Below are 56401 nucleotides of genomic sequence, written 5' to 3'. Positions count from 1 at the left end.
AAAAAGGCGGCAGCGTCGTAGCTGGCGTGGTGAAAACCATGAGCGAAATCGCCGGCAGTTCGAAGAAGATTGCCGATATCACCAGCGTGATTGATGGCATCGCGTTCCAGACCAATATTCTGGCGCTTAACGCCGCCGTTGAAGCGGCGCGTGCCGGTGAACAGGGTCGCGGTTTTGCCGTGGTCGCGGGCGAAGTACGTAGTCTGGCGCAGCGCAGCGCCCAGGCCGCCAAAGAGATCAAAGGGCTGATTGATGATTCAGTCAACCGCGTCAGCGTGGGTTCGCAGCTGGTCGGCACCGCCGGGGAAACCATGAGCGATATCGTCAGTGCGGTCACGCGCGTCACCGACATCATGGGCGAAATCGCCTCCGCATCGGACGAGCAGAGTCGCGGTATCGACCAGGTCGGGCAGGCCGTCACCGAGATGGATCGCGTCACCCAGCAGAACGCCTCGCTGGTGGAAGAGTCCGCGGCAGCAGCCGCCTCGCTGGAAGATCAGGCCAGCCGGTTAAGCCAGTCAGTTTCGGTCTTTAAAATCAAACGTGAAGCCAGGCCGACGCTGACAAAGCATCTGCCGATTGCTTCTACCGTAACAAAGGCGCTGGCACCGCGCAAAGCCCTGACTGCCCCGGTGAATGATACAAACTGGGAAACCTTCTGATCTGACGCTGCGCATCCTGCGGGATGCGCAGCCCCTTCCACTATCCCGCCTCCTGGCGTCAGACCCCGCACTCTCTTTTGATAAAAATAATTACAAAAGCCCGCTATCGCCTGAAAGCGCCGAAAAGCATTAATTAATCGCCAGAACCCGCCGATATAGCCGCTGCACCTTAATCAACCTGCAGGGGAACGAGATGTTAAAAAAAATAAAAGTGGTCACCAGTTTAATCGCCGTACTGGTTATCTTTGGCGCGCTTCAGCTGATTTCTGGCAGCCTTTTCTGGTCGGCGCTGAATAATGATAAAGAGGCGTTTGCGCTGTCGCAGATTTCTAATCGCAACGTCACGTCGATGACAGATGCCTATATCGCCCTGAACAACAGCCGTACCACGCTGAACCGCGCCATGCTGCGCTTACAGACCAGCATGGCATCGCAGATGAATGGCGGTCAGCTCGACGATCTGATGAACAAAGCCAACGCCCAGCTGGTGGAGGCCGACCGTCACTTTAAAATCTATTACGATCTGCCCGCCACGCCGGGGCTTGAAGTGGCGCTGCGTGACAAACTCGAAGCGGATTACGCGCAATATGAAAAAGGGCTGAAAGGCATGGTCACCAGCCTGCAGGCCCGCGATCTGGAAGGGATGTTTAAACAGAATATTGAACAGAAACAGGTCGCGATGCAGGGCAGCTACGGTGAGTGGCGTGCACGTCAGACCGAGCTTTCCGATCAGGGCATGGCACAGAACCATAAAGCCTTTACTCAGATGATGTGGCTGCTGGGCACCATTGGCGTCGCGGTAATCGTGGTGATCCTGGCCTGCTGGTTTGGCCTGCGTCAGGTTCTGATTCAGCCGCTGCAACAGCTGCTGGCGCAGATTCGCGCTATCGCCTCCGGCGATTTGACCCAGCCGATTATGGTTGAGGGCCGTAATGAGATGAGCCAGCTGGCAGCCGGCATCCAGGAGATGCAGCAATCGCTGGTGATGACGGTCGGTAATGTGCGTGACGGCTCTGACGCCATCTTCACTGGTGCCAGCGAAATTGCCGCCGGTAATAACGACCTGTCAGCCCGCACCGAAGAGCAGGCCGCCTCGCTGGAGCAGACTGCGGCCAGCATGGAACAGCTCACCGCCACGGTGAAACAGAATGCTGACAACGCCCGTCAGGCCTCGCAGCTGGCGCTGACCGCCTCTGAAACCGCGCAGCAGGGCGGCAAAGTGGTGAATGGCGTGGTGACGACCATGAAAGAGATTGCGGGCAGCTCGAAGAAGATTGCAGACATCATCAGCGTGATCGACGGTATCGCCTTCCAGACCAACATCCTGGCGCTGAATGCCGCGGTTGAAGCGGCGCGTGCCGGTGAACAGGGTCGCGGTTTTGCGGTAGTGGCCGGTGAAGTGCGCAGCCTGGCACAGCGCAGTGCTCAGGCCGCCAAAGAGATCAAAGGCCTGATTGAGGACTCGGTGTCGCGCGTCAACAGCGGTTCACTGCAGGTTGAAAGCGCCGGCAGCACCATGAATGAGATTGTGGGTGCCGTGACCCGCGTGACCGACATCATGGGCGAGATCGCCTCTGCATCAGACGAGCAGAGCCGCGGTATTGAGCAGGTCGGTCTGGCCGTCACCGAAATGGATCGCGTGACCCAGCAGAACGCCTCGCTGGTGGAGGAGTCTGCCGCTGCCGCTGCCGCACTGGAGCAGCAGGCCAGCGTCCTCACTCAGGCCGTTTCGGTTTTCAAAATTTCCCGCGCCTGATTTCTGCCTTTCAGCGTGGCGGCGGTTTAAAGCCGTTGCCACGCATAAAGTTCCCCCCGACGCCGCCGATAAATAAACACGAATCGCCAACCAATGAGGTGTTTATGTTTAGTCGAGTACGCGTTGTTTCCGGCCTGCTGTGTGTGCTGGCGCTGTTTGCGCTGCTGCAGCTGTTTTCCGGCGGAATGTTTTTCAAAACTGTCAGTTCAGATAAAGAGAATTTTGCCTACAACCAGCGTCTGAATACGTTGCAACAGGCGATGGGCACCTCATGGGTTTCGCTGGTTCAGGCGCGTAACACCCTTAACCGCGCCGGTATCCGTTTTCTGCAGGATGCGCAGATGTCGGGATCGGGCGCCAGCGTAAAAGAGCTGGTTGCACTGGCGGGCGAGGAGCTGAAACAGGCTGAAATCAACTATCAGATTTTCAACGATAACCTGTCAGAACAGGGTAAAACGGCTGAAAACGTCGTGGCATTGCAGGCGAACTATAAGGCCTATCACGATGCGCTGGCAGAGCTGATGGTGTTCTTCACTACCGGCAACTTCAAAGGGTTTGTGGATCAGCCAACGCAGAGTTTCCAGGACAAGTTTCAGAAAGATTACAGCGCCTGGCTGGAGAACAACAAAGCCCTGTCACAGCAGGGCGTGGAAGCTAACCAGCAGGCTTATAGCCGCTCCATCACTATCGTCATCGCCACGCTGGCCGTGACGTTGCTGATGATTATCCTGGTGTGGAACGTGATGCGTTCAGTGCTGATCCGTCCTCTGCGTCAGAGCATTGAGCATATCCAGCACATCGCGCGTGGCGATCTGACCCAGCCGGTTGAAATTACCGTGCGCAACGAAATTGGTGAGTTACTGACGTCACTGCAGCATATGCAGCAGGAGCTGGCACGCACTGTCCGCACCGTGCGTGACGGCTCAGATGCCATCTATACCGGTGCCAGCGAAATCTCCATCGGTAACAACGATCTCTCCTCGCGTACCGAACAGCAGGCCGCCTCGCTGGAGCAGACCGCTGCCAGCATGGAGCAGCTCACCGCGACCGTGAAGCAGAATGCCGAAAATGCCCGTCAGGCGTCGAAGCTGGCGCTGACCGCCTCGGAAACCGCGCAGCAGGGCGGCAAAGTGGTGGATGGCGTGGTCACCACCATGAAAGAGATTGCGGGCAGCTCCAAGAAGATTGCCGATATTACCAGCGTGATTGACGGCATTGCCTTCCAGACCAACATCCTGGCACTGAACGCGGCGGTTGAAGCCGCTCGCGCCGGTGAGCAGGGGCGCGGCTTTGCCGTCGTGGCGGGTGAAGTACGCAGCCTTGCGCAGCGCAGCGCCCAGGCCGCCAAAGAGATCAAGGGTCTTATTGAGGATTCCGTAAGCCGCGTTAATACCGGCTCGGTGCTGGTAGAGAGCGCCGGTGACACCATGAGCAACATCGTCAGCGCCGTCACACGCGTCACCGACATCATGGGCGAGATCGCCTCTGCGTCAGACGAACAGAGCCGTGGCATTGACCAGGTGGGCCTTGCGGTCACCGAGATGGATCGCGTCACGCAGCAGAACGCCTCACTGGTTGAAGAGTCAGCGGCAGCGGCTGCAGCGCTCGAAGATCAGGCAAGTCACTTAAAACAAGCGGTATCAGTGTTCAATATTGGTAAAGAATTTGTCGCGCAGGCCGTTAACAAGACAACGGCGACAAAAACGCTCCAGTCAGATGCACCGTTAGCCGTTGGTCGTTCGTCTGCGGTACGCAGCGACGACAACTGGGAAACCTTTTAATCGCCCGTGGCCCGGCCGCCATTGAGCCGCCGGGCATCGCAGCAGACAGTTAATGTATTCAGTTCGGGCCAGGTGCAGAGATGAAAAAATCGACGATTTTAGATCAAAATGAGACGACAACGCTGCTGTCGCAGATGGTGCAGCGTTTACCGCTCTCCGATACGCATTTTCGCCGTATCAGCCAGCTGATCTATCAGCGTGCCGGTATCGTACTGGCCGATCACAAGCGTGAGATGGTTTATAACCGTCTGGTTCGTCGCCTGCGCACGCTGAATATCGATGATTTCGGTCGTTACCTGGCGCTGCTGGAGTCCGATCCGAACAGTGCCGAGTGGCAGGCGTTTATCAACGCCCTGACCACCAACCTGACCGCGTTCTTCCGCGAAGCGCATCACTTCCCGATTCTGGCGGAGCATGCACGTAAGCGCCAGGGCAACTTCAGCGTCTGGAGTACCGCGGCGTCAACCGGTGAGGAGCCTTATTCCATCGCCATGACGCTGGCCGAAACGCTGGGTACCGGGCCAGGTAAATTCCAGGTCCATGCCAGCGATATCGACACGCAGGTGCTGGAAAAAGCGGTATCAGGTGTTTATCGCCAGGAGGAGCTGCGCACGCTGTCACCGGCGCAAATGCAGCGTTTCTTCCTGCGCGGCACCGGTCCGCACGCCGGAATGGTGCGGGCGCGTCCCGAGCTGACCAACCTCGTCACCTATGCACAGCTTAACCTGCTGGCCAACGACTGGGCGCTGCCGGGTCAGTTCGACGCTATTTTCTGTCGCAATGTGATGATCTATTTCGATAAAGAGACGCAGGAGAAGATTCTGCGTCGGTTTGTCCCGCTGCTGAAGCCGGGCGGCATCCTGTTCGCCGGACACTCAGAAAACTTCAGTCAGATCAGTAAAGAGTTCTGGCTGCGCGGACAAACCGTCTATGGACTGACGAAGGAAAGATGATGAGCAAAATCACCGTGATGTGCGTAGATGACTCTGCGCTGATGCGGCAGTTGATGACCGAGATCATCAACAGCCATCCGGATATGGAGATGGTCGCTACGGCGCCCGATCCGCTGGTCGCCCGCGATTTGATCAAGCAGTTCAATCCGCAGGTGCTGACGCTGGATGTGGAAATGCCGCGCATGGATGGCCTCGATTTCCTGGAAAAACTGATGCGGTTACGGCCAATGCCTGTGGTGATGGTTTCATCACTGACCGGGAAAGGCTCCGAAATCACCCTGCGGGCGCTGGAACTGGGGGCGGTGGATTTCGTCACCAAACCCCAGCTCGGCATCCGCGAAGGTATGCTGGCCTACAGCCAGATGATTGGCGACAAAATCCGCGCGGCGGCCCGGGCCCGACTGCACAACCGTGCTGCGATGCCGGTGCCGGCGACGCTAAAAGCGGGGCCACTGCTGAGTAGTGAGAAGCTGATTGCGATTGGCTCCTCTACCGGCGGCACCGAGGCGATTCGCCACGTGCTGCAGCCTTTACCGGCGACCAGCCCGGCGTTGCTGATTACCCAGCATATGCCGCCAGGCTTTACCCGCTCTTTTGCCGAGCGTCTGAACAAGCTGTGTCAGATCACGGTGAAAGAGGCCGAAGACGGTGAGCGTATTCTGCCAGGGCACGCCTATATCGCGCCAGGCGCAATGCACATGGAGCTGGCCCGAAGCGGTGCCAACTATGTGGTGAAACTGAATGAAGGACCCCCGGTTAACCGGCACAAACCCTCTGTGGATGTGCTGTTTAAATCGGTGGCGATTAACGCCGGACGAAATGCGGTGGGGGTCATCCTCACAGGCATGGGCAACGACGGTGCCGCTGGGATGCTGGAAATGCATCGGGCAGGTGCCTGGACTATCGCCCAGAACGAAGCCAGCTGTGTGGTATTTGGCATGCCGCGTGAGGCTATTGCCACAGGCGGCGTGAGCGAAGTCGTGGATTTAAGCAACATCAGCCAGCATATGCTGGCGAAAATTAGCGCCGGACAGGCATTGCGTATTTAACAGGCCCGTCCCGCCGGGCGAGACAACTCAGGAGTAGATATGGCTGATAAAAACATGCGCTTTTTGGTAGTAGACGACTTCAATACGATGCGTCGTATTGTGCGTAACCTGCTGAAAGAGCTGGGCTTCAATAACGTAGAAGAAGCGGAAGATGGTGTGGATGCCCTCGGCAAACTGAAAGCGGGTGGCTTCGACTTTGTGATTTCCGACTGGAACATGCCAAACATGGATGGCCTGCAGCTGCTGCAGACTATTCGTGCCGACGCGGCGATGAGTTCGCTGCCGGTGCTGATGGTGACCGCGGAAGCCAAGAAAGAGAACATTATCGCCGCCGCCCAGGCGGGAGCCAGCGGATATGTCGTGAAGCCATTCACTGCGGCAACCCTGGAAGAGAAGCTGGGTAAAATTTTCGAAAAACTGGGCATGTAAGGGGATGTGATGAGCGACTTTCCGAAACCAACTGAGGATGCCGCGGCACACGACATCATTTCACGTATTGGCTCACTGACGCGCATGCTGCGCGACAGTCTGCGCGAGCTGGGGCTGGATAAAGCCATTGCCGATGCAGCTGAAGCCATTCCTGATGCCCGCGATCGTCTTGATTATGTGGTGCAGATGACGGCGCAGGCCGCCGACCGTGCGCTGAACTGTGTTGAAGCAGCACAACCCCATCAGGATAAGATGGAAGCCGGGGCAACCCAGCTGAAAGGGCGTTGGGATGCGTGGTTTGAGAACCCGATTGAACTGGGTGATGCGCGGGAGTTGGTGACGGATACGCGCGAATTCCTCACCGCCGTGCCTGAGCACACCGCCTTTACCAACAAGCAGCTGCTTGAAATCATGATGGCGCAGGATTTCCAGGACCTGACCGGTCAGGTGATCAAGCGCATGATGGATGTGATCCAGGAAATTGAGCGCCAGCTGTTAATGGTGCTGCTGGAGAACATGCCAGAAGTCAGCGCTGAGAAGCGTCAGGAAGGCACCAGCCTGCTGAATGGACCGCAGATCCACGCCGATGCACCGGGCGTGGTGGCGAACCAGGATCAGGTTGATGACCTGCTGGACAGCTTAGGGTTCTAAGCTTCGTCCGCCTGCGGGCGGACAAAACGACTCCCGGCGTCATAAAACAGGGTCACCTTCGGGTGGCCCCGTTCCGCATTGTCAGACCCATCCCCGAAAGAACGCCTGTTTTCCCCATCTTATCTCCGCTTTAACTTAAGCCAGATTTGGCATCCTATGCTCAGAATTCCTGCCAACCGAGGTTTGTCGTGGCTGAAGATAGCGACGAAGACAAAACAGAATCGCCCACGGCCCACCGACTTGAGAAAGCGCGTGAAGAGGGCCAGATTCCGCGTTCGCGCGAACTGACGTCACTGCTGATGCTGCTGGCCGGCATCATGATCCTGTGGATGGGCGGCAACATGATGGCGCACCGGCTGGCGGCCATGGTCGCCACCGGACTCCGTTTTGACCACGGGATGGTCAGGGATGACAAAATTATCGTCAGCCACATCGGCAGCCTGATTACCCAGGCACTGATGGCGCTGCTGCCGCTGATGGGCGGTCTGGTGCTGGTGGCGATTGCCGCACCCATGCTGCTGGGCGGACTTGTTTTCAGCGGTAAATCGATCAAGTTCGACCTGAAGAAGATGAGCCCGATGGCGGGGTTCAAACGGATGTTCGCCGCGCAGGCCTGGACCGAACTGTTTAAAGGCATCCTCAAAACCATTCTGGTGGGCGCAGTGGGCTGGTGGTACATCTGGAGCCACTGGCCGGAGATGCTGCGGCTGATCAGTGAGGCGCCCGTCACCGCGCTGATTCACGGCATGGAGATGATCGCGGTCTGCTGTTCACTGGTGATGCTCGGGCTGATCCCGATGGTGGGATATGACGTCTTCTGGCAGCTCTACAGCCACTTCAAAAAGCTGAAGATGTCGATGCAGGAGATCCGCGACGAGCATAAGCAGCAGGAAGGTGACCCGCACGTTAAAGGGCGTATCCGGCAGCAGATGCGCGCCGCCGCGCGACGCAGAATGATGGCCGATGTGCCAAAAGCCGATGTCATCGTCACCAACCCGACACACTACTCGGTGGCATTGCAGTACAACGAGAAGAAGATGAGCGCGCCGAAGGTTGTGGCCAAAGGCGCGGGCGAGATCGCCCTGAGAATTCGTGAACTGGCTGCCGAACACCGCATCCCGGTTCTGGAAGCACCGCCGCTGGCGCGTGCGCTATACCGGCATACCGAAATTGGTCAGCACATCCCAGGCGCGCTCTATGCTGCCGTGGCCGAAGTACTGGCGTGGGTCTGGCAGTCGCGTCGCTGGAAGCGCGAAGGCGGCCTGATCCCAACCAAACCAAAAAACCTGCCGGTTCCGGCAGAGATGGACTTTGCAGGAGAGAGCAAAAACGATGGCTAATAACCTGGCCGCAAAACTACGTTTACCGGGCAACTTTAAAGATATGCAGTGGCAGGTGCTGGCTGGTCCGGTGCTGATCCTGATGATCCTGTCGATGATGGTTCTGCCATTACCGCCGTTCATCCTTGATCTGCTGTTCACCTTTAACATTGCGCTGTCGATCATGATCCTGCTGGTGTCGATGTTCACCCAGCGGACCCTGGAGTTTGCGGCGTTCCCGACCATTCTGCTGTTCTCTACTTTGCTGCGTCTGGCACTGAACGTGGCTTCAACCCGTATCATCCTGATGGATGGGCACACCGGTGCCGCCGCGGCAGGACAGGTCGTTGAAGCCTTCGGTCACTTCCTGGTGGGCGGTAACTTCGCCATCGGTATCGTGGTGTTTATCATCCTGGTCATCATCAACTTCATGGTTATCACCAAGGGTGCAGGTCGTATCGCCGAAGTGGGCGCGCGCTTTGTACTGGACGGGATGCCCGGTAAGCAGATGGCGATCGATGCCGACCTCAACGCCGGTCTGATCGGTGAAGATGAAGCTAAACGCCGCCGTGCTGAAGTGACCCAGGAAGCGGACTTCTACGGTTCGATGGACGGTGCCAGTAAGTTCGTTCGTGGTGATGCCGTCGCCGGTATCATGATCATGGTGATCAACGTCATCGGCGGCCTGCTGGTGGGTGTGGTGCAGCACGGTATGGATGTCGGGCACGCCGCAGAGACCTATACGCTGCTGACCATCGGTGATGGTCTGGTTGCCCAGATCCCGGCGCTGGTTATCTCTACTGCAGCCGGTGTTATCGTGACGCGCGTCGCCACCGATCAGGATGTCGGCGAGCAGATGGTTACCCAGCTGTTTAAGGATCCCCGCGTGCTGATGCTCAGCGCCGGGGTGATTGGCCTGCTGGGTCTGGTGCCTGGCATGCCTAACTTCGTCTTCCTGCTGTTCACCGCCGCCTTGCTGGGTCTGGCCTGGTGGCTGCGCGGACGCGAAACGCAGCCGAAGAAGAAAGTGGACGTTGCTGGCAGCATCAGCAACAAAGCGGCGGCGGACACGCCAGCCGCCACCGAAGCCTCCTGGACCGATGTACAGCTGGAAGATACGCTGGGCATGGAAGTGGGCTATCGCCTGATTCCGATGGTCGATCATCAGCAAAACGGCGAGCTGCTGGGCCGTATCCGCAGTATTCGTAAGAAAGTTGCGCAGGATGTCGGTTTCCTGCCGCCGGTGGTGCATATCCGTGACAACATGGAGTTGCCACCTGCGCGCTATCGCATCCTGATGAAAGGGGTGGAGATTGGCAGCGGTGATGCCTATCCTGGCCGCTGGATGGCGATTAACCCGGGCACGGCTGCCGGCAGTCTGCCGGGTGAAGCGACTGTCGATCCGGCCTTTGGCCTGGCAGCAGTCTGGATCGACAGCGCGCTGAAAGAGCAGGCGCAGATTCAGGGCTTTACCGTGGTAGAAGCCAGTACTGTGGTGGCAACACACCTCAACCATCTGATTGGCCAGTTCGCCAGCGAACTGTTTGGCCGTCAGGAAGCGCAGCAGCTGCTGGATCGCGTGACGCAGGAGATGCCGAAGCTGACCGAAGATCTGGTGCCGGGGGTGATCTCACTGACCACGCTGCATAAAGTACTGCAGAATCTGCTGGTGGAGCGGGTCTCGATTCGCGATATGCGCACCATCATTGAAACGCTGGCGGAACATGCGCCGGTACAGAGCGATCCGCAGGAGCTGACCAGCGTGGTGCGTGTGGCGCTGGGCCGCGCGATTACGCAGCAGTGGTTCCCGGGCAATGATGAGGTACAGGTTATCGGGCTGGATTCTACGCTGGAGCGTCTGCTGTTACAGGCACTGCAGGGCGGCGGTGGCCTGGAGCCGGGACTGGCCGATCGGCTGTTAAGTCAGGCACAGGCGGCATTGCAGCGTCAGGAGATGCTGGGCGCGCCACCGGTGCTGCTGGTCAATCATCCGCTGCGTGCGCTGCTGGCGCGATTCCTGCGCCGCAATCTGCCTCAGCTGGTGGTGCTCTCGAATCTGGAGCTGAGCGACAATCGCCAGATCCGTATGACTGCTACCATCGGAGGCAAATAATGCGCGGGCTGCTGATGGTGCTTTTCATGCTGCCGACGCTGGCTCAGGCAGCCGGTGGTGCCTGGAGCGCCACGGCCAACGGCCCGCTCCTGGCGAATCGCGGCAGCTGGCAACGGGCGCAGCCGCTGACGCCACCCGCCGATGTCGGCGGGGAGGTCAGCATCATTAACTGGCGTTATGAGCTGAGCAGATCTGCGCCGTCGGGTCTGGAAGTGCGGCTGTGCGGCGAGCAGCGCTGCACCACGCTTGAGGGTGCCAGCGGCACTACGCGCGGGCTGGCACATCTCAACGCCGGCGAAACCCTGCATATGGTGTTTGGTTTTGCCGGCAGCGGGGCGCTGCCACCCGGATTGCGGGTGGTGAGCAGCGAAGTCATGGTCAATTACCAGTAAGCGTCTTGCTGCTGAGTTGACTGAAGGGGAGCCAGAATTGTGTTTCTGGCTCCTTTCCGCAGCATAGTGCGCAAGTGCCTAATATGTCTTCAGGCGTTAACGCCCTTCATTCCCTCCTCAGAGTAGCGGCCGCCTTTGACCTCAATCTGCTGATGAATCGTATTCAGCAACCGCACGTCGTCCTCTTCCAGCCTGATATCCGCGGCCTGCGCATTCTCAGTGAGATAAGCAATCTGTTTAGTGCCCGGTATCGGCACAGTTTTCTCATACTGGGCCAGCAACCACGCCAGCGCAATCTGCCCGGTGGTGGCGTGATATTTTTCCGCCAGCGGCGTTACCGCGTTAAGAAGTTGCAGATTGTGGTCGATATTGTCCTGCTGGAAACGGTCATTATTTTTGCGGAAATCGTCTTCGGCAAAATCACTGTTGTTGCGATATTTACCCGTCAGAAAACCTCTGCCCAGCGGTGAGTAGGGCACCAGTCCGATGCCAAGCTTTTTCACCATCGGCAGAATCTCCGCTTCACTGTCACGCGTCCAGAGTGAATATTCTGTCTGCAGCGCGGCCAGCGGATGGATCGCGTGCGCCCGACTCAGCGTTGTAGCAGAGGCTTCACACAGCCCAATCCGGGCGATCTTCCCCTCCTGCACCAGACGGCTGAGACACTGCATACTCTCCTCAATCGGTGTCGCCGGACTGATGCGATGCAGATAAAAGAGATCGATACGCTCAACGCCCAGCCGTTCCAGGGAGGCATGGCAGCTGCGGGTGATGTAGTCGGGCTGATTATTGATGGTGTGGGCATAGGCCTCGTCCGCCGGACGCTCAATGCCACATTTGGTGGCGACGGTAAATTTCAGCCGTTCAGCTTTGCTCAGCCCGGCAAGAAACTGGCCTATCAACTGCTCGTTGTGGCCGCGCCCGTAAAGGTCGGCGGTATCGATAAAGGTGATATCCAGGTCGCGCAACTGGCTGAGCAGTTGCAGGGAATGACGGTCATCGGTCTGACCATAAAATTCGCTGAGCCCCATTGCGCCATAACCGATAGCGCTGACCTCCAGACCCTGAGTTAACGTTCGCTTTTTCATTGTCTCTCCTCGTAAGTGAGAGATGATTGTTTCACCGCACGCCAAAGCACGGAATTGCTCCTTCTGTCATGCAGAAAAGGTATCAGCGAGCTTCAGGCAATATGGGTACGGATAGCACAGCGACTTAGCCGCGCGGATGGGCGGGGGTTTCGGGTTCAGCAGGCTGCGAGAGTGCGATCAGCGCATTCACTACTGCCGCACTGGTTTCATCGGCGCGAATCGCCGCATAAACGTCAATTGCCAGCTGCTTAGCTGCATCTTCAGTCAGTGGCCGGTAACAGAGACCTGTCTGCTTGAAGGTGCATTTTGACTGCGGCATCAGCGCAAACCCTTTGCCTCTGGCGATGTGCGCCAGCATCAGCAGGGAATCTTCAGGCTCTCGCACCCGTTTCAGCGCGATGCTGAGCGTGGCGAAGTAGCGCTCGCATTTATCGTAAAACTGCGGATTGGCGCTGCGCGGAAACCAGAAAAGTGGAAGGTCAGCCAGCGCCTCCAGCACAACGTTTTCAGACAGGCTGGCGGGATGTGCTGACGGCATCGCAACCCACAGTGGCTCACGGTATACCCAGGCGTACCGGACAGCATTTTCCGCTTCCGCTCCTTTTTCCCCGGTCAGGATCAAATCCAGGCTATTTTTCGCCAGGCACTGCAGCAGCTGAGCCGAAGTGAGGCTGGGCATCTCCATCTCGTCGCTGGCATAAAAACTGGCGAGCTGCTTATTAAGCGGCGCGATGAGTTCGAAATTCAGCGTGCGGGTCAGCCCGATACGCAGCTGTGCTGCAACAGGCTGCGCATCCTCTTTTAGGGCATTCAGTGCCATAAGGATCGCTTCCGCTTTCGTGACCAGCGCCCGGCCAGACTCTGTCAGGGTGACCTCATGCGTCGTACGGCTGAACAGCGGCTGGCCCAGCAGATCTTCCAGACTCTGAATCTGACGGGTGAGCGGAGGCTGCGTCATGCTAAGGCGTTCTGCAGCCCGGCGAAAATTAAGCTCGTGCGCGACCGCCAGAAAGCACTGCAACTGTTTAATGGTGGGAAGGTGGCTGCTGATGAGATGCGCGGCTAAAGACATGGCGCTATCCTGCTGCTGAAAGAGTGAGGGAGTGTAGGGGAAACGTGTGAAGTCAGCAACGGAGAGGGAATTCCCTCTCCGTTCCGGCGATTACATGCGCTCGACGGTGTCGATACCCAGCGTATCCAGACCCTGCTTCAGCGTCTTCGCGGTCAGCGCGGCCAACTGCAGTCGGCTCAGACGCGTCGCGTCTGATTCTGCGCTGAGAATCGGGCAGTGCTCGTAGAAGCCAGAGAACAGGCCTGCCAGATCGTAGAGATAAGCACACATCACGTGTGGCGTACCGTCGCGCGCCACCTGCGTGATAACTTCTTCGAACTGAAGCAGACGGGTTGCCAGCTGTGCTTCGCGCTCTTCGCTAATCACGATCTCTGCATCCAGCGAATCGGCATCAATGCCTGCCTTGCGGAATACGGAGAGCACGCGGGTGTAGGCGTACTGCATGTAAGGCGCCGTGTTGCCTTCAAACGCCAGCATGTTGTCCCAGTCAAAGATGTAGTCGGTGGTGCGGCTTTTTGACAGGTCAGCGTATTTTACCGCGCTGATGCCCATCACTTCCGCCAGCGCTTTGACTTCCGCTTCGCTCATTTCCGGGTTCTTCTCACGCACCAGCGTGTAGGCACGCTGCCAGGCTTCATCCAGCAGATCGGAGAGCTTGATAGTGCCGCCGCTGCGGGTTTTAAACGGACGGCCATCTTTGCCCAGCATCATGCCAAACGCATGGTGCTCCAGCGGCACAGACTCCGGCACATAACCCGCTTTACGCACGATAGTCCACGCCTGAACCAGATGCTGATGCTGACGGGAGTCGATGTAATAGAGCACACGATCGGCTTTCAGCGTTTCGTAACGGTATTTCGCACAGGCGATGTCAGTCGTGGTATAGAGGTAGCCGCCATCCTTTTTCTGGATGATTACGCCCATCGGCTCACCTTCTTTGTTCTGGAATTCATCCAGGTACACCACGGTTGCGCCTTCGCTTTCAACAGCCAGACCTTTCTGTTTCAGATCGGCAACAATGCCAGGCAGCATATCGTTATAAAGGCTTTCACCCATCACGTCATTGCGCGTCAGCGTAACGTTCATACGGTCATAGATTTTCTGGTTCTGACTCATGGTGATGTCGACCAGCTTCTTCCACATCTGGCGGCAGTACTCATCGCCGCCCTGTAATTTCACCACGTAACCGCGCGCGCGCTCGGCAAACTCAGGATCTTCATCGTAGGTGCGCTTGGCTTCACGGTAGAAGCCTTCGAGATCGGCCAGCGCCATCTCAGCGTGATTTTCATTCTGCTGTTTTTCCAGAAACGCAATCAGCATGCCGAACTGCGTACCCCAGTCGCCAACGTGGTTCGCCCGGATCACCTTGTGGCCCAGAAACTCCAGCGTTCGCACCGCCGCATCACCAATGATGGTGGAGCGGATGTGACCTACGTGCATCTCTTTCGCAACGTTGGGCGCAGAGTAGTCGACCACAATGGTCTGGGGTTCGGCCAGTTGCACACCAAGACGCGGCAGACTCAGTGCTTCGCGGGCATGCTTTGCCAGCCAGTTGTGGTCGAGGAAGATATTGATGAAACCCGGTCCGGCAATTTCAACTTTGCTGGCGATGCCGGTCAGGTCGAGGTGCTGAATCACCGCTTCCGCTAATTGTCGCGGTGCCTGTCCCAGCTTTTTCGCCACGGCCATAATGCCGTTGGCCTGATAGTCTCCAAACTGAACCCGGGCAGACTGGCGAACCTGCGGTTCGCAATCGGTGGGTGCGCCGGCTAAAACCATTGCCTGACTGACTTTTGCGGAAAGAAGTGCCTGAATATTCACCGAGTTACCTTCATGTGCTGAACAACGCCCGCACCAAAAAGCCGGGCTGTCATCATCTTGCCTGTGCGCATCGCGTAACGAATTGGCAGAAACGGATGGGGCAGACAAAACGGAAAAAAATGAGGGGAAAAGTATACGTGAAATGTGGGTGGGCGTCAGCAGTTGGATGAAGCGGGGAAACAGAGCTGAAGAAGATGTTTCCCGGAGGCGTTAACGACGTCGCAGATGACGGCGTGGGTTCTTTACGCTTTTATCTTCGCGCACCTTCCAATGGCGGGAAATTGCAAACCCCATCAGTGCGATCAGGACAGCGACAACGATGAGCATAGACATAGAGCCATTCCTTTTGGTTGTGTTAGGTCAAATTTATAGGAAGGCGGGGGAGGCTGCAATTGTTTGTACTTCAAATAAGAGTTATCTTATTGTATTAAAGAAGTTGATTTAAATCAATAAATTAGACTACTTTCATCAAGGAACTCATGGTCCTAAACAGGAGATAAATCCGAAATGAAAGATGTTATTATACGGTTTTGCGGTAAATTCCGGTCCAAATAAGATGAATCTTACCATTTTGTGACGCCGGACACGCGGCGCACAATAAACCCGACTAATTACAAATGCTAAACAAACAGAGAGGAATCCCGGTGGCTGAGCGATCTTTTCCGTCAGAATTGGATGATTTAAAGACAGATTTGGGACGTTTTGAAGAATCGTTGCAAATTTTTGCGCAGAGACTGGGTTTGCGCCTTAACGATCTGGTTGTGGACCATATTGCGGTGCGTTGTCATCAGGACACGACGGCGATGCGCTGGCAGCAAGGCCTGCAGCAGATTGGCACGCAGTTTTCGGCAGCGATGATCAACGGACGACAGATTTGCCTGTTTAAACTACATGATCCGTTGCTGGTAGCGGGCAGGCAGGTTGATGTGGTTGAGCTGCCATGGCCGGGTGAAAAGCGTTACCGCCATGAAGGCTGGGAGCATATTGAGGTGGTGTTGCGCGGCGATCATCAGACGCTGGGCATGCGCGCGATGGCATTGCTCTCCGATGACGCGCTGACGCAGCCGGGTATTTCATTTAAAACCAGCTCACCAAAGGGCGAGAATGAGCGTCTGCCCAATCCGACCCTGGCGGTAACGGACGGGCAGACGACAATCAAGTTTCATCCATGGCGACTGGAAGAGATTGTCGCCAGCGAGCAGAACTAGATACGGGCGGCTACTGCGCGCTTCAGGCGCGCAACGGCCTCATCCAGCAGCGCACGAGTGCAGCCGAAATTGAGCCGGACAAACTGGTCATTGCCAAACTCACGACCGGCCGATAAACCCAGTCCGTGCTTTTCAAAATAGAGTGCAGGGCTGGCCACACCCAGCGCACTGGCGTCGATCCAGGCCAGGTAGGTCGCTTCCGGCACGGCGACGGACAGGCCGGTCATTTTATTGACCTGTGATACCAGCCAGTCACGGTTACTGCGCAGGTAGGTATTCTGCGCCTGCAGCCAGGGTTCACCTTCGCGCCATGCCGCTGCTGCCGCAGTGAGCGCCAGAATATCCACATCCGGCACAATCCCGCGTCGCATCCGGTTAAAGCGCGAACGCAGTTCGGCATTGGGGATCACGGCGATGGAGGCACCCAGACCGGCAATATTAAAGCTTTTGGAGGGTGACATCAGCGTGACGCTGCGCTGGGCGGCATCTTCACTCAGCGACGCAAACGGAATGTGTTCAGCGCCCGGTTCCAGCAGCAGATCGCTGTGGATCTCGTCGGAACAGACAATCAGATCGTGCTTCTGCGCAAATTCCAGCTGTGCCTGCAGTTCGTCGCGGCGATAAACAGTGCCGCCCGGATTCTGCGGATTGCACAGCATTAACAGTCGCTCTTTGCCGGTGAGCTGATCTTCAGCCGCATCCATATCCACTACCCAGCGCCCCTGCTGCAGCGTCAGCGGCAGACTGAGCTGACCCCGTTCTGCCAGTTTTGCCGAACCGCGAAACGGCGGATAGATTGGCGTGGGGGCAATCGTCAGCTCGTCCGGTGCGGTAAACGCACGCACGGCGAGATTCAGTCCGCAAACCACGCCCGGCAAAACTACAATCCACTCCGGATTAACGTGCCACTGATAGCGTGAGGCGAGCCACGCTATCGCACTGTCAATAAACTCAACCGGCGTATCGCCATAACCAAAAATCCCATGCGCGGCGCGGGTCTTAATTGCCTCGATGACGCAGTCAGGCGATCGGAAATCCGTATCTGCCACCCACAACGGCAGAATATCCTGGTCCGCATATTTGTTCCATTTAAGGCTATCGCTGTGACGACGGTCTATCCGTTGGTCGAAATTGAATGCCATAGTTAACTTTCCCGGTAAACTCATTCCAGCAGCCAGACTAACTGATGAATCTGCCTTGAACCAGAGTCATGTAAAGGAGAAGAGAATGACCACACTGGAAATTTGCTGCTATGGCGTGGATTGCGCCGTGACCGCACAACAGGCGGGCGCTGATCGGGTTGAACTTTGTGCCGCACCGCGTGAAGGCGGCCTGACGCCGTCGGCGGGGATGCTGAATGCCGCCCGGCGCGAGGTTTCGATTCCGGTTCATCCTATTGTCCGGCCACGGGGTGGCGATTTTTGTTATACCGCACGTGAATTCGAGGTGATGAAATCGGATGTGGCGTTAATCCGTGAACTCGGTTTTCCCGGTCTTGTGATTGGGATGCTGGATGAGGACGCCCATATTCATCAGGGCCAGATGCGACAGATTATGGCGCTGTGTGACGGTCTGGCAGTGACCTTCCATCGTGCCTTCGATCTCTGTCACAGCCCTAAGCGCGCACTGGAAGCGTTAACGGATTTGGGGGTGGCGCGCATTCTGACATCCGGTCAGCAGCAGAGCGCTGAAAACGGAATTGCATTACTTCGGGAACTAAATGAGACCAGTACCGGTCCTATCATTATGGCGGGTGCGGGCGTGCGTCTCAGCAACCTGCAAAAGTTTCTCGACATGGGGATTGATGAAGTCCACAGCTCGGCCAGCCGCCTGATGGCGTCACCGATGCGCTACCGCAAAGCGGGTGTCTCCATGTGTTCAGAAGCCGAAACCGACGAGTTCAGCCGTTACTGTGTAGACGGCGATGTGGTTGAGGCGATGAAAAGCGTGATGCAGATGAGCACCGTTCGGGTTGCCTGAACCACAACAGATTTTGCCGCGCAGCACGCCGATCATTGACGTGGTGTTTGCAAGTACCAAACCCCAGTATGCTTGCTGGGGTTCTTTTTGTGTAAAACCTGCTGCTTCCCGACTCCCTTTCTCCGCCACCTCTCCCGACCTACTCATCTCTTTCATGACATAAACGCTGCTTCTGCTGGCGGCGCGGCCAGTCGCCGGGCGTGAACCTCCGACAGTGGAGTCTGGATCCTAAATGTGATTAGATGCCTGCATCTGCCAGCCGATGAAGTGCCGCCATGAATCCCAGGGAAAATATTGTCAGCCAGTTCAGTGCGTTGTCGCCTGAGTTACAACGCGCTGCCGAGTTCTCACTCCAGAATACGAATCAGCTGGTGGTGCAATCCATGCGTGCTTTTGCCACAGAAGCTGGCGTGAAGCCTGCTACGCTGCTGCGCCTGGCACAGCGCCTGGGCTATGAGGGCTGGGGTGAACTTAAAGACGCTTTTATCGATGATATGGGGTTACGTGATGATACGTATGTATCCAAAGCGGAAAAACTCATCGCTAAACCGACACAACCTCAGCTTTATGAAGAGGTCTTTCAGGCGCATCAGGCTAACCTTGCGGCGACGCAACATGAGAATCATCAGAAGATGGATCAGGCGGTTACCCTGCTGGATGCGGCGGAAAACGTCTATATCTGTGGATTTCGTGCCAGCTTTCCCATCGCCTGGTCGCTGTTTTATATCTATCGATTATTTAACCGCCAGGTTTCATTGATTGATGGCCTGGCGAGTAATATCGAAGTCTTTACCCGCGAACTGACGGCGCAGGACGCGATTCTGCTGACCAGTTTTGCCCCTTATTCACGCGAATCGCTGGCGGTGTTACAGGCTGCCCGGCAGGCAGGCGCGAAAATCGTCGCCATTACGGATTCGCCGGTTTCCCCTCTGGCGCAGGCCGCCGACTGTACGCTGCTCTTCTCGGTAGAGAGTCCCTCGTTCTTTCCTTCTGTGGTTTCCGGTATGGGGCTGGCGGAGTGTCTGCTGGCGATGCTGGTGGCACGCCATGGCCGCGAGGCGGTCAGCAAAATCGAAAATGCCGAACGCTACCTGATTGATTCAGGTGCCTATGTGGTGCCTGGCAAACCCTGAGAGAAGATTCATTTGTATCCGCCATAAGAAAATAGAATGCATATGTATCATTCTTGCGTTGACGTGATCCAAATGGATCCGGCAAGATGCGCTGAGTTATCGCAGCGAATTCAGGAGCAGGACCCAGCATGAGCCATATCATTCACCGCAGTCTGCGCAGTACGCCCGCCGTGGCAACCGGCGCACAAGGCGCGTACATCTTTGATGCACAGGGAAAACAGTATCTGGATGCCTGCGGAGGCGCTGCGGTTTCCTGTTTAGGTCACGCGCATCCTGACGTATTGGCTGCGATGCATCGTCAGATCGACCAGCTCGCCTATGCACATACCGGTTTTTTTACCAGCGACACGGTTGAACAACTCGCGGAACATCTGACCCGCCATGCGCCTGGCGATCTCAATTATGCCTATTTCGTTTCGGGTGGTTCCGAAGCCGTAGAAACGGCGCTGAAGCTGGCCCGGCAATATTTCGTTGAAATCGGTCAGCCGTCCCGCACGCGGTTCATTGCCCGCCAGCAGAGTTACCACGGTAATACGCTGGGTGCGCTGGCGGTGGGGGGCAACGAATGGCGTCGTCGCCAGTTTGCCCCGCTGTTAATCGACGTGATCCGGGTTTCTGCCTGTAATGAATATCGCGACCGCCGTGCTGATGAAACTCAGCAGCAATACACGCAGCGCCTGCTGGATGAGCTGGAGCAGGCGATTATTGATGCTGGCCCGGAGACGATCATCGGTTTTTGCGCAGAGACAGTCGTGGGCGCGACCACCGGCGCAACACCGCCTACACCGGGTTACTTCAAAGGCGTGCGCGCCCTGTGTGATAAGTACGGCCTGCTCTATATCGCGGATGAAGTGATGTGCGGCATGGGGCGTACCGGAACGCTTTACGCATTTGAGCAGGATGAGGTGGTGCCAGACCTGGTGACCATCGCCAAAGGGCTGGGGGGTGGCTACCAACCTATCGGTGCGGTACTGGCGAGCGAAAAAATTGTCTCCGCTCTTCAGGCGGGCAGCGGACTGTTCCAGCATGGTCATACCTATATCTGCCACGCCACTGCGGCATCGGCCGCTCTGGCAGTGCAGCAGGTCATTGAGCGCGACAATTTATTAGACGCTGTGAAACAGCAGGGGGCTTACCTGCAACGTGCGCTGCGCGATCGGCTGGGCGAGTTGCCACAGGTCGGTGACACCCGCGGGCGCGGTCTGTTTGCCGGTGTTGAACTGGTTCGTGATAAAGCCAGCAAAACGCCGTTCGATCCGGCGCTGAAACTGCACGCCAGAATTAAAGCTAATTGTATGGCGAGAGGTCTGATGGTTTATCCCATGGGCGGAACGATTGACGGGCAATACGGCGATCACATTCTGATTGCGCCACCCTTTATCATCACGACAGCGCAGCTTGATTTTGTGGTGGAAACGCTGGAGCAGGTGATTCGTGAAGAGACGGCCAGCTTATGATTAACCGTCTGCCGCCGCTGGCGCATCACGAATGGGACGATCAGCAACGTCCGCTCGCAGAAGAGATCATTAACGGGCCACGCGGCGCGCTGCTGCCACCCTTTGAGCCATTGTTACGCAGCCCTGAGCTGATGGCGCACGCACAGCGCATGGGGGAATATCTGCGGTATCGCAGTGCGCTGGGACAGCGTTTATCAGAGCTGGCCATTCTGATGACCGCCCGCCACTGGTCCCAGCCGGTAGAATGGGCAATCCATGCGCCGATAGCGCGCGGGAAGGGCATTTCTGCGGCCGCCGTGCAGGCGATAAATGAAAAGCGTCCGCCGGAAGACCTCGAACCCGATGAGTGGGTGATTTACCACTTCTGCCAGCAGCTGCACCAGCAGCAGAAAGTCAGCGACGCTACCTGGCAGCAGGCCATCGATTTGTGGGGCGAGAAGGGCGTGGTGGATCTGATTGGCATTAACGGTTATTACAGTTTTCTCTCAATGATCATGAACGGCGCACAGACGCCGGTACCCGATACGCAGGATCATATTATTCCTGAATAAGTCATCGTTTAATCCGGGCGCAGCCTGACACGCCCTGCATTTCAAATAAATTCTGTTCAGTCATTCCGGCGATAACCTCGCCGGATGATATTCACTGTACGCTATTTCACCGACGCCGGGGGTTAGATATGTCTGGATTATTCTCTAAATTAAAAGTCTCATTGGTATTAGTTGCCTGCTCAGCCAGTTTTATTGCTACTGCTCAGGATAAACTGATGGTAGGTGTGGATACCGCATTTGTGCCCTTTGAATTTAAACAGGGCGATAAGTATGTGGGCTTCGATATTGACTTATGGAATGCTATCGCTAAAAAGATGAACGTCAGCTATGAATTACGCCCGATGGATTTTGGTGGCTTAATTCCAGGGCTGCAGTCCCGTAATCTGGATGTTGCGATGGCCGGTATTACGATTACCGATGCGCGGAAACAGGTCGTTGATTTCAGTGACGGCTATTACAATGCGGATTTACTGATGGCGGTAAAAAGCAGTGATACCGCGATCAAAAAATTCAGCGATTTAGCCGGTAAGAAAGTGGGCCTGAAACAGGGCACTGCGGCGGCCAGCTTTATGAAGAGCAAATATAAAGCCGACTATGTTGAGTTTCCTAACATCGATAACGCTTATCTCGATTTGCAGGCGGGTAATCTTGACGCGGTGGTGCATGATTCGCCGAACGTACTCTATTACGTGAAAACGGCGGGTAATGGCAAAGTGAAATCCACGGGTGAGACAGACAGTATTTTGCCGCAACAGTACGGTTTTGCGATGCAAAAGAACAGCAGCCTGACGCCGAAAGTTAACGCTGCATTGCTGGCACTGCGTGCGGATGGCACCTACGACAAAATCTATGTGAAGTGGTTTGCGAAACAGCCGAAATAATTCAGCCGGGTCGGCACAGTCCGACCTCATTTCGCCTTAATGGATCGAACTATGAATTTTGACAGTAAATATATCTGGGAATCCCTGCCGTTATTATTGCAGGGTTTGCAACTGACGCTGATTATTTCATTATCGGGTTTGCTGGGCGGTTTTGTGATCGGTCTGCTGGCCGGAACCTGTCGCGCATTAGGTGGGCGAATAACTAAAACGCTGTCGCTGATTTTCGTTGAGTTAATTCGCGGCACGCCAATTATGGTGCAGGTGATGTTTATCTACTTTGCCCTGCCGATGGTTATTCCTATTCGTATTGATCCCATTACAGCGGCGATTGTGACCATTGTGATTAATTCCGGTGCCTATATCGCCGAGATTACGCGCGGTGCGATCCTCTCTATCAATAAAGGATTTAAAGAGGCGAGTCTTGCCATGGGATTATCGCAGCGCAGCACCCTGTGGCATGTGATTATGCCGCTGGCACTGCGACGTATGATCCCCGCACTGGGCAACCAGTGGATCATCAGTATTAAAGATACATCGCTATTTATTGTTATCGGTGTCGCGGAGCTAACCCGTCAGGGACAGGAGATTATTGCCGGTAATTTCCGCGCACTGGAGGTCTGGACCGCCGTCGCGATGATTTATCTGCTGGTGACGCTCTGCCTGAGTTTCCTGCTGAAGCAACTGGAAAAAAGGATCCACATTCTATGAGCATGGTTGAATTTAGCGCGGTGTCGAAAAATTTTGGCGCGACGCAGGTCCTGCACGATATCAATCTGAAGATAGAGGCGGGCGAAGTGGTAGTGATCATCGGGCCGTCGGGATCGGGTAAATCAACGCTGCTGCGCTGTATTAACAAGCTGGAAGACATCTCTTCCGGAACGCTGCTGGTGGCGGGCAAGCACATCACCGATCCGCATGCGAATGAATGCGATATCCGTCGCGAGGCGGGCATGGTGTTCCAGCAGTTTCACCTGTTTCCTCACCTGACCGCGCTGGAAAATGTGATGTTTGGCCCTGTCCGCGTGCGCAGGCAGAGCAAAGCCTCGGCCCGCGAACAGGCGCTGGCCTTGCTGGACAGGGTCGGCCTGCGTGAACGTGCCAGTCATTACCCCGCAGAACTCTCCGGTGGACAGCAGCAGCGTGTGGCGATTGCGCGCGCGCTGGCGGTAAAACCCAAAATGATGCTGTTTGATGAACCCACCTCTGCGCTGGATCCCGAACTGCGCCACGAGGTGCTGAAAGTGATGCGCTCGCTCGCCGAAGAGGGCATGACGATGGTGATTGTGACTCACGAGATTGGTTTTGCCCGTGATGTCGCCTCAAGACTCATCTTTATTGATGGCGGGACCATTGCTGAGGATGGCTCACCTGATAAGCTGCTTAACGACAGCACGAATCCGCGTCTTAAAGAATTCCTGCAACACGTCTCCTGAAAGAAGTGAATGACAGCACAATGAAAAAAATTGCAATCAGTGGTTCGGCGTTTGAAATCGGTCAGCAGCTCGGCGAATTTGGTCGGGAGGCGTGGCATCAGAAACTGACGCACATCGCGCTGTGGCAAACGGTCACGGCCATGAAACACACGGAACAGAGTCAGCGCATGCGCGCGCAGGTTCAGACTGACTTCCCGGAAATCTGGCTTGAGCTGGAAGGGCTGGCCAGCGGTTTGCAGGCACCCATCGATGACGTATTTGCATGGAACTGCCGGGGTGATCTGGTGCGTTCTACCTCAGACGGCTGCACCACGGTGGCCGGGCAACGCCGCGATGGGGCGTTGGTCATTGCGCACAATGAAGATGGTTTTCCGCAGCTGCGGGGTGACTGTGCAGTGGTTCGTGTGCTGCCGGATCAGGGCATTGGGTTCACCAGCTTTGCCTATCCGGGTTCGATTTGCGGCCATACGTTTGCCGTCAATGACCGTGGGGTGGTAAACACGGTGAATAACATTCGTGCCGTGCATCGCCCGGCTGGGCTGCCGCGCCAGATTCTGGCGCGTGCAGCGCTGAATGCAGACACGCTCGATGAGGCGATTGCGCTACTGACGACCTCGCCGCGCGCAGGCGCTTTTCATCATACGCTGGGGCAGCGGGGCGATAGCCGACTGTTCAGCGTTGAAGCTACCGGTACAGGTTGTTCTGTCACGCAACTGTCCGGCCTCTTTGCGCATGCAAACCATCTTATCCATCCGCAACATACTGCGACTGAGCAGGTGATCACCGACAGCTCTGCTTCACGCCAGCAGCGTCTGGATGTGTGGCTGAAAGAAGAGCCAGCATTTGATGGTGACGCTGCAAAAGCCATTCTGTCTGATCAGCATGATGCGGTATTACCTATCTACCGGCTCTCTCCGCAGGATCCCGACGAAGAGAATACGCTGGCAACGGCCATTTTCACCCTGAATGCCATTCAGGTGAAATGGCAGGTATTCACACAGGATCGCGGACAGGCCGTTTTGCAGGATGTGGTGAGTGAATAAATAACCCAGACCTGGCGAGAGGATCGCCGGAGGAAAACGTTATAAACCCGCTCAGGCGGGTTTTTTATCGCCAGCGGATGACCGGCTATGCGCCGCGTCTGCGTCCTGTTGCCGGCTGTCAGCCTTCACGTACAGGCGTTTTTAATTGTCATCCAGGACTTTTATCAAAAGCCGCAACACAATCTGCATGCTATCCGTTACGCTGCCACAGCCGATGTCTGTCATGAGAGGTTGAGTTAAATCGTCCCGGATTTCCGTTGTTCATCCCCACAGCGTTTACACTGAAAGCAACGTCGCCTGGAATTTACCCTATGAAACGCAATCAGATTCTCACTTTAAGCCTGATACTGACCGTGCTGTGCAGCGGCAACGCTGCGGCCAGCGCATGCCGCGCTGACAACGCCGCCGTGGTCAACAGCAACACCCTGATTTTGCTGGGCGGCAATGCGAAAGGCGCAGTGAAGCAGGTGATTGCAGGTGAGTTTGGCAAAGATGTAAATTCGCAAAAGCGGGTGCTGGGTCAGTTTGACGCCTGTGGCGATCTCACGGTGGCTGACGTCAGCTACGACAAAAGTGAACGCAACGTGATCCTCAGCATGGAGCAACACATTGCCAGGGTACAGGGCGGCTGGGTGGCGGAATATGCATATCTGGTCAAAGTGCTGAAAGAGGGCAAAGAAGTCGTTGTTGATAACCGGCAGGGAACGATTAACTGGCAGAAAGGCCAGCATGGCAATATTACCAGCGCCTCCGACAGGTTTACCAGCATGGGTAAAACCGGCTTTACCGACACCACCTATCGCTACGATCGGAAGCGCCAGCTTGAGAAGAGTGTGGCACGTGGCAGCGATCCGCTGACTAACGGCGAGTTCCACTACCACTGGAATCAAAAGGGTCTGGTGACGCGCACCACTTCCGCCCGGGGAACTGACGAATACACCTACGACCCCCAATGGCGCGAAGTGCGGCTCAACGGCACGGCGACCACACCGCTGAGCACCATCCGCTCGGTTGATGAGTGCCAGTCCTGGGATGAGGTCGGCAACTGTACCCTGAGCTATCTGCATGAAACCGAAATCTTCACGCGTGGCACCATCGAGCGCCATCTCAGCTCCGCCTACAAATATGAGTACTGGGACCAGCCTGCGGCAGAAGAGTAACAGGCGATCGAATGATCGCCTGTTGGCGGCTTATTTCACCGTCTGACTAAAGGCATCCAGCCCCAGCAGGGCGTTGGCAATATCCTCAGGTGACAGATGAGGATTAAGGTTTTTCAGCGTATCACCCTCACTGTTCGCCAGTGCCCCGACTTTCACCAGATTTTCCCAGCTTTCATTTTCCAGATGCATTTCACGCAGCGTGGTCGGCATATTGATGCTGCGATAGAAACGGATATAGCGCGCAATTTCCTCATCCGGCCGCTGCTCCAGCACCATCTGCGTCAGTGTGCCATAGGCGACTTTCTCGCCGTGTGTCAGATGGTGGATATCGCCATCGATGGCGGTAAAACCATTGTGAATAGCGTGGGCGGCTGCCAGCCCGCCGTTTTCAAAACCCAGCCCCGAGAGCAACGTATTCGCCTCAACCACGGCTTCCACTGCGGGCGTGACCCGTTTTTCGGTAACGGCGATATAGGCGCTGTACCCCCACTTAAGCAATGTTTCTTCGCAGGCGCGGGCAATCGCCAGTCCGGCAAGAGTCGGATCGCCGCTGACCATGGATTTAGCATGGGACCGGGCCACTGCCTGCGCTTCAACCCAGGTGGCCAGGCCATCGGCAATGCCGGAGGCAAAGAGCCGTGCAGGCGCACTGGCGCAGACTGCGGTATCCACCAGCACCAGATCGGGATTTTTGCTGTAGAAACGATAGCTCTCAAATACGCCGCTGTCAGAGTAGATCACCGACAGCGCGCTACAGGGAGCATCGGTGGAGGCAATGGTCGGCACGATGGCCACCGGCTGTTTAAGTTCGTCCGCCACCGCCTTAACCGTGTCCAGCGTTTTGCCGCCGCCCAGCCCGACCACCACGTTACAGCCCTGACTCTTCGCCAGCGCACTGAGGCGGGTGATCTCATTACTGGAGGCCTCGCCGTTAAACTGCTGCCAGCTGAATTTCACCCCGGCGGACTGCAGCGTCTGTTGGGTGCGTTCGCCAATCAGTTTCCAGACGACCTCATCTGCCACCAGAAAAGCCTGATCGCCCAGCTCAGTCAGGTACGTGCCCAGCTCATCCAGCACACCGGCGCCCTGCACATATTTACGGGGTGATGAAAAAATAAATTTACTCATAATCACATCTCCTTAATATGAATGGTTCGACCCCATCCAGCCTGGCACAATTCGCTCAGCGTGGCAGGCGATCCCGTACATGACCGCGCCATGGGCTGTTAAGCTGCCTGAACACTCCTTGCTGAGAGATAACGGAGAATCACTATGAGCGCCACGCTGTTTTCATTTCTGTTTGCGATAACCATTCTGACACTCACACCTGGATTTGATACCGCGCTGATGCTGCGAACCGCCATTGCGCAGGGCTGGCAGCGCGCCTGGGCGACAGCCCTTGGCGTGACGCTGGGTTGTCTGCTCTGGGGTATCGCAGTTGGGCTGGGACTGGGCGCGCTGCTGATGGCCTCTGAGATCGCCTATAACCTGCTGAAGTGGATCGGTGCCGGCTGGCTGCTCTATCTGGGCATAAAGCTGCTGCTTAAGCCGCGTCAGCAATCCGTAGAGACAGCTGAACAGCCTGCACATCAGCAGGGCTATCTGGCCTGCTTCAGTCGGGGATTAATGGGAAATCTGCTGAATCCGAAAATTGGCGTGTTTTACGTCACTTTTCTGCCACAGTTCATTCCGGCGGGGGCGTCGGTGGCGCTCTGGTGCACGCTAATGGCGCTGGCACACATGCTGCTGGGGCTGATCTGGAATGCGGTCCTGATTGGCGGCAGCCACTATTTCTCCGGACATCTGCGAAAACCGAAGGTGCTGAAGGGGATGGATCGCCTGACCGGCTGCGTGTTTATTGGATTTGCGGCGAAACTGGCGTTGTCTCGCCGCTAGGGCATTAGGGTTTAGTGGCGACCAGCACGGCGCGCAGGGGAGCCGGATAGCCTTCAACCGTTTTGCTGGGATCGTCGGGGTCGAGGAACTCAGCGAGGGATTCGCTGGTCATCCAGTCGGTGCGGCGCTGCTCTTCAATGGTGGTCAGCGCAAAATCGACAATCCGCACATCCACAAAGCCGCTTTTTTCCAGCCAGCTTTTCAGCGCTTCCGCTGACGGGATAAAGAAGACATTGCGCATCTGCGCATAACGCTCACCGGGCACCAGCACCTGATTAACATCGCCCTCAATCACCAGCGTTTCCAGCACCAGTTCGCCTCCGCTCACCAGCTGATTTTTCAGCTGTAACAGGTGATCCAGCGGGGAACGACGGTGATAGAGCACACCCATCGAAAATACGGTATCAAACGCCTGCAACGCCGGTAGCTGCTCAATGCCCAGCGGCAGCATATGCGCCCGGCGATCGTCATTCAGCAGCTTACGCACTGCTTCGAACTGCACCAGGAACAGCTGCATTGGGTCGATGCCGACCACCAGATGCGCGCCCGCGCCAATCATCCGCCACATGTGGTAACCGCTGCCACAGCCCACATCCAGCACCGTCCGGCCCGCCAGCGGGGAGATGTGCGGCAGCACGCGTTCCCACTTCCAGTCAGATCGCCATTCAGTGTTGATGTGGGTGCCGTAGAGGAAGTAGGGCCCTTTGCGCCACGGCATCAGGTTACGCAGTAGTTTCTCAATCCCCTGACGATGGCGGTCGCTGATGTCATCGCGGTCGGCGGTGACGCTGTGCAGCAGGTCCAGCTTTTGCGGCTCCAGCAGCGGCAGATACTCCAGCGACTTGTACCAGTCACGAAAGTGCCCGTGCAGGTTTTCGCGCTGCCACTCACTGATTTGCGCCGGTAATACTTCCAGCCACTTCGCCAGCGGGCCCACTGCAATTTGCTGATAAAAACGGCCAAAGTCGATCATTTCAACGCCACCAGAGATCCAAAATTAAAGCACTGGAACCAGAGTTCGGCGTGCGAGAAACCGGCCTGTTTCAGGCGGGCTTTATGCGCTTCGACGCTGTCAGTCAGCATCACATTTTCCAGCATGCTGCGTTTCTGGCTGATTTCCAGTTCGCTGTAGCCGTTGGCGCGTTTGAAGTCGTGATGCATGTTGAATAACAGCTCACCGACCTCGGCATCCTCAAAGCTGAACTTCTCCGACAGCACCAACGCGCCGCCTGGTTTAAGTCCCTGCCAGATCTTTTCCAGCAGCGCCAGGCGTGCAGGCGGCTCCAGAAACTGCAGCGTGAAGTTGAGCACCACCAGCGAGGCGTCTTCAATCTCAATGTCGCGGATATCCGCTTCCAGCACCGAAACCGGCGTGTCAGCGCGAAACGCATCAAGATGTCGGCGGCAGCGCTCGACCATCGCCGGGGAGTTATCCACCGCGATAATCTGGCAACCCGGCACATGAATATTGCGGCGCACCGAGAGGGTGGCCGCGCCCAGCGAGCAGCCCAGGTCATAGACCCTGCTGTCCGGGGTAACAAAACGTTCTGCCAGCATGCCAATCATCGAAATGATGTTGGAGTAGCCCGGCACCGAGCGCTGAATCATGTCAGGAAAGACTTCAGCTACACGCTCGTCAAAAGTCCAGTCGCCCAGTTTTGCAATGGGCGCTGAGAAGAGTTGATCGCGGTCAGACATATCGAAAATCCGAAGAGACGACGGAAAGGGCGCTATTCTCGCAGAAAGTGGGGCGGGCTGCACCCCTTAACCCAGGCTGGCTTAATGGAGCGTCAGGACCAGTTCCCACGGCATGTAGATCAGGTTGAAAATCACCATGCCGCACAGGGAAAACAGCGTCAGGAGCATGCCATATTTACGGCCTGCCATGGCGCTGCTGCGCAATCCCCATGCATGCAGCAGGCGGCTGATAAAGAACAGTAGGCCGGTGAGGTGCACCATCCAGATATCGGCGCCGTTCATCTCCATCATCACCAGCAGAAACAGCGCCAGCGGAATGGTTTCGATGGCATTGCCATGAATGCGGATCGCCATTTTCAGGTCGTGATAGCCGCCATCACCATACGCCACCCGGTAGAACCGGCGGTAACGCACCACGTCCAGCGTGAATTTCATTACCAGCAATGCCCCTATCACCACATATAACGCGCTAACCATAGCCACTCCAGCGACTGTCCATAATGGTTCTATTCTAACGGGCGTGCAGCCCGCTGTCCTGTAACGCAATCAAAACAGTGACGTCTGTTGCGGCCAGTCCGGTCCATTGCCAATAGCCGGATCGATCTCCTGCAACTGCGGCCACAGTGCCTGCACCAGCGGAAAAACCTGGCCCATATCGGGGGTGTGCAGAAACAGCATGGCGTCGCCCTGTTGCTGCCATTCCACGAGCTTGGGACGCCAGATCTGAAACAGCGGCACGCTCTCGTCCACGCTGTCGCTGCCGATAAAGCGCACCATCGGCTGGGAGCCGGTTCGCAGGGCATGAGGCGGCACTTTCGGCTTCTGTGAACGCGCGACCAGCGCCGCCGGGCTTTGCGAGGTGGAGGCGTGAACCGGACGGCTGTCGAGCATTACACGATTGATGCCGCGCTCAAGCAGGCCCCGATTGAGTGACCGTTCCGCCTCGCCCTTGGCGAAGAAAGCCGGATGACGCACTTCGACGCCGTAGTGAAAGCGGCGCGGCAGACTGTCCAGAAAACGCCACAGGTCGTTGAGCTGTGCCGGGGAGAAGCTGGCGGGCAGCTGCAGCCAGTACTGACCGATGCGGTCGGCCAATGGTTCCATCAGGCGCAGAAAATCGGTCAGCAGGTCGTCGCTGTGCTGCAACGCCGCCTGATGGCTGATGGTATTGGGAAATTTAAAGCAGAAGCGAAATGCATCGTGGGTCATGTCGCGCCAGCGCATCACCGTTTCCGCATTCGGCAGCGCATAGAGGGTGGTATTTCCCTCTACGCAGTGGAAGTAGCGGGCATAGTCCGCCAGGCTTTCGATACCCCAGCGTTTCCAGTGTGAATGCTGCCACTGGGGCAGGCCAATACGAAGTGTCACGCGCGCTCCTGGCTGCAGGTTAAGAGATTGCATTATCCGCTATGGTCGGGCTGAGGGGCAAATGCACACAGGAAATCGGCGCTTTGGCGCTGATCTGCTTATCCTGTCTGGCTTTTTCCATTATAATGGCCGCCATTTTTGCGACAGCATCGCATCAGGTAACGCGGCCGGATGCTGTCAGCTGCAGCGGCGAAGTTAAAAGGATAGTGTTATGCGTACAGAATATTGCGGACAGCTCAATCTGTCTCATGTGGGTCAGCAAGTCACGCTTTGCGGCTGGGTAAACCGCCGTCGCGATCTGGGCAGTTTGATTTTTATCGACATGCGCGACCGTGAAGGCATCGTGCAGGTGTTTTTTGATCCCGATCGTCAGGACGCATTTAAGCTGGCTTCTGAACTGCGTAACGAATTCTGCATTCAGATCACCGGTACCGTGCGCGCACGCGATGAGAAGAACAAAAACAGCGACATGGCGACTGGCGAAGTCGAAGTGTTTGCCCAGGCGCTGACCATCATCAACCGCTCTGAGCCCCTGCCGCTGGACTCGAATCAGACCAACAGCGAAGAAGCGCGCCTGAAATACCGCTATCTGGATCTGCGTCGCCCTGAGATGGTAACGCGTCTGAAAACCCGCGCAAAAATCACCAGCTTTGTCCGTCGCTTTATGGATGACGAAGGTTTCCTGGATATCGAAACCCCGATGCTGACCAAGGCGACGCCAGAAGGCGCGCGCGACTATCTGGTGCCAAGCCGGGTTCACAAAGGCAAATTCTATGCGCTGCCGCAGTCACCACAGCTGTTCAAACAGCTGCTGATGATGTCCGGCTTTGACCGCTACTATCAGATCGTAAAATGCTTCCGCGATGAAGATTTACGTGCCGATCGCCAGCCAGAATTTACCCAGATCGACGTCGAAACCTCCTTTATGACCGCGCCACAGGTGCGAGACATCATGGAGCGTCTAATCCGCAATCTGTGGCAGGACGTGCAGGGTGTGGACCTCGGCGAGTTCCCGCAGATGACCTTCGCGGAAGCGATGCATCGTTACGGTTCCGATAAGCCGGACCTGCGTAACCCGATGGAGCTGGTGGACGTTGGCGACCTGCTGAAAAACGTGGAGTTCCAGGTCTTCTCTGGCCCGGCTAACGATGAAAAAGGCCGGGTTGCCGCGCTGCGCGTGCCGACCGGTGCGCAGCTGAGCCGTAAGCAGATTGATGAATATGGCAAGTTCGTGGAGATTTACGGCGCGAAAGGGCTGGCGTGGATGAAGGTTAACGTCCGTGCCGACGGTCTGGAAGGCGTGCAGAGCCCGGTTGCCAAGTTCCTGAATGCAGAAATCGTTGAAGGCATTCTGAGCCGCACCGGCTCGCAGGATGGCGATATCATCTTCTTTGGTGCCGACCGCGCCAAAGTGGTCGCTGATGCACTGGGTGCGCTGCGCCTGAAAGTGGGCCGCGAACTGAACATCACCGATGAGAAAGCCTGGGCACCGCTGTGGGTGATCGACTTCCCGATGTTCGAAGAGGACGAGGAAGGCGGTCTGGCCGCCATGCACCATCCGTTCACTGCGCCGAAAGAGATGAGCGCAGACGAGCTGGCTGCGGATCCAACCCGTGCCGTGGCGAACGCCTACGACATGGTGATCAACGGTTATGAAGTGGGTGGCGGTTCAGTGCGTATCCACAACGGCAAAATGCAGCAGACCGTGTTCAGCATTCTGGGTATTGAAGAGCACGAGCAGCGCGAGAAGTTTGGCTTCCTGCTGGATGCGCTGAAGTTCGGTACACCACCGCATGCGGGCCTGGCCTTTGGTCTGGATCGCCTGACCATGCTGCTGACCGGCACCGACAACATTCGTGACGTTATCGCGTTTCCGAAAACCACGGCGGCAGCCTGCATGATGACCGAAGCGCCAAGCGAAGCGAACCCGGCTTCTCTGCTGGAGCTTGGCATCCAGGTCGTTAAAAAAGAAAAGCCTGAGAATAAATAATGGGCTATAAACACCCGGTTTCAGTGCTGGTCGTCATTTCGGCGCGTGATACTGGCCGGGTGCTGATGCTGCAGCGGCGTGACGATCCCGCATTCTGGCAGTCGGTGACCGGCAGCCTGGAAGCGGGAGAGTCACCGCTGGCAACCGCGTGTCGTGAGGTGAATGAAGAGGTCGGCATTGACGTGCTGGCTGAGCGGCTGGAAATAGAGGATTGTCAGCGTCAGATTGACTTTGAAATCTTTCCCCATTTCCGCCATCGCTATGCACCGGATGTCACCCATAATCACGAACACTGGTTTCGCCTGCAACTGCCGGAAGAGCGCGATATCACGCTGACCGAGCATCTGGCGTTTCGCTGGCTGGCACCCGCTGACGCTGCAGCATTAACCCGATCATGGAGTAACCGCCAGGCAATTGAAGAATTTATCTGAATGCTCGCCATCGCCCGGTATTGCGGCGGCGGATAGATTAAATTTTATGAATCTGGTGAGTTTTAACAGGACTACACCAACCTATTGAACAGTCAGGCGTCATCCTCGCCACGAACTTGTTCACCGTCAGCGCGACGTCGCCTGCGTATACCGCTACGTGAGGATGATGCGCAACGCGCGCCTCTCAGGGCAGTCAGGTTGTCACTCACCTGGCTGAGCACCGACGGTAAATAAGCTCGCAGCCAGGAGAGTCTGCACCCTGTAAAAGATCGGAGAAAAGTTAACATGGCAGGACACAGTAAGTGGGCAAACACCAAACACCGTAAGGCGGCGCAGGATGCCAAGCGCGGCAAAATCTTCACCAAAATCATTCGTGAACTGGTGACAGCGGCCAAGCTGGGCGGTGGCGATCCGGGTTCTAACCCGCGTCTGCGTGCAGCAATGGATAAAGCGCTGGCGAACAACATGACCCGTGACACCATGGATCGCGCTATCGCGCGCGGTGTGGGCGGCGATGACAACGCCAACATGGAAACCATCATTTATGAAGGTTACGGTCCTGGCGGCTCAGCCATCATGATTGAATGCCTCAGTGATAACCGTAACCGTACCGTGGGCGAAGTGCGTCACGCCTTCACCAAAACCGGCGGCAACCTTGGTACCGACGGCTCCGTGGCTTACCTGTTCAACAAAAAAGGCGTCATCTCCTTCGCGCCAGGTCAGGATGAAGACGCAGTGATGGAAGCCGCACTGGAAGCGGGCGGCGAAGACATCGTCACCTATGATGACGGCGCGATTGATGTCTTTACTGCATGGGAAGAGATGGGCACCGTGCGTGATGCACTGGAAGCCGCTGGCCTGAAAGCGGATACTGCAGAAGTGGCAATGATCCCGACCACCAAAGCGGAAATGGATGCGGAAACCGCACCAAAACTGCTGCGTCTGATCGACATGCTGGAAGATTGCGATGATGTGCAGGAGGTCTATCACAACGGTGAGATCTCCGACGAGGTGGCGGAAACGCTGTAATGGCGTTTACCGTCACAGCGTTAACCGGAGAGGCGTAATGTCGATTATCCTGGGTATCGATCCCGGCTCACGCATCACCGGTTATGGTGTTATTCGTCAGACCGGCCGCCAGCTCACCTATCTGGGCAGCGGCTGTATCCGCACCAATACCACTGAATTGCCCGCCCGCCTGAAGCTGATTTATGCGGGCGTGTGCGAAATCATCACGCAGTTTTCACCTGATTTCTTCGCTATCGAGCAGGTGTTTATGGCGAAGAATGCTGACTCCGCGCTGAAGCTCGGCCAGGCGCGGGGTGCTGCGATCGTTGCTGCGGTAAACCACGATCTGCCGGTGTTTGAGTATGCCGCCCGTCAGGTGAAACAGACGGTGGTGGGCATCGGCAGCGCCGAGAAAAGTCAGGTGCAGCATATGGTGCGAACTCTGCTGAAACTGCCGGCAAACCCGCAGGCGGACGCCGCCGATGCGCTGGCGATAGCCATTACTCACTGTCACGTGGCGCAGAACGCCGCGCGCATGAGTGACAGCAAGCTGGTGCTGACGCGCGGACGATTGCGCTCAGGTTAGGGCATCGCACAGAACAGACGCTCAGGCTGGATATTCATCCAGCCTTTTTTATGTTATAAAATCCGCCACATTCGTTAGTTAAGGAAGCATTCAGGTGATAGGTCGTTTACGGGGCAACATTCTGGAAAAGCAGCCGCCACTGGTGCTGCTTGAGGCACACGGCGTCGGCTATGAAATTTACATGCCCATGACCTGTTTTTATGAATTGCCTGAACTTCAGCACGAAGCGGTGATTTTTACCCACTTCGTGGTGCGTGAAGATGCTCAGCTGCTGTTTGGTTTTAACAGCAAGCAGGAGCGCGCGCTGTTTCGCGAACTGATTAAAGTGAATGGCGTCGGCCCCAAGCTGGCACTGGCGATCCTCTCCGGCATGTCGGCGCAGCAGTTTGTGACTGCGGTAGAAAAAGAAGAGATCGCGTCACTGGTAAAACTGCCTGGCGTGGGTAAAAAGACGGCTGAGCGTCTGGTCGTCGAGATGAAGGACCGCTTTAAAGGTATGCATGGCGACCTGTTTGGCGGCGATTCGGCCTTTACGCTTACCACACCGAGCGCCGAGCCGGAAACCAACGATGCGGAATCCGAAGCGGTTGCAGCGCTGGTATCACTGGGTTATAAACCGCAGGAAGCGAGCCGTATGATCAGTAAAGTCGGCCGACCGGATGCGGATTGCGAAACCCTGATCCGCGAAGCGCTCCGCGCCGCCATTTGAGGTAAGTCATGATAGAAGCCGACCGCCTGGTCTCCGCTGCCAGCATTAACGAAGAAGAGATAATCGACCGCGCCATTCGCCCGAAGATGCTTACCGAGTATGTCGGTCAGCCGCAGGTGCGTGAGCAGATGGAGATTTTCATCAAGGCCGCACAGCTGCGTGGCGATGCGCTGGATCATCTGCTGATCTTCGGTCCGCCAGGTCTGGGGAAAACCACGCTGGCGAACATCGTGGCCAACGAGATGGGCGTGAACCTGCGCACTACCTCGGGTCCGGTGCTGGAGAAGGCAGGCGATCTGGCGGCGATGCTGACCAACCTTGAACCCCATGACGTGCTGTTTATCGATGAGATCCATCGCCTGTCACCAGTGGTGGAAGAGGTGCTCTATCCGGCGATGGAAGACTATCAGCTGGATATCATGATCGGTGAAGGCCCGGCGGCGCGTTCGATTAAGCTCGATCTGCCGCCGTTTACCCTGATTGGTGCCACCACCCGTGCAGGCTCGCTGACCTCGCCGTTGCGCGATCGCTTTGGCATTGTGCAGCGTCTGGAGTTCTATCAGGTTAAAGATCTGCAGCACATCGTAGGACGCAGTGCCGCCTGTCTGGGCCTGGCGCTGAGTGACGAAGGGGCGTTAGAGATTGCCCGTCGCGCACGCGGCACACCGCGTATCGCCAACCGCCTGCTGCGCCGAGTGCGTGACTTCGCAGAGGTGCGGGCTAATGGTGATATGAGCGGAGAAGTCTCCTGCAGCGCGCTGGATATGCTTAACGTCGACAGTGAAGGGTTCGATTATATGGACCGTAAACTGCTTCTGGCGATTATCGACAAGTTTATGGGTGGGCCGGTGGGGCTGGATAACCTGGCTGCTGCGATTGGTGAAGAGCGTGAGACCATCGAAGATGTGATTGAACCCTTCCTGATTCAGCAGGGTTTTATTCAGCGCACACCGCGTGGCCGTCTGGCCACGCAGCATGCTTATCGTCACTTCGGCATTACGCGCGAAGAGTGACTACATGGCCGGTTTGCGCACCATGCTGAAGATAAACAGGATGGCGGCGCAGAGCACCACGGACGGACCGGCAGGCGTGTCGTAGAACGCAGAGAAGGTGAGACCGCCGGTGACGGCAATCACGCCGATGACCACCGCGACGGCCGCCATGCCTTCCGGCGAACGCACAAAACGGCGAGCGGTGGCAGCCGGAATAATCAGCAGTGAAGTGATAATCAGCGCACCCACAAACTTCATCGCCACGCCAATCGTCAGCGCCGTAACCAGCATCAGAATCAGCCGGGTTCGCTGGATATTGACGCCATCCACCTGCGCCAGTTCCGGGCTGATGGTCATCGACAGCAGCGAACGCCACTGCCACGCCATCACCAGCAGCACAATTATCACGCCGCCACCCATCATCCAGAGGTCATCAGGCGTTACGGCCAGCAGGTCGCCAAACAGATAAGCCATTAAATCAACGCGCACGTTCTTCATCAGGCTGACGACGACCAGGCCCAGCGACAGCGCGCTATGCGCCATAATGCCCAGCAGGGTATCGATAGCCAGATGCGGACGCCGCTCAAGCCAGACCAGTCCCAGCGCCAGGCAGACCGTCACCAGAATCACCGCGTAGTAGGGGTTCACGTTCAGCAGCAGGCCAAAGGCTACGCCGAGCAGAGACGCGTGCGCCAGGGTATCGCCGAAATAGGACATCTTACGCCAGACGACGAACGAACCCAGCGGACCGGCAGCCAGCGCTAACATCACACCGCCTATCCAGCCCGGTAATAACAACTCAATCATGATGAACCCTGTCCTTTGCGTAAAACGATACGTCCCTGAAGGTCGTGACGGTGATTATGATGATGACGGTAGATCGCCAGCTCCTGCGCGCCACGCGGGCCAAACATCGCGATAAATTCGGGATGCTGCGAGACGGCTTCCGGCGTGCCGGAACAGCAGATATGGTGATTGAGGCACAACACTTCGTCGGTTTTCGCCATCACCAGATGCAGATCGTGGGAAACCATCAGCACGCCGCAGTTCAGTTCCACGCGTAACTGATTGATCAGGTCATACAGCGCAACCTGACCGTTCACATCCACTCCCTGCGTTGGTTCATCCAGCACCAGCAACTGAGGCTGATTCAGCAGGGCGCGTGCCAGCAACACACGTTGAGTTTCACCGCCGGAGAGCTTTTGCAGCGGGGAGTTGAGCAGATGGCCCGCCTGCACACGTTTCAGTGCTGGCATAATCTCCGCGTGTTTGCTGCCACGGGTCAGACGCATAAAGCGCTCAACCGTGACCGGCAGGGTGGGATCGATGTGCAGCTTCTGCGGCACGTAGCCGATACGCAGAGCAGGATCACGCTGAACCGAACCGGTTGTAGGGGCGAGCAGGCCGAGCACCACACGCACCAGCGTTGATTTTCCGGCACCGTTGGGACCCAGCAGGGTGAGAATGCGACCAGGCTGCAATGCCAGGCTGACGCCTGATAACACATTGCGCTGGTTAAACTTTATCGAAACGTTATCGAGTGTGACAAGTGAGGTCATAGTATTTACAGGTTGCACAGAATTTCGAATGTTATAATATCACATTCCACCTCATGGTCACGATGGAATGACGCAATATGTTACATAATAAAAAGGGCACAATTTTCGCCCTGACTGCTTTATCTGTTTCAGCTTTGTTAACCCTTCCTGCCCAGGCGAATGTTGTGGCTTCACTCAAACCGGTAGGTTTTATTGCTGCTGCTATTGCCGATGGCGTTACACCGGTTGAGGTGCTGCTGCCCGACGGCGCGTCCGAACATGATTACGCCCTGCGGCCATCTGATGCAAAACGCTTAAAAAACGCGGACTTAGTTGTCTGGGTCGGGCCAGAAATGGAAGCCTTTATGGCGAAGTCTGCGGCTGAACTTCCGGCTCAAAAAAACCTCGCGATGGTGAACATCGACGGGGTAAAACCGTTATTGATTAGCGGTGGTGAAGATGAAGATGAACACGCAGCGGAAAAATCCGAAGATCAGGATGCTGAAGCGCATCATCACCATCACGGCGAGTTTAATATGCACCTGTGGTTGTCGCCAGAGATTGCGCGCAAAACCGCGGTTGCAATCCATGGAAAATTATTGGAACTTATGCCGCAAGATAAGGCCAAACTTGACGCCAACCTCCAGCAGTTTGAGGTAGCTTTGGCGGACACGGACAAACGCGTCAGCGCACAACTTGCTCCGGTCAGAAATAAAGGATATTTCGTTTTTCACGACGCTTACACGTACTTTGAAAAGCACTACGGTCTCTCGCCCGCCGGGCATTTTACCGTCAATCCTGAAATTCAACCGGGCGCTCAGCGTTTACACCAGATACGAACACAGTTGGTTGAGCAAAAGGCGGTATGCGTCTTTGCTGAGCCACAATTCAGACCAGCAGTCATCGATGCTGTCTCCCGCGGAACACAGGTGCGTAAAGGCACGCTTGATCCCCTGGGCACGGACATCAGCTTAGCCAAAGACAGCTATGTGAAATTCCTCTCACAACTGTCGAGCCAGTATGAAAGCTGCCTGAATGGAGCATGAGGAATAGGTAAAAGTGCAGCAGATAGCCCGCTCTGTCGCCCTCGCATTTAATAATTTGCCGCGCCCCCACCGCGTAATGCTGGGATCATTAACTGTAGTCACTCTGGCCGTCGCTGTCTGGCGGCCTTACGTTTATCATCCGACGGATGATGTGACGCCCATCGTTAAAAACATTGAACTGGATAAGAACACGCTCCGTACGCTGTTGCCGGAAGCCAGTGAGCCGATCGATCAGAGCACACCGGAACCGGACGAAGAGCTGCCTGCGGATGATGTCGACACCGACGTGCCCGAAACGGCAGGGGTGCATGACTACACTGTTTCATCCGGCGATACCCTGAGCAGTGCCCTGAATCAGTATGGCATCGACATCAGTGATATCAATGCGCTGGTGGTGAGCGATCGCGATCTGCGTAATCTGCAGGTCGGTCAGCAGCTGAGCTGGACGCTGGATGATGATGGTGGCCTGAAAACCCTGAGCTGGGAAATTTCCCGTCGTGAAACCCGCACCTATGAGCGCACCCCAGCCGGTGGCTTTAAGATGGATGCGGAGATGCAGAAGGGCGAATGGCGCAACAGCGTGATGCAGGGCGAAGTGCGCGGCAGTTTCGCCGCCAGCGCCATGCGGGCGGGGTTGAGCGGGGCTGAAGCCAGCGCCGTGATTAAAGCGATGCAGTGGCAGATGGACTTCCGTAAGCTGCGTGCTGGCGACCAGTTCAGCGTGCTGATGTCACGTGAAATGCTGGATGGCAAGAGTGCACAGAGTCAGTTGCTGGGCGTGCGCCTGCGCAGCGGCGGTAAAGATTATTACGCATTCCGCGCGGAAGATGGCAAGTTCTACGATCGCAGCGGCTCCGGTCTGGCACGCGGCTTTATGCGCTTCCCGACGGTTAAGCAGTATCGTGTCTCTTCCAACTTCAATCCGCGTCGTCTTAACCCGGTAACGGGCCGCATTGCGCCGCACAAAGGCGTCGACTTTGCGCTGCCAATCGGTACGCCGGTGCTCGCAGTGGGTGATGGTGAGATCGTGGTAGCGAAAAACGGCGGTGCCGCCGGTAACTACGTCGCTATCCGTCATGGCCGTCAGTATATGACACGCTATATGCACATGAAGAAAGTGCTGGTGAAGCCAGGTCAGAAAGTGAAACGTGGCGACCGTATTGGACTGTCCGGCAACACCGGGCGCTCCACCGGACCGCATCTGCATTTCGAAATCTGGATCAATAACCAGGCGGTTAACCCATTAACGGCGAAGCTGCCGCGCATGGAAGGTCTGACCGGCAAAGATCGCAGCGACTACATGGCACAGGTTAAATCCTGGCTGCCTCAGCTGGGTCTGAAGTAAGCGAATTTCGTCAAATCGCGCAAAAACCGACGGCTTCTCCGTCGGTTTTTTGCTATCTGGCGCAGGATGATTGCAAAATTTCAGGTCGACACTATCATAAGCCGGTCATTGCTTGAGGCGAGTGCATGGAAACCCGTAAAAAAAATAACATTGAATTTATTCCCGTTTTTGAACGTTCTTTTCTCAAACCTAAGTACTGGGGCAGCTGGCTGGCAATAGGTGCGCTGGCGGGGCTGGCGTATTTACCACCGAAAGTGCGCGATCCGCTGCTGGGCCGGTTAGGCCGGTTTGCCGGTAAGCTGGCAAAGGGCGCACGTCGCCGCGCGCTGATTAATCTCTATTATTGCCTGCCGGAACTCAGTGAAGAGCAGCGTGCCACGCTGGTCGATGAGATGTTTGCGACAGCGCCGCAGGCGATGACAATGATGACCGAGCTGGTGCTGCGCGATCCTGCTCGCATCCGGCAGCGCGTTGAGTGGCATGGTCGTGAAATCATCGACCAGATGAAAGCTGAGCAGCAGAATGTGATTTTCCTGGTGCCACACGGCTGGGCGGTGGATATTCCCGCCATGCTGCTGGCGTCAGAAGGCCAGAAGATGGCGGCCATGTTCCACAATCAGAGCGACCCGCTGCTGGACTACGCCTGGAACACGGCCCGTCGTCGCTATGGCGGCCGGATGCATGCCCGCAACGATGGGATTAAGCCGTTTATCAGTTCAGTACGTCAGGGTTACTGGGGCTACTATCTGCCCGATCAGGATCACGGTGCCGAGCACAGCGAATTTGTCGATTTCTTCGCTACCTATAAGGCGACATTGCCTGCGGTAGGCCGGCTGATGAAGGTGTGTCGTGCCCGCGTGGTGCCGCTGTTCCCGGTTTATAACAGTGAAACGCATAAGCTTGAGATTTATGTGCGTCCGCCGATGGACGATCTGCTGGAGGCCGACGATCACCAGCTGGCTCGCCGGATGAATGAAGAGGTGGAAATATTTGTCCGCCCGCATCCCGAGCAGTACACGTGGATCCTCAAGCTGCTGAAGACCCGCAAAGAGGGTGACATCGAACCCTATTCGCGCAAAGAGCTTTATCCGCGCAAATAGCAGAAAGGCCGCGAAAGCGGCCTTTTTGGTACGTCGGGTTTGGTTAGCGGTAAGTTCGAAAATGCTTAGGGAACACGGTCAGATCGGAAAGGCGCTTAAGCCATCCCTGGCCGCTCGGCCCGCGCCATCCGTGGCGCGGGACGCTTTCCTCCTCTGCCCGTGTTCCCTGCGCTTTAAGTTTATTTGCCGCTTTCAGATTCACCCAGATCCAGCGATTAAGTGATAATAAAAAGGCCGCTTTCGCAGCCTTTTATGAGTGAATAAAAGAGCTGGCTCAGGAAGCATACCCCCTGCGCAAAGACGCAAATCGCCATCCGTGGCATGCTCAGCGCAGACGATTACGCAGCTCTGCTATAACGCCTCCAGCCTGCTGCGACGTTTACGTTCGCGCATAAACAGGGTCACGAGACCAAACCACAGCACGCCGCTGATAAAGTTAATCAGACAGAACCACAACGTGCCGCCGCTGAAGTAGCCACTTTTCGCCAGCTCAATCCCCACCGCCAGCGTCAGAATACTGATCATCCCCAGCATGGCCGCCACGCTGCCTTTGCCTTCATCACTGGCGTAGAGCGTCAGGCGATAGAGTCCGGCATTCACCATCCCTGCGCCAAAGGCGTAGAAGCTCAGGCCAGCCGTGATGAGCAGATAACCGTGGCTGTTCAGCAGGCTTGCCACCAGCGCCAGACTCAGGCCAATCAGAATCGGCCAGGCGGCGAACTTCACCGGCTGTTCAATCGGCACCCGTCCGGCCAGCTTACTCAGCGTCAGGTTACCGGCAATCATCGCCAGAAACACCGGCAGCTGCAGCAGGGCATACTGCATGCGAGACAGACCTTCGTCATGCATCAGGATCACCGGTGACAGCGCAACCCAGGTGAGAATCGGGATAAACACCAGCCCGATAGCAAAAGACCCAAACATCACCAGCCGGTCTTTCATCAACCGGCCATAGTTACGCGCCAGATTCGGCAGGGCGATGGAGTGGCTGCGGTCGCCTGCGGTTTCGGGCATCACACGCCACAGCACCACAAACGCAACGAGGCTGCAGGCGGCAAACAGCCAGAACATACTGCGCCAGCTACCCACAGTGAGCCAGGCTGCACCGGCAAGCGGACCTGCCAGCGGGGCCAGCAGCGCCACATTAGCCATCAGCGCCATCATGCGCACCGCCAGCGCCTCATCAAAGGCTTCCTGAATGGCGGCATAGCCAACCGCACCAATAAAGCAGAGGCTGATACCCTGAATAAAACGCAGGCCAACAAACTCTTCAATCGAACTGACCCAGTTGGTCAGTATGCAGGCGACGGCAAAAAACAGGATGCCGGAGAGCATCACCGGTCGCCGACCAAACTTATCAGAGAGTGGACCCAGCAGCCATTGCAGCACCACGCCACCAATCAGGTAAGCGGTCAGCGACGTAGAAACCCATTCCGGGCCAACGGAGAACTCGCTGGTGACGATCAGCATGCCGGGCTGGATCATGTCGTGGGCGATATAGGTAGCAAACTCGAACAGCACTAACGCCAGAGGAAAAAGTAAAATTCGGCCGGTAAGCTGGCTGATGGGCTGGAAACGGGGCATCTTGCCTCCTTGTCAGAAAAGAAAAACGCGACTGCCAGGCAGTCGCGTCGTTGATTCTACACCGACAATGTAAACGCGGGCGCAATTAATCCACGCGCAGCACGCGAGTCGTGTTAGTGGTGCCAGTGGCGCCCATCACATCACCCTGGGTCACGATAACCAGATCGCCTGAAACCAGGAAACCTTTATCGCGCAGCAGGTTAACCGCGTCGTGTGCGGCCGCGACACCATCGTTGTTGCTGTCGAAGAACACTGGCGTCACACCGCGATAGAGTGCAGTGAGATTCAGCGTGCGTTCATGGCGGGACATCGCAAAGATCGGCAGGCCCGACGTGATACGTGAGGTCATCAGCGGAGTACGGCCCGACTCGGTCATGGTGATGATCGCAGTAACGCCCTGCAAATGGTTTGCGGCGTACATGGACGACATGGCGATCGCTTCTTCAATGTTGTCGAACTGCACATCCAGACGGTGTTTAGAGACGTTGACGCTTGGGATCTTCTCCGCGCCCAGGCAGACCTTCGCCATCGCTGAGACGGTTTCTGCCGGATACTGACCCGCTGCGGTTTCTGCAGAGAGCATCACGGCATCGGTGCCATCCAGCACGGCGTTAGCCACGTCCATGACTTCTGCGCGGGTTGGCATCGGGTTAGTAATCATCGACTCCATCATCTGCGTCGCGGTAATGATGGTGCGGTTTAGCTGACGGGCACGACGAATTAATGCTTTCTGAATGCCGACCAGCTCCGGATCGCCAATCTCAACGCCCAGGTCGCCACGCGCAACCATCACCACGTCTGATGCCAGAATGATGTCATCCATCGCTTCCTGGCTGGCAACCGCTTCGGCACGTTCCACTTTAGCGACCAGCTTAGCGTCACAACCCGCTTCACGCGCCAGACGACGCGCCAGGTTCATATCTTCGCCACAGCGTGGGAAGGAGACGGCCAGATAATCGACGCGGATCTTAGCGGCGGTGATAATGTCTGCCTTGTCTTTTTCGGTCAGTGCTTCAGCTGACAGGCCGCCGCCCAGCTTGTTAATGCCTTTGTTGTTCGACAGCGGGCCGCCGACAGTGACTTCGGTGAAGACTTTCGTGTCCTGAACTTCCAGCACCTTCAACTGCACGCGGCCATCATCCAGCAGCAGGATATCGCCCGGCACCACATCTTCAGGCAGACCTTTGTAGTCGATACCCACGCGCTCTTTATCGCCTTCGCCTTTACCCAGGCTGGCATCCAGCAGAAAACGGTCGCCGATATTCAGGAAAACTTTGCCTTCTTTGAAGGTCGAAACACGAATTTTTGGACCCTGGAGGTCACCGAGAATAGCCACGTGGCGGCCCAGTTTTGCGGCAATCTCACGCACTTTGTCGGCACGTAGCTGATGGTCTTCTGGCGTGCCGTGAGAGAAGTTGAGTCGTACAACGTTCGCACCGGCAGCGATGATTTTTTCGAGGTTATTATCACGATCGGTGGCCGGGCCGAGGGTTGTTACGATTTTGGTTCTTCTGAGACGTCTTGACATCGGGGACTCCGTAAACATTTAAGCGTGTCCGGGTCTGTGGACACAGCATGGTTATCTATTCTATATGATCGACGGGTTGTGATACGACTCACATTGTAAATGTGATGTTAATTTTTTTGCTGATCACTCTCTTCCCGAAGGGTGTTCTTTTCATAACGCGACGCTTTCAACGCCTCTTTCACGCGTTTCAGGTTTTCCCGGAAGGGGGCACCCCGTTCCAGGGTAAAACCGGTCGCCAGCACATCGATCACGGTTAACTGCGCCAGGCGCGACACCATCGGCAAATAAACATCCGTATCTTCCGGTACATCAAGCACTAAAGCTATCGCTGCTTCATGGGCAAGGGGTGAATCGGGAGAGGTGATGGCAATAACGGTGGAACCGTTTACACGGGCCAGGCGAGCCAGTTCTACCATATTTTTTGTGCGCCCAGTATGTGAAATGAGAACAAAAACGTCACCGGCTCGACTATTTATGCAACTCATGCGCTGGATCACAATATCGTCCGACCAGATGACCGGCAGATTAAAGCGCAGAAATTTGGTAAAGGCGTCATGCGCCACGACCGCGGATGCCCCCAGCCCGAAAAAGGCGAGTTTATCGGCCTGCGCAAGCAGGGTGACGGCCTGTTGCAGCTGCGTGCTGTTCAGCTGGTCGCGCACCCGCTGCAGTCCAGCCAGCGCCGAGTCGAAGATCTTGTGGCTGTAGTCCTCCACACTGTCGTTATCCTCCACACCCCGGCTGACCCAGCTGCTGCTTTTCACCAGGCTCTGCGCCAGCTGCAGTTTAAAGTCGGGAAAGCCGCGTGCGCCCAGGCGATGGCAGAAGCGGTTTACGGTGGGTTCACTCACGCCGGCAACGCCTGCCAGCGTCGCAATGCTGGAGTGCATCGCCGCCTGGGGGGCAGCCAGAATCTGCCGGGCGACTTTCTGTTCCGCTTTGCTCAGCGCAGCGAACTGCGCCTCAATTTTTTCCAGCATATTCATAAGCCGATGACCATTATCGCTTTTATCAATTTCAATTATCACTGTCGTCAGCGCCAATTAACAGAGACTATATCGCGTCAGCGGCCGACAGGCGCAACGGCGGACAAGCCTATGGCGCTTTTTTTTGGGATACTTTGATCGGTGCCAGATTTCCTGACACCAGCAGACACAGAAAAAACCGGCAATCCGCACGTGTCATCACACGCGTGCAGCGCATCCGGTACAGAGTTAATGCGGTTGACCCGGCGAGTCGGTTTACCTGGCGCGGGGAAAAAAGTACATTGTGCTGAAAGAAAATAATAACCTGGACCCGGTGGCAGAGGATGCATCACCACCGGACTATCCTGCAACGAGGAGAGGAAAATGGCGGTAACACAAACAGCCCAGGCATGCGATCTGGTGATTTTCGGTGCCAAAGGCGATCTTGCACGCCGTAAACTGTTGCCTTCACTGTACCAGTTAGAGAAAGCGGGTCAGATCCACGAGGAAACCCGCATTATTGGTGTCGGCCGTGCCGAGTGGGACAAAGCGGAATACACCAAAGTGGTACGTGAAGCGCTGGAAACCTTCATGAAGGAGAAGATTGACGAAGCGCTGTGGGACAAACTCAGCAATCGTCTCGACTTCTGCAACCTCGATGTTAACGACACCACGCACTTCCCGAAACTGGGCAAGATGCTGGACCAGAAAAACCGCACCACCATTAACTACTTTGCAATGCCGCCGAGCACCTTTGGCGCGATCTGTCAGGGACTGGGCACCGCGAAGCTGAATGCGAAACCGGCGCGCGTGGTGATGGAGAAGCCGCTCGGTACCTCACTGGAAACCTCGCAGGAGATCAACGACAGCGTTGGTGAATACTTCGATGAGAGCCAGGTATTCCGTATCGACCACTATCTCGGCAAAGAGACCGTGCTCAATCTGTTGGCGCTGCGCTTTGCGAACTCTATCTTCGTGAATAACTGGGATAACCGCACCATCGACCACGTGCAGATCACGGTGGCCGAAGAGGTGGGTATTGAAGGCCGCTGGGGTTACTTCGATAAAGCGGGTCAGATGCGTGACATGATTCAGAACCACCTGTTGCAGATTCTGACCATGATCGCCATGTCGCCGCCGTCCGATCTCAGTGCCGACAGCATCCGTGACGAAAAAGTTAAAGTGCTGCGCTCGCTGCGCCGCATCGACCAGACCAACGTGCGTGAGAAAACCGTTCGCGGTCAGTACACTGCGGGCTTTGTGCAGGGTAAAAAAGTGCCAGGCTACCTGGAAGAAGAGGGGGCCAATAAAACGAGCGCTACGGAGACTTTCGTCGCGATTCGTGTCGATATCGACAACTGGCGCTGGGCAGGCGTGCCGTTCTACCTGCGTACCGGTAAGCGTTTACCGACCAAATGTTCCGAAGTGGTGGTCTATTTTAAAAACCCTGAGATGAACCTGTTCAAAGATTCCTACTCAGAGCTGCCGCAGAACAAGCTGACCATTCGTCTGCAGCCGGACGAGGGCGTGGATATCGAGATCCTGAATAAAGTGCCAGGCCTCGATCACAAGCACAAGCTGCAGACCACCAAACTGGATCTGAGCTACTCCGAGACGTTCAACCAGTCGCACCTTGCCGATGCTTATGAGCGTCTGCTGCTGGAGAGCATGCGCGGTATCCAGGCGCTGTTTGTGCGTCGCGATGAAGTTGAAGCCGCATGGACCTATGTTGATTCGATTATCAACGCATGGGCGGCAGATGGTGACTCTTCCAAGCCGTATCAGGCTGGCACCTGGGGCCCGGTGGCCTCGGTGGCGATGATCACCCGCGATGGTCGCTCGTGGAACGAGTTTGAATAACTGAAGTGATGATGAAGCCCGCCACGCGGGCTTTTTTTTCGCCTTTAAACCGGGCCAGCGGATACGACTAAAAATGAACTGCTGTTTCAAAATGGGCGCAGGAGGATAGACGCTCAGGAAGCGAATCATGTATGGTAGTGACGCAATTTACAGGGCAGGAGCCGATGCTCCATGACCGGGCCACAATCCCGGTGTTATCAAGCAAGGGGAACTGATGAAAAACTGGAAAACGAGTGCTGAACAGATTCTGACCACCGGACCTGTCGTGCCGGTCATCGTGGTGAATAAACTGGAACATGCTGTGCCGATGGCGAAAGCGCTGGTGGCAGGCGGTGTCAGAGTGCTGGAAGTCACGCTGCGCACGCCCGTAGCGATGGATGCACTGCGTGCGATGATCAAAGAAGTGCCGGATGCGATTGTCGGTGCGGGCACAGTGATTAATCCGCAGCAGTTACAGGAAGTGACCGATGCCGGTGCACAGTTTGTTATCAGCCCTGGCGTCACGGAATCGCTGCTGAAAGCGGCGGTTGAAGGGCCGGTTCCGTTGATTCCGGGAATCAGCACGGTTTCTGAGTTAATGACCGGTATGGACTATGGTCTGCGTGAGTTTAAATTTTTCCCGGCAGAAGCAAATGGCGGTGTGAAAGCGCTGCAGGCGATTGGCGGACCTTTCCCGCAGGTGCGTTTCTGTCCGACCGGCGGCATCTCTCCGGCCAACTACCGTGACTATCTGGCGCTGAAAAGCGTGCTGTGCATCGGCGGCTCCTGGCTGGTGCCTAACGATGCGCTGGAAGCGGGCGACTGGGATCGCATCACCCGTCTGGCTCGCGAAGCTGTCGAAGGCGCGAAGTAAGTAATGGCGGTGAGCGTCTGCTCACCGCACACCTTTACCCCTGAACCGTAACCGCCGCTGCGCTGGCAACTGCACGCGCAATCGCCTGCGTGGTGCTGTCACCGCTGGCCAGCGCGACGCCCAGACGACGCTGCCCGCTGATCTCCGGCTTGCCGAATAGCCGCAGTTGCAGACCGGCCCCCAGTGCGGCTTCGACATTCACAAACTGCACATTCTGGCTGGTCAGTTGCGGCAGGATAACGGCAGATGCCGATGGACCATACTGACGAATCCCGCCAATCGGCAGACCCAGGAACGCCCGCACGTGCAGCGCAAACTCTGACAGATCCTGTGAAATCAGCGTCACCATCCCGGTGTCGTGGGGACGTGGCGACACTTCACTGAATACCACCTCATCACCGCAGACAAACAGCTCAACGCCAAACAGGCCATAACCGCCCAGCGCCTTCACCACCTGCGCGGCAACATCCTGCGCCCGCTGCAGCGCCAGGTCACTCATCTGCTGCGGCTGCCAGGATTCACGATAGTCGCCATCCTCCTGTCGGTGACCAATCGGCGCACAGAAGTGAATGCCATCGACGGCGCTGATGGTCAGCAGGGTGATCTCAAAATCGAAGTTAACAACGCCTTCGACGATGACGCGACCGGCACCGGCGCGGCCACCCTGTTGGGCATAGTCCCAGGCTTTCTCCAGCTGGCTGGCGTCGCGGATAAAGCTCTGGCCTTTACCGGATGAACTCATAACCGGCTTTACAATGCATGGGAAGCCGATTGCGGTTGCGGCTTCATCGAAACGCGCTTTGCTGTCGGCAAAGCGATAGCGTGAAGTGGGCAGTGATAACTCTTCAGCCGCCAGGCGACGAATGCCTTCGCGGTTCATGGTCAGCTTTGCGGCACGGGCGGTCGGAACCACGCGCTGGCCCTGCTGCTCCAGCTCAACCAGCGTATCCGTGGCGATGGCTTCGATTTCCGGCACCACAAAGTCAGGCTTCTCTTCGGCAATCAGCGCAGCCAGCGCTGCCCCATCCAGCATATTGATCACATGGCTGCGATGGGCGACATGCATCGCCGGGGCATCGGCGTAACGATCCACCGCAATCACTTCCACACCCAGACGCTGACACTCCAGCGCCACCTCTTTACCCAATTCACCTGAACCCAATAGCATTACACGCGTCGCCGCCGGACGCAGCGCTGTTCCGAGAGTCGTCATACATTCACCTAAGCAGTCAAAATTCGCGCGCAAGTATAAACGAAAACGTTTGCGTTCTCATCTTTCGTCCATCTGACATTGCTTTTTGCCGTACTTTTCCCGCTCTGACGTTTCCTGACATGCTTTTAGTCAGGATAGCGGGCTGACATCCTGAAAGGAGTGAATGATGAATAACTGGTTGCAACAGATTCAGTCGGTATTGGCAAAGAAGGGCGGTGAAGGCAAATCGGGCAGCGGCTTAAGTGACATGCTGGCACCGGGTGCGCTGGGCGGTCTGGCCGCCATGCTGGTCTCCAGTAAGTCTTCACGCAAACTGCTGACCAGATATGGCGGCAAAGCGCTGATTATTGGTGGTGGCGCGGCCGCTGGTGCGGTGCTGTGGAACAAATATAAGCAGCGGGTCAGCGAAGCGCACCAGAATGAACCTGACTTTGGCGTGGCTCAGACGCCCATAGACCAGCGCGCTGAACGTCTGGTCACGGCGCTGGTGTTTGCCGCTAAAAGTGACGGACACATCGACGATCAGGAGCGGGCAGCCATTGAGCAGAATATTCATCAGTCCGGTTACGGCCAGGATGCAGAACAGCTGATTCAGAAAGCGATGAACCGCCCGCTGGACCCGCAGTGGCTGGCCGCCGATGTGAAAAATGAGGAAGAGGCGCTGGAGCTTTACTTCCTGAGCTGTACCGCTATCGACGTCGATCACTTCATGGAACGCAGCTATCTCTCCGCGCTGGGCGACGCGCTGAAAATTCCTCAGGATGTCCGCGACGGCATCCAGCAGGATCTTGAGGCTGAAAAAGCCCGTCTGCCTGCCGGTTAATCCTGGCTGAAGTCCGCTGGCTGGTCACACGAAGTGATTGGCCAGCGGCAGCTTCTCACGTCATACCTGGCTTCCGGCTGCTGAAGTGTTACGCTTACAGATCATTACGTTGATGGAGACGGATGGATGAAAGCACCCATCGCAAAAAAAATTCCCTATGAGATGACGCTGCACGGTGAGACGCGCGTTGACGACTACTACTGGCTGCGCGACGACAAACGTGAAAACAGCGAAGTCCTTGATTACCTGCGTGCCGAAAACAATTACGGCAAAAAAATCATGTCATCGCAGCAGCCTCTGCAGGACCGGGTATTAAAAGAGATTATCGATCGGCTGCCGCCTGAAGATCACTCAGTGCCTTATGTGAAAAACGGTTACCGCTATCAGAGCCGCTATCAGAGCGGTAACGAATATCCGGCCTATTACCGTCAGCCGGCAGCAAGCGAGGAGTCTGGTGAGTGGAGCCTGCTGCTGGATGCCAACCAGCGCGCCTCGCACAGCGATTTTTACACGATGGGCGCGCTGCACATCAGCCCCGATAACCGGGTCATGGCGTTGGCCGAAGATTTCCTGTCGCGACGTCAGTACGGCATCCGTTTCCGCAACCTGGAGAGTGGCAGCTGGTATCCTGAAGTGCTGAGTAACGCCTCATCGAGCTTCGCCTGGGGCAACGACTCCCGTACGATCTACTATGTGCAGAAACATCCGCAGACGCTGCTCTCGTATCAGGTGTGGCGACATGAACTGGGTATGCCGCAGTCGGAAGACAAGCTCGTCTACGAAGAGCAGGATGACACCTATCATCTCAGCGTGCACAAGAGCACCTCCAAGCAGTTCATCATGATTGCGCTCTACAGCACCAACACCAGCGAAATTCAGCTGATCGATGCGAACTTCCCCGATGCACAGCCACATGTCTTTCTGCCGCGCCGTCGCGATCATGAATACAGCATCGACCATTACGATCATCAGTTCTTCATTCGCTCCAATCGCGAAGGCAAAAACTTCGGGCTGTATCGCAGTCGCTATCTGGATGAGACTCGCTGGGAAACGCTGATCCCGGCACGGGAACAGGTGGTTATGGAGGATTTCCAGCTGTTCCGCGACTGGCTGGTGGTTGAGGAGCGCCAGCGCGGCTTAACCAGCCTGCGACAGATTAACTGGGCCAGCGGCGAGACCAGCGGCATCGCCTTTGACGATCCGACCTATGTAACCTGGCTGGCGTACAATCCGACGCCGCGCACCAGCAAATTGCGCTACGGCTATTCGTCGATGACCACGCCGACCACGCTATTTGAACTGGATATGGATACCGGCGAACGCCGCATTCTGAAGCAGAGCCAGGTTAAAGGCTTTAACGCGGAGGATTACAAAAGCGAGCATCACTGGATCAAAGTCAGCGATGGCACCGAAGTACCGGTGTCGCTGGTCTATCACCGCAAACATTATCAGCCCGGTCAGAACCCGATGCTGGTCTGTGGGTATGGCGCCTACGGCAGCAGCATGGATGCCGATTTCAGCGTCAGCCGTCTGAGCCTGCTGGATCGCGGCTTTGTCTATGCGCTGATACAGGTACGTGGCGGCGGTGAGCTGGGACAGCAATGGTATGACGGCGGTCGCCTGCTGAATAAAATGAACAGCTTCACCGACTTTATCGATGTCACGGATGCGCTGGTGGCGCGCGGCATCGGCCACCCGGAACGGCTCTATGCGATGGGCGGCAGTGCAGGCGGCTTGCTGATGGGCGGCGTAATTAATCTGGCACCTCAGCGTTTCCACGGCGTGGTGGCGCAGGTGCCGTTTGTGGATGTGGTTACCACCATGCTGGATGAGTCGATTCCGCTGACGACCGGTGAGTATGACGAGTGGGGCAACCCCAACGATCCTGAGTACTACCACTACATCCGCCAGTACAGCCCCTATGACAACATTGAGGCGAAAGCGTATCCCCACCTGCTGGTCACCACCGGCCTGCACGACTCACAGGTGCAGTACTGGGAACCGGCCAAGTGGGTGGCGAAGCTGAGATCGCTGAAAACGGATAACAACCTGCTGCTGCTTTGCACCGATATGGATTCCGGTCACGGCGGCAAGTCGGGGCGTTACAAAGCCTACGAAGGTATCGCGATGGAATACACCTTCCTGCTGGGACTGGCGCAGGGCACTCTGCCGCCCGCTCAGGATTACTGAGACTCCGACAGGTATTTATTCAGCGCCTGCCGCAATGGCGGGCGCAGATCGCTGACATTATTCAGCACCCACTTCAGGTAGCCCGGATCCTTTCTCGCAATCACCGCAATTGCCTGGCCGCGATATTTACCGAACGGCAGAATGTCGTCGCGCTGGGCCGCCGGTTGTGAACGCACAATCATCTCGGAAGCACCCCAGCCGGAGACCTCCATAATCCGAATCAGCAGCGCCGCCGTGACATAGCAGTCATAGAGCGCGCGGTGCGCATGCAGATCAGCAGGCGGCGTCACATCCAGTTTCAGCGAATGACGCAGTGCCTGGTTGCCATATTTAATGCCCGGCCAGAGCTGGCGCGCCAGCTGCATGGTGCAGATCCATTCACCGTACATCTCCGGCAGCATCCGGCGATCAAAGCTAGCGTTATGCGCCACGTAGAAAGCACTGCCGTAATAGCGCGGGATCGCCTCTTCAATGGTCGGTTTACCAGCGACCATCGCTTCGGTAATGCGATGCACCGCCATCGCCTGACGGCTGATAGGGCGGTCGGGCAGGGTGAGATCGCTCATTGGATTCACAATCTGACCGTTGACCACATCCACGGACGCGACTTCTACCACGCCGCCCTGCAGACCGCAGGTTTCGGTATCGATAACGCGGAACATCATTGCTTCATCTTCGGTTCATAAGGAAGGCGCGACAGGCTGAGTGATGCCTGGCGGTATTGCATCAGACGCTGACGAAACCAGTCACGCAGCGCTTCGGGCTGCTCCTGCGCCACCATCTCGGCAACAACCGGCATGTTATAGCGCTCTTTGAACGCCACGCCCGCTGCCGCCAAATCGACATTGATCTTGTCTTTCTCTTCCTGGGACAGCACGGCAAGGTTATGGCTCATAATATTCTCCTGACGATAGCCGGCAAAAGTAATGTTTTCGGCGGTATGAATCAAGGATAAGGATCGCATCGCTGGCCTCGACAGTGCAAAACCAGCAGCGTATCCTTTTGCCACGTTTATCGCCCTGGCGGCGGTTAAAAGGATGATCTTATGCAGAAAAAACCCATTTCCCGCATGGTTATTGCGCTGGCGGCAGCCGGACTAATGGCATTCAGCTCGCTGGCCGCAGCGCATGCGCATCTCCAGTCTTCCGCACCCGCAGCTAAAGCGCAGGTGACGACATCCCCCGATGCGCTGACGCTGAATTTTAGCGAAGATATTGAAGCGGCATTCAGCGGCGTTACGCTGCTGGACAATGCACAGAAACCCGTTGAGACGACCAAAGCCCGCGTTGAAGCTGACCAGAAAAATCGCCTGATTATCGGCCTTTCTCAGCCGCTGAAAGCGGGCAGTTATCAGGTCAACTGGCATGTACTGTCGGTGGATGGACATAAAACCGCAGGAAGCTATCGCTTTAGCGTGAAGTAACCCGGTGACCACCCTCTGGATCCTGCTGCGCGGACTGCATTTCGCTGCCGTGATGCTGCTGACCGGCAGCGCCTGTTACAGCGCACTGCTGGCACCCAAACGTTATCGACCCCTGCTGGCGCGGCGATTAAATCCGCTGGTGAAGGGGAGCGCCTGGCTGGCGCTGCTGAGTGCGCTATTGATGCTGGCCTGCCAGAATGTGCTGATGAGCGGCGACAGTACCAATCTTGCCGATTTCGACATCTGGCTGGCGGTGCTCGACACACATTTTGGTGCGGTGTGGCAGTGGGAAATACTCTTTAGTGTTGTGGCTCTTGTCGCATTATTACTGACCGGAAAGCTGCGTCAGCAGGTGTTACTGCTGGCGGGCCTGCTGCAACTTGCCTGCATGGCCCTGATAGGTCATGCCGCGATGCGTGATGGATTGCCCGGTCTGCTTCAGCAGATTAACCAGGCAATGCATCTGATTGCGGCGGCGTTCTGGGTGGGCGGATTGTTGCCCTTGCTGCTGTTGATGCGCGAGGCGCGCCAGATCGATCGACGCACTGACGCGATTCGTACCATGATGCGGTTTTCGCGCTATGGTCATCTGGCTGTAGCGCTAACGCTGCTGAGTGGTGTGATAAACAGTGTGATGATCGCAGGCTGGCCACTCATGTGGCACGATTCACGCTACATTGTGTTGTTGCTGTGCAAGGTGCTGCTGGTTGCCCTGATGGTGCTGGTGGCGCTGATCAATCGATACTGGCTGGTGCCGCGCTTCCGCCTGGCGGGCAGCGGGACGCAGCAAAAATTTATTCGCATGACGCAGCTTGAACTGCTGCTGGCGTGTGGTGTGGTTGGGCTGGTGAGCGTATTTGCTACGCTGTCACCCGCCTGAATGTGGTTTAAGAGAGAAAAGGGTAGTTATGTTGCTGAAGAAAGTGATCCCCGCAATCCTGTTGTTATCCGTATGCGGCCAGGCGCTGGCGGCACAAATCATTACCGTCAGCCGCTTTGAGATCGGGAAAGAGAAGTGGCCGTTTAACCGTGAAGAGGTGATGCTGACCTGCGAGAAAGATGGTGCGATGTTTGCCATCAACCCGAGCACGCTGATGCAATACCCGCTGAACGACATCGCCGACCAGCTGTTTAAAAACAAACAGGTGAAAGCGCAGCCGATTAGCGTGATTCAGGCCGAAGACAAGGCGCATCCGGGTCAGATGATGAGTCTGCAGCCGATTGTTGAGCGCACCCAGGCGCTGTGCGGTAAATAAACCTCTCGGGTGCAGCTTTGCGCTGCGCCCAATCACCGATTTTTTGCCGTTGCGATCACAAACTGATCCGGTTTATGGCCCTGATTCCCGCGTTTGCTGGCATTTCCACCGCGCTGTTCTAACCTTAAATTGCAAGGCGACACCGCCTTCATAAATGCCAACTTTTAGCGCACGGCTCCTTGAGAGCCATTTCCCTGGACCGAATATAGGAATCGTATTCGGTCTTTTTTTAGTGCTATGATTTATATGGTGTTTTTGAGGGTGGTTACGAAATATCCCGAAAATATCCCGAAATCACTATATTCAATTTATACCATTACATATTCCTGACCGCGCGAATCGAGATACTTTTTAGTCATAGAAAGGTTTTTATGGCCGAGTAATCTTTGCGCAAAATTCTCTCCATTTTCCACTTCATATAGTCGGCTGGCAAGACTTCTGATTTCATGAAATGTCGGAGGGTTAGTGCCAAATTTAATTCCGCTTATTTCACGCGCTTCTGCAAATGCACCTGTGAGCGCATCTGGTGAAACCGGCCCTGGTTTTCTTCCCCCGCGACGGACCGCAGAATAAATCGGACTATCCGATGGGTTATCCTTCCGACACTCCTCTACGATCCTCTCCAGTGACATGCCAAGTTCTTTCAGCTTGAGACTCAGCGGAACCGCCAGTTTATGACCGGTTTTGCTTTGTGTCACAAATAGCCGGCCATCTCTGATAGCGTTGAAGGTCATTAGCGTGATGTCTTCCCGGCGCTGCCCGGTGAGCAGGCCAATATTCATCGCGTTCTGCAGCCACCCTCCCATACTCTCAGCGGCCTTTCGGATATCCAGTGTGCAATCAGCAAGGCCATTCGGACGGGGCGACAGATTTTTGTGACCGTTCAGTCCGATGGAACCGTTAAGGGTGAGGAGTTAAAGCCTTTCCCAAGCATCAAGAAGTAAGCAACACCGCTCTTTAAAACTCTGACCCCGCTCCCACCGAAATGTCGGAGCAAAACCGAAGTGACTTGCTCACCGCAATGTCACGCAATCATTTACCTACAAGGAAATTATCAATCATGGAAC

57 protein-coding genes and 1 pseudogene (2 of these 58 running past the window's edge) are annotated in these 56401 nt (G+C 56.3%); 39 read left to right on the top strand and 19 right to left on the bottom strand.

The window, feature by feature from the left end; all coding sequences use genetic code 11:
• The 10 genes from AC6I8E_RS11005 to flhE all read left to right on the top strand — a co-directional run.
• A protein-coding gene (locus tag AC6I8E_RS11005; RefSeq protein ID WP_013358229.1) for a methyl-accepting chemotaxis protein crosses the window boundary here: on the top strand, window positions 1-662 show its end. The gene continues 1009 nt to the left of window position 1, outside the view; only the last 662 of its 1671 coding nucleotides appear in the window; the start codon falls outside the window, past its left edge; its stop codon occupies window positions 660-662.
• A gap of 193 nt (window positions 663-855) precedes the next feature.
• Complete coding sequence (locus tag AC6I8E_RS11000; protein ID WP_201251938.1) at window positions 856-2418, top strand: methyl-accepting chemotaxis protein; 1563 nt, start codon at window positions 856-858, stop codon at window positions 2416-2418.
• 104 nt (window positions 2419-2522) lie between these two features.
• Window positions 2523-4199 carry a methyl-accepting chemotaxis protein gene (locus AC6I8E_RS10995; RefSeq protein WP_013358227.1) on the top strand — a complete coding sequence of 559 codons (1677 nt, stop codon included), beginning with the start codon at window positions 2523-2525 and terminating at the stop codon, window positions 4197-4199.
• A gap of 80 nt (window positions 4200-4279) precedes the next feature.
• The gene (gene cheR, locus AC6I8E_RS10990; RefSeq protein ID WP_013358226.1) at window positions 4280-5152 is read left to right on the top strand and encodes a protein-glutamate O-methyltransferase CheR; all 873 of its coding nucleotides are present in this window, start codon (window positions 4280-4282) and stop codon (window positions 5150-5152) included.
• Complete coding sequence (locus AC6I8E_RS10985) at window positions 5152-6201, top strand: protein-glutamate methylesterase/protein-glutamine glutaminase (RefSeq protein WP_013358225.1); 1050 nt, start codon at window positions 5152-5154, stop codon at window positions 6199-6201. Before cheR ends, AC6I8E_RS10985 begins: the two co-directional genes overlap by 1 nt.
• Before the next feature lie 39 nt (window positions 6202-6240).
• Window positions 6241-6630 (top strand): chemotaxis response regulator CheY, encoded by a 390-nt coding sequence (gene cheY, locus AC6I8E_RS10980; protein ID WP_010258559.1) that lies wholly within the window; start codon window positions 6241-6243, stop codon window positions 6628-6630.
• 9 nt (window positions 6631-6639) lie between these two features.
• Window positions 6640-7281 (top strand): protein phosphatase CheZ, encoded by a 642-nt coding sequence (gene cheZ / locus AC6I8E_RS10975; RefSeq protein ID WP_013358224.1) that lies wholly within the window; start codon window positions 6640-6642, stop codon window positions 7279-7281.
• 188 nt (window positions 7282-7469) lie between these two features.
• Window positions 7470-8621, top strand: a complete 1152-nt coding sequence (gene flhB, locus AC6I8E_RS10970) for a flagellar biosynthesis protein FlhB (protein WP_013358223.1) — start codon at window positions 7470-7472, stop codon at window positions 8619-8621.
• Window positions 8614-10713: a flagellar biosynthesis protein FlhA gene (gene flhA / locus AC6I8E_RS10965; RefSeq protein ID WP_013358222.1), complete on the top strand. Its 2100-nt coding sequence runs from the start codon at window positions 8614-8616 to the stop codon at window positions 10711-10713. Before flhB ends, flhA begins: the two co-directional genes overlap by 8 nt.
• Entirely contained in the window at window positions 10713-11105 is a 393-nt protein-coding gene (gene flhE / locus AC6I8E_RS10960; protein ID WP_033783336.1) for a flagellar protein FlhE, read from the top strand. The genes flhA and flhE overlap by 1 nt, the downstream gene beginning before the upstream one ends.
• Window positions 11106-11194: 89 nt before the next feature.
• On the opposite strand, the gene AC6I8E_RS10955 is transcribed toward flhE, so the two are convergent.
• From AC6I8E_RS10955 to AC6I8E_RS10940, 4 genes are all read right to left on the bottom strand, one after another.
• Window positions 11195-12193, bottom strand: a complete 999-nt coding sequence (locus tag AC6I8E_RS10955; protein WP_497823972.1) for an aldo/keto reductase — start codon at window positions 12191-12193, stop codon at window positions 11195-11197.
• A gap of 124 nt (window positions 12194-12317) precedes the next feature.
• Window positions 12318-13265, bottom strand: coding sequence for a LysR family transcriptional regulator (locus tag AC6I8E_RS10950; protein ID WP_095707026.1), 948 nt, complete (start codon window positions 13263-13265; stop codon window positions 12318-12320).
• Between the two features lie 90 nt (window positions 13266-13355).
• Window positions 13356-15086, bottom strand: coding sequence for an arginine--tRNA ligase (gene argS, locus AC6I8E_RS10945; protein WP_013358217.1), 1731 nt, complete (start codon window positions 15084-15086; stop codon window positions 13356-13358).
• Window positions 15087-15296: 210 nt separating this feature from the next.
• The gene (locus AC6I8E_RS10940; protein WP_009089698.1) at window positions 15297-15419 is read right to left on the bottom strand and encodes a hypothetical protein; all 123 of its coding nucleotides are present in this window, start codon (window positions 15417-15419) and stop codon (window positions 15297-15299) included.
• Window positions 15420-15703: 284 nt separating this feature from the next.
• Between AC6I8E_RS10940 and AC6I8E_RS10935 the strand changes: the two genes are divergently transcribed.
• Window positions 15704-16294 (top strand): VOC family protein, encoded by a 591-nt coding sequence (locus AC6I8E_RS10935; protein ID WP_201251935.1) that lies wholly within the window; start codon window positions 15704-15706, stop codon window positions 16292-16294.
• Here the strand turns inward: AC6I8E_RS10935 and AC6I8E_RS10930 are convergent.
• The gene (locus AC6I8E_RS10930; protein ID WP_313678268.1) at window positions 16291-17436 is read right to left on the bottom strand and encodes a MalY/PatB family protein; all 1146 of its coding nucleotides are present in this window, start codon (window positions 17434-17436) and stop codon (window positions 16291-16293) included. The genes AC6I8E_RS10935 and AC6I8E_RS10930 overlap by 4 nt on opposite strands.
• Window positions 17437-17521: 85 nt before the next feature.
• Between AC6I8E_RS10930 and cutC the strand changes: the two genes are divergently transcribed.
• From cutC to AC6I8E_RS10885, 9 genes are all read left to right on the top strand, one after another.
• The gene (gene cutC / locus AC6I8E_RS10925; protein WP_497823971.1) at window positions 17522-18274 is read left to right on the top strand and encodes a copper homeostasis protein CutC; all 753 of its coding nucleotides are present in this window, start codon (window positions 17522-17524) and stop codon (window positions 18272-18274) included.
• 275 nt (window positions 18275-18549) lie between these two features.
• Window positions 18550-19407: a MurR/RpiR family transcriptional regulator gene (locus AC6I8E_RS10920; RefSeq protein ID WP_013358191.1), complete on the top strand. Its 858-nt coding sequence runs from the start codon at window positions 18550-18552 to the stop codon at window positions 19405-19407.
• 128 nt (window positions 19408-19535) lie between these two features.
• The gene (locus tag AC6I8E_RS10915) at window positions 19536-20864 is read left to right on the top strand and encodes an aspartate aminotransferase family protein (RefSeq protein WP_107319835.1); all 1329 of its coding nucleotides are present in this window, start codon (window positions 19536-19538) and stop codon (window positions 20862-20864) included.
• The gene (locus tag AC6I8E_RS10910; RefSeq protein WP_187266202.1) at window positions 20861-21415 is read left to right on the top strand and encodes a carboxymuconolactone decarboxylase family protein; all 555 of its coding nucleotides are present in this window, start codon (window positions 20861-20863) and stop codon (window positions 21413-21415) included. The genes AC6I8E_RS10915 and AC6I8E_RS10910 overlap by 4 nt, the downstream gene beginning before the upstream one ends.
• 128 nt (window positions 21416-21543) lie before the next feature.
• Window positions 21544-22296 carry a glutamine ABC transporter substrate-binding protein GlnH gene (glnH, locus tag AC6I8E_RS10905; protein ID WP_095707030.1) on the top strand — a complete coding sequence of 251 codons (753 nt, stop codon included), beginning with the start codon at window positions 21544-21546 and terminating at the stop codon, window positions 22294-22296.
• Window positions 22297-22347: 51 nt separating this feature from the next.
• Window positions 22348-23004, top strand: a complete 657-nt coding sequence (gene glnP, locus AC6I8E_RS10900; RefSeq protein ID WP_033732934.1) for a glutamine ABC transporter permease GlnP — start codon at window positions 22348-22350, stop codon at window positions 23002-23004.
• A gap of 2 nt (window positions 23005-23006) precedes the next feature.
• Entirely contained in the window at window positions 23007-23729 is a 723-nt protein-coding gene (glnQ, locus tag AC6I8E_RS10895; protein WP_107320189.1) for a glutamine ABC transporter ATP-binding protein GlnQ, read from the top strand.
• A gap of 20 nt (window positions 23730-23749) precedes the next feature.
• Window positions 23750-24772 carry a C45 family autoproteolytic acyltransferase/hydrolase gene (locus AC6I8E_RS10890; RefSeq protein WP_497823970.1) on the top strand — a complete coding sequence of 341 codons (1023 nt, stop codon included), beginning with the start codon at window positions 23750-23752 and terminating at the stop codon, window positions 24770-24772.
• Window positions 24773-25083: 311 nt separating this feature from the next.
• Window positions 25084-25932, top strand: a complete 849-nt coding sequence (locus tag AC6I8E_RS10885; protein WP_497823969.1) for a hypothetical protein — start codon at window positions 25084-25086, stop codon at window positions 25930-25932.
• Between the two features lie 30 nt (window positions 25933-25962).
• Here AC6I8E_RS10885 and AC6I8E_RS10880 read toward each other — a convergent pair whose 3' ends face one another.
• A complete protein-coding gene (locus AC6I8E_RS10880; protein WP_201251931.1) occupies window positions 25963-27060 on the bottom strand; it encodes a glycerol dehydrogenase in 1098 nt (365 codons plus the stop codon).
• A gap of 144 nt (window positions 27061-27204) precedes the next feature.
• On the opposite strand from AC6I8E_RS10880, the gene AC6I8E_RS10875 reads away from it, so the two are divergent.
• Window positions 27205-27828, top strand: a complete 624-nt coding sequence (locus AC6I8E_RS10875; protein ID WP_497823968.1) for a LysE family translocator — start codon at window positions 27205-27207, stop codon at window positions 27826-27828.
• Between the two features lie 4 nt (window positions 27829-27832).
• Here AC6I8E_RS10875 and cmoB read toward each other — a convergent pair whose 3' ends face one another.
• From cmoB to AC6I8E_RS10855, 4 genes are all read right to left on the bottom strand, one after another.
• The gene (cmoB, locus tag AC6I8E_RS10870) at window positions 27833-28801 is read right to left on the bottom strand and encodes a tRNA 5-methoxyuridine(34)/uridine 5-oxyacetic acid(34) synthase CmoB (protein WP_195857970.1); all 969 of its coding nucleotides are present in this window, start codon (window positions 28799-28801) and stop codon (window positions 27833-27835) included.
• On the bottom strand, window positions 28798-29526 hold the full coding sequence (cmoA, locus tag AC6I8E_RS10865) for a carboxy-S-adenosyl-L-methionine synthase CmoA (RefSeq protein WP_147789050.1): 729 nt from the start codon (window positions 29524-29526) through the stop codon (window positions 28798-28800). Before cmoA ends, cmoB begins: the two co-directional genes overlap by 4 nt.
• A gap of 81 nt (window positions 29527-29607) precedes the next feature.
• Complete coding sequence (locus AC6I8E_RS10860; RefSeq protein WP_013358179.1) at window positions 29608-30003, bottom strand: MAPEG family protein; 396 nt, start codon at window positions 30001-30003, stop codon at window positions 29608-29610.
• A 69-nt stretch (window positions 30004-30072) separates the two neighbouring features.
• On the bottom strand, window positions 30073-30894 hold the full coding sequence (locus AC6I8E_RS10855) for a DUF72 domain-containing protein (protein ID WP_013358178.1): 822 nt from the start codon (window positions 30892-30894) through the stop codon (window positions 30073-30075).
• A gap of 211 nt (window positions 30895-31105) precedes the next feature.
• Between AC6I8E_RS10855 and aspS the strand changes: the two genes are divergently transcribed.
• The 6 genes from aspS to ruvB all read left to right on the top strand — a co-directional run bounded on the left by aspS (window position 31106) and on the right by ruvB (window position 36631).
• A complete protein-coding gene (aspS, locus tag AC6I8E_RS10850) occupies window positions 31106-32884 on the top strand; it encodes an aspartate--tRNA ligase (protein ID WP_107319828.1) in 1779 nt (592 codons plus the stop codon).
• Window positions 32884-33315, top strand: a complete 432-nt coding sequence (gene nudB, locus AC6I8E_RS10845; protein WP_033732925.1) for a dihydroneopterin triphosphate diphosphatase — start codon at window positions 32884-32886, stop codon at window positions 33313-33315. Before aspS ends, nudB begins: the two co-directional genes overlap by 1 nt.
• A gap of 285 nt (window positions 33316-33600) precedes the next feature.
• A complete protein-coding gene (locus AC6I8E_RS10840; protein ID WP_033732924.1) occupies window positions 33601-34344 on the top strand; it encodes a YebC/PmpR family DNA-binding transcriptional regulator in 744 nt (247 codons plus the stop codon).
• A gap of 37 nt (window positions 34345-34381) precedes the next feature.
• Entirely contained in the window at window positions 34382-34909 is a 528-nt protein-coding gene (ruvC, locus tag AC6I8E_RS10835) for a crossover junction endodeoxyribonuclease RuvC (RefSeq protein ID WP_003849205.1), read from the top strand.
• Between the two features lie 94 nt (window positions 34910-35003).
• Complete coding sequence (ruvA, locus tag AC6I8E_RS10830) at window positions 35004-35618, top strand: Holliday junction branch migration protein RuvA (RefSeq protein ID WP_003849207.1); 615 nt, start codon at window positions 35004-35006, stop codon at window positions 35616-35618.
• An 8-nt stretch (window positions 35619-35626) separates the two neighbouring features.
• Window positions 35627-36631, top strand: a complete 1005-nt coding sequence (gene ruvB, locus AC6I8E_RS10825; protein ID WP_013358170.1) for a Holliday junction branch migration DNA helicase RuvB — start codon at window positions 35627-35629, stop codon at window positions 36629-36631.
• On the opposite strand, the gene znuB is transcribed toward ruvB, so the two are convergent.
• Together znuB and znuC are read right to left on the bottom strand one after the other, a co-directional pair.
• Complete coding sequence (gene znuB / locus AC6I8E_RS10820; RefSeq protein ID WP_013358169.1) at window positions 36632-37417, bottom strand: zinc ABC transporter permease subunit ZnuB; 786 nt, start codon at window positions 37415-37417, stop codon at window positions 36632-36634.
• The gene (znuC, locus tag AC6I8E_RS10815) at window positions 37414-38169 is read right to left on the bottom strand and encodes a zinc ABC transporter ATP-binding protein ZnuC (RefSeq protein WP_013358168.1); all 756 of its coding nucleotides are present in this window, start codon (window positions 38167-38169) and stop codon (window positions 37414-37416) included. Before znuC ends, znuB begins: the two co-directional genes overlap by 4 nt.
• Window positions 38170-38246: 77 nt before the next feature.
• Here znuC and znuA point away from each other — a divergent pair, with 77 nt between their 5' ends.
• The 3 genes from znuA (at window position 38247) to lpxM (ending at window position 41639) form a co-directional block, all read left to right on the top strand.
• Window positions 38247-39194 (top strand): zinc ABC transporter substrate-binding protein ZnuA, encoded by a 948-nt coding sequence (znuA, locus tag AC6I8E_RS10810; protein ID WP_095707041.1) that lies wholly within the window; start codon window positions 38247-38249, stop codon window positions 39192-39194.
• 13 nt (window positions 39195-39207) lie between these two features.
• Window positions 39208-40539 carry a murein DD-endopeptidase MepM gene (mepM, locus tag AC6I8E_RS10805; RefSeq protein ID WP_013358166.1) on the top strand — a complete coding sequence of 444 codons (1332 nt, stop codon included), beginning with the start codon at window positions 39208-39210 and terminating at the stop codon, window positions 40537-40539.
• A gap of 125 nt (window positions 40540-40664) precedes the next feature.
• Window positions 40665-41639, top strand: a complete 975-nt coding sequence (gene lpxM / locus AC6I8E_RS10800; protein WP_095707042.1) for a lauroyl-Kdo(2)-lipid IV(A) myristoyltransferase — start codon at window positions 40665-40667, stop codon at window positions 41637-41639.
• Window positions 41640-41990: 351 nt separating this feature from the next.
• On the opposite strand, the gene AC6I8E_RS10795 is transcribed toward lpxM, so the two are convergent.
• From AC6I8E_RS10795 to AC6I8E_RS10785, 3 genes are all read right to left on the bottom strand, one after another.
• Window positions 41991-43223, bottom strand: coding sequence for an MFS transporter (locus AC6I8E_RS10795; protein ID WP_033783315.1), 1233 nt, complete (start codon window positions 43221-43223; stop codon window positions 41991-41993).
• An 85-nt stretch (window positions 43224-43308) separates the two neighbouring features.
• Complete coding sequence (pyk, locus tag AC6I8E_RS10790) at window positions 43309-44751, bottom strand: pyruvate kinase (RefSeq protein WP_497823967.1); 1443 nt, start codon at window positions 44749-44751, stop codon at window positions 43309-43311.
• A gap of 107 nt (window positions 44752-44858) precedes the next feature.
• Entirely contained in the window at window positions 44859-45737 is an 879-nt protein-coding gene (locus AC6I8E_RS10785; RefSeq protein ID WP_187266204.1) for a MurR/RpiR family transcriptional regulator, read from the bottom strand.
• A 363-nt stretch (window positions 45738-46100) separates the two neighbouring features.
• Here AC6I8E_RS10785 and zwf point away from each other — a divergent pair, with 363 nt between their 5' ends.
• Complete coding sequence (zwf, locus tag AC6I8E_RS10780) at window positions 46101-47576, top strand: glucose-6-phosphate dehydrogenase (RefSeq protein WP_013358160.1); 1476 nt, start codon at window positions 46101-46103, stop codon at window positions 47574-47576.
• A 214-nt stretch (window positions 47577-47790) separates the two neighbouring features.
• Window positions 47791-48429, top strand: a complete 639-nt coding sequence (locus AC6I8E_RS10775; protein ID WP_010258674.1) for a bifunctional 4-hydroxy-2-oxoglutarate aldolase/2-dehydro-3-deoxy-phosphogluconate aldolase — start codon at window positions 47791-47793, stop codon at window positions 48427-48429.
• Window positions 48430-48463: 34 nt separating this feature from the next.
• On the opposite strand, the gene purT is transcribed toward AC6I8E_RS10775, so the two are convergent.
• Window positions 48464-49642: a formate-dependent phosphoribosylglycinamide formyltransferase gene (gene purT / locus AC6I8E_RS10770; protein WP_497823966.1), complete on the bottom strand. Its 1179-nt coding sequence runs from the start codon at window positions 49640-49642 to the stop codon at window positions 48464-48466.
• Window positions 49643-49808: 166 nt separating this feature from the next.
• Between purT and AC6I8E_RS10765 the strand changes: the two genes are divergently transcribed.
• The gene (locus AC6I8E_RS10765; RefSeq protein ID WP_497824703.1) at window positions 49809-50465 is read left to right on the top strand and encodes a tellurite resistance TerB family protein; all 657 of its coding nucleotides are present in this window, start codon (window positions 49809-49811) and stop codon (window positions 50463-50465) included.
• A 126-nt stretch (window positions 50466-50591) separates the two neighbouring features.
• The gene (locus tag AC6I8E_RS10760) at window positions 50592-52655 is read left to right on the top strand and encodes a prolyl oligopeptidase family serine peptidase (RefSeq protein ID WP_497823965.1); all 2064 of its coding nucleotides are present in this window, start codon (window positions 50592-50594) and stop codon (window positions 52653-52655) included.
• Here the strand turns inward: AC6I8E_RS10760 and exoX are convergent.
• Both exoX and AC6I8E_RS10750 read right to left on the bottom strand, forming a co-directional pair.
• Window positions 52649-53317 carry an exodeoxyribonuclease X gene (exoX, locus tag AC6I8E_RS10755; protein ID WP_033783311.1) on the bottom strand — a complete coding sequence of 223 codons (669 nt, stop codon included), beginning with the start codon at window positions 53315-53317 and terminating at the stop codon, window positions 52649-52651. The genes AC6I8E_RS10760 and exoX overlap by 7 nt on opposite strands.
• On the bottom strand, window positions 53317-53550 hold the full coding sequence (locus AC6I8E_RS10750; RefSeq protein WP_033733020.1) for a DNA polymerase III subunit theta: 234 nt from the start codon (window positions 53548-53550) through the stop codon (window positions 53317-53319). Before AC6I8E_RS10750 ends, exoX begins: the two co-directional genes overlap by 1 nt.
• Window positions 53551-53700: 150 nt before the next feature.
• Here AC6I8E_RS10750 and copC point away from each other — a divergent pair, with 150 nt between their 5' ends.
• From copC to AC6I8E_RS10735, 3 genes are read left to right on the top strand one after another with little or no spacing between them, the layout of a single operon-like run.
• Window positions 53701-54078: a copper homeostasis periplasmic binding protein CopC gene (gene copC, locus AC6I8E_RS10745; RefSeq protein WP_285720462.1), complete on the top strand. Its 378-nt coding sequence runs from the start codon at window positions 53701-53703 to the stop codon at window positions 54076-54078.
• A gap of 4 nt (window positions 54079-54082) precedes the next feature.
• Complete coding sequence (gene copD, locus AC6I8E_RS10740) at window positions 54083-54958, top strand: copper homeostasis membrane protein CopD (RefSeq protein ID WP_370420964.1); 876 nt, start codon at window positions 54083-54085, stop codon at window positions 54956-54958.
• Between the two features lie 28 nt (window positions 54959-54986).
• Complete coding sequence (locus tag AC6I8E_RS10735; RefSeq protein WP_013358153.1) at window positions 54987-55334, top strand: YebY family protein; 348 nt, start codon at window positions 54987-54989, stop codon at window positions 55332-55334.
• A 308-nt stretch (window positions 55335-55642) separates the two neighbouring features.
• On the opposite strand, the gene AC6I8E_RS10730 is transcribed toward AC6I8E_RS10735, so the two are convergent.
• A complete protein-coding gene (locus AC6I8E_RS10730; protein WP_497823964.1) occupies window positions 55643-56140 on the bottom strand; it encodes a tyrosine-type recombinase/integrase in 498 nt (165 codons plus the stop codon).
• 21 nt (window positions 56141-56161) lie between these two features.
• On the opposite strand from AC6I8E_RS10730, the pseudogene AC6I8E_RS10725 reads away from it, so the two are divergent.
• Together AC6I8E_RS10725 and AC6I8E_RS10720 are read left to right on the top strand one after the other, a co-directional pair.
• Window positions 56162-56278 (top strand): annotated as a pseudogene (locus tag AC6I8E_RS10725) (Cro/CI family transcriptional regulator); the annotation flags it as partial.
• A 116-nt stretch (window positions 56279-56394) separates the two neighbouring features.
• A protein-coding gene (locus AC6I8E_RS10720; RefSeq protein ID WP_497823963.1) for a CII family transcriptional regulator crosses the window boundary here: on the top strand, window positions 56395-56401 show its beginning. 266 nt of this gene lie beyond the right edge of the window; only the first 7 of its 273 coding nucleotides appear in the window; its start codon is at window positions 56395-56397; its stop codon lies off the right edge, out of view.

It is taken from the genome of Pantoea sp. X-Soil-YNGN-785, from assembly GCF_059730585.1.
This window is presented reverse-complemented; position numbering and strand designations above follow the sequence as displayed.

Bases quoted from the DNA above. Each gene is read 5' to 3' on its own strand.
- AC6I8E_RS11000 (WP_201251938.1), top strand. From the start codon at position 856: ATGTTAAAAAAAATAAAAGTGGTCACCAGTTTAATCGCCGTACTGGTT.
- AC6I8E_RS10995 (WP_013358227.1), top strand. From the start codon at position 2,523: ATGTTTAGTCGAGTACGCGTTGTTTCCGGCCTGCTGTGTGTGCTGGCG.
- cheR (WP_013358226.1), top strand. From the start codon at position 4,280: ATGAAAAAATCGACGATTTTAGATCAAAATGAGACGACAACGCTGCTG.
- AC6I8E_RS10985 (WP_013358225.1), top strand. From the start codon at position 5,152: ATGAGCAAAATCACCGTGATGTGCGTAGATGACTCTGCGCTGATGCGG.
- cheY (WP_010258559.1), top strand. From the start codon at position 6,241: ATGGCTGATAAAAACATGCGCTTTTTGGTAGTAGACGACTTCAATACG.
- cheZ (WP_013358224.1), top strand. From the start codon at position 6,640: ATGAGCGACTTTCCGAAACCAACTGAGGATGCCGCGGCACACGACATC.
- flhA (WP_013358222.1), top strand. From the start codon at position 8,614: ATGGCTAATAACCTGGCCGCAAAACTACGTTTACCGGGCAACTTTAAA.
- flhE (WP_033783336.1), top strand. From the start codon at position 10,713: ATGCGCGGGCTGCTGATGGTGCTTTTCATGCTGCCGACGCTGGCTCAG.
- AC6I8E_RS10955 (WP_497823972.1), bottom strand. From the start codon at position 12,193: ATGAAAAAGCGAACGTTAACTCAGGGTCTGGAGGTCAGCGCTATCGGT.
- AC6I8E_RS10950 (WP_095707026.1), bottom strand. From the start codon at position 13,265: ATGTCTTTAGCCGCGCATCTCATCAGCAGCCACCTTCCCACCATTAAA.
- AC6I8E_RS10940 (WP_009089698.1), bottom strand. From the start codon at position 15,419: ATGTCTATGCTCATCGTTGTCGCTGTCCTGATCGCACTGATGGGGTTT.
- AC6I8E_RS10935 (WP_201251935.1), top strand. From the start codon at position 15,704: ATGCTAAACAAACAGAGAGGAATCCCGGTGGCTGAGCGATCTTTTCCG.
- AC6I8E_RS10930 (WP_313678268.1), bottom strand. From the start codon at position 17,436: ATGGCATTCAATTTCGACCAACGGATAGACCGTCGTCACAGCGATAGC.
- cutC (WP_497823971.1), top strand. From the start codon at position 17,522: ATGACCACACTGGAAATTTGCTGCTATGGCGTGGATTGCGCCGTGACC.
- AC6I8E_RS10920 (WP_013358191.1), top strand. From the start codon at position 18,550: ATGAATCCCAGGGAAAATATTGTCAGCCAGTTCAGTGCGTTGTCGCCT.
- AC6I8E_RS10915 (WP_107319835.1), top strand. From the start codon at position 19,536: ATGAGCCATATCATTCACCGCAGTCTGCGCAGTACGCCCGCCGTGGCA.
- AC6I8E_RS10910 (WP_187266202.1), top strand. From the start codon at position 20,861: ATGATTAACCGTCTGCCGCCGCTGGCGCATCACGAATGGGACGATCAG.
- glnH (WP_095707030.1), top strand. From the start codon at position 21,544: ATGTCTGGATTATTCTCTAAATTAAAAGTCTCATTGGTATTAGTTGCC.
- glnP (WP_033732934.1), top strand. From the start codon at position 22,348: ATGAATTTTGACAGTAAATATATCTGGGAATCCCTGCCGTTATTATTG.
- glnQ (WP_107320189.1), top strand. From the start codon at position 23,007: ATGGTTGAATTTAGCGCGGTGTCGAAAAATTTTGGCGCGACGCAGGTC.
- AC6I8E_RS10890 (WP_497823970.1), top strand. From the start codon at position 23,750: ATGAAAAAAATTGCAATCAGTGGTTCGGCGTTTGAAATCGGTCAGCAG.
- AC6I8E_RS10885 (WP_497823969.1), top strand. From the start codon at position 25,084: ATGAAACGCAATCAGATTCTCACTTTAAGCCTGATACTGACCGTGCTG.
- AC6I8E_RS10880 (WP_201251931.1), bottom strand. From the start codon at position 27,060: ATGAGTAAATTTATTTTTTCATCACCCCGTAAATATGTGCAGGGCGCC.
- AC6I8E_RS10875 (WP_497823968.1), top strand. From the start codon at position 27,205: ATGAGCGCCACGCTGTTTTCATTTCTGTTTGCGATAACCATTCTGACA.
- cmoB (WP_195857970.1), bottom strand. From the start codon at position 28,801: ATGATCGACTTTGGCCGTTTTTATCAGCAAATTGCAGTGGGCCCGCTG.
- cmoA (WP_147789050.1), bottom strand. From the start codon at position 29,526: ATGTCTGACCGCGATCAACTCTTCTCAGCGCCCATTGCAAAACTGGGC.
- AC6I8E_RS10860 (WP_013358179.1), bottom strand. From the start codon at position 30,003: ATGGTTAGCGCGTTATATGTGGTGATAGGGGCATTGCTGGTAATGAAA.
- aspS (WP_107319828.1), top strand. From the start codon at position 31,106: ATGCGTACAGAATATTGCGGACAGCTCAATCTGTCTCATGTGGGTCAG.
- nudB (WP_033732925.1), top strand. From the start codon at position 32,884: ATGGGCTATAAACACCCGGTTTCAGTGCTGGTCGTCATTTCGGCGCGT.
- AC6I8E_RS10840 (WP_033732924.1), top strand. From the start codon at position 33,601: ATGGCAGGACACAGTAAGTGGGCAAACACCAAACACCGTAAGGCGGCG.
- ruvC (WP_003849205.1), top strand. From the start codon at position 34,382: ATGTCGATTATCCTGGGTATCGATCCCGGCTCACGCATCACCGGTTAT.
- ruvB (WP_013358170.1), top strand. From the start codon at position 35,627: ATGATAGAAGCCGACCGCCTGGTCTCCGCTGCCAGCATTAACGAAGAA.
- znuB (WP_013358169.1), bottom strand. From the start codon at position 37,417: ATGATTGAGTTGTTATTACCGGGCTGGATAGGCGGTGTGATGTTAGCG.
- znuC (WP_013358168.1), bottom strand. From the start codon at position 38,169: ATGACCTCACTTGTCACACTCGATAACGTTTCGATAAAGTTTAACCAG.
- znuA (WP_095707041.1), top strand. From the start codon at position 38,247: ATGTTACATAATAAAAAGGGCACAATTTTCGCCCTGACTGCTTTATCT.
- lpxM (WP_095707042.1), top strand. From the start codon at position 40,665: ATGGAAACCCGTAAAAAAAATAACATTGAATTTATTCCCGTTTTTGAA.
- AC6I8E_RS10795 (WP_033783315.1), bottom strand. From the start codon at position 43,223: ATGCCCCGTTTCCAGCCCATCAGCCAGCTTACCGGCCGAATTTTACTT.
- pyk (WP_497823967.1), bottom strand. From the start codon at position 44,751: ATGTCAAGACGTCTCAGAAGAACCAAAATCGTAACAACCCTCGGCCCG.
- AC6I8E_RS10785 (WP_187266204.1), bottom strand. From the start codon at position 45,737: ATGAATATGCTGGAAAAAATTGAGGCGCAGTTCGCTGCGCTGAGCAAA.
- zwf (WP_013358160.1), top strand. From the start codon at position 46,101: ATGGCGGTAACACAAACAGCCCAGGCATGCGATCTGGTGATTTTCGGT.
- AC6I8E_RS10775 (WP_010258674.1), top strand. From the start codon at position 47,791: ATGAAAAACTGGAAAACGAGTGCTGAACAGATTCTGACCACCGGACCT.
- purT (WP_497823966.1), bottom strand. From the start codon at position 49,642: ATGACGACTCTCGGAACAGCGCTGCGTCCGGCGGCGACGCGTGTAATG.
- AC6I8E_RS10765 (WP_497824703.1), top strand. From the start codon at position 49,809: ATGAATAACTGGTTGCAACAGATTCAGTCGGTATTGGCAAAGAAGGGC.
- AC6I8E_RS10760 (WP_497823965.1), top strand. From the start codon at position 50,592: ATGAAAGCACCCATCGCAAAAAAAATTCCCTATGAGATGACGCTGCAC.
- exoX (WP_033783311.1), bottom strand. From the start codon at position 53,317: ATGTTCCGCGTTATCGATACCGAAACCTGCGGTCTGCAGGGCGGCGTG.
- AC6I8E_RS10750 (WP_033733020.1), bottom strand. From the start codon at position 53,550: ATGAGCCATAACCTTGCCGTGCTGTCCCAGGAAGAGAAAGACAAGATC.
- copC (WP_285720462.1), top strand. From the start codon at position 53,701: ATGCAGAAAAAACCCATTTCCCGCATGGTTATTGCGCTGGCGGCAGCC.
- AC6I8E_RS10735 (WP_013358153.1), top strand. From the start codon at position 54,987: ATGTTGCTGAAGAAAGTGATCCCCGCAATCCTGTTGTTATCCGTATGC.
- AC6I8E_RS10730 (WP_497823964.1), bottom strand. From the start codon at position 56,140: ATGGGAGGGTGGCTGCAGAACGCGATGAATATTGGCCTGCTCACCGGG.